We start from the raw sequence: 50,240 nt of genomic DNA on the forward strand, positions 1-50,240 counted from the left end.
TAAAAAAATCGATATCGCCCAAAATTAATGATAAGGGTGCTTGCTCTCGCACCAGCCGCCGCCACTCACTATCCAGGTACTGGTCAAAGCAACGGCGATTCGCTATCTGAGTCAAACCATCTAAAACGGCAAGGCGCTGTAACTCCTGATTTGCTTGCTGCAACTGTTGATAAAGTTGGGCTTGTTTAATAGCGATTCCCGCCTGTGTTGCCAATTCTTTGAGCAAATTAATCTCTAGCTGCTGCCACTGTCGCGGTTGCGAACAATGATGAACAATCAACAATCCCCACAAATCCTCGCCTTGGAGTATGGGAACCACCAAGTTTGCTCTTACCTGAAACTGAGCCAGTAAATCAATGTGACACTGACTTATCCCTGCCGTATAAATATCTTCAATCGCTTGAATACGACCGTTTTTGTACGGCTGGACATAAGTTTGTGCAAAGCAACGATCTGTAATCGTCGATCCCAAAATTGGCGTCCACCTAGAATCGACCGCCTCAACTGCGACAACGCCACTCCAGTCTGGTTGAAAGCGGAAAATTACTACCCGGTCAGCCTGAAGAAATTGTCGCACTTCCGTCACCGTCGTGTTGAGAATTTCCTCTAGCTTCAGAGATTGACGAATTTGGTGGGTAATTACCCGAATCAACGACTCCCGCTTTGCCTGCTGCAACAGTGCCTCTTCAGTGGCTTTGCGCTGAGTGATATCAGTCAGCATTCCCAGGACACCCGCATATTTCCCCGCTCGATCGAAGATGGGATTGGTAGAAACAATCGCCCATAAATCGGAGCCATCCTGACGGCAGAATTTAAAGTCATGTTGTTCTTTAATTCCTTGGCGGCGACGCTCCATTAAAGCTTCTGCGATCGCGCGACCTTCGTCATCCATAAAAGCAAACAAAGGCTTGCCTAACATTTGAGCCGCTGTTAGTCCTAGCATTTGTGCCATCTGGTTATTCACAAAAGCTGTATTCCCCTCAGGATCGAGAACCCAGATCCCTTCAACTGTGGTTTCGACAATTCGACGATATCTCGCTTCGTTTTCTCGTAGTGCTTGCTCTGCCTGCTTGCGCTCCGTTAGGGAAGCGATATAATTAGCCAAGCTTCCGATCCATCTCAGAAATGAATCATCGCATTCAACAATTTCCAGATGGGCTAGACTTAAAACTCCGATTGACCTTTGGTTGACGATCATCGGCATACAAATGAAAGTTTTAATCCCAGGCTGCCAGAGTATTTTATTAGAGTTACCATTCTTGTCTGACTGCGGGAAATCCGTCTTTACGACAGGCTGACCCGTGCGAACCACAGTCCCCGAAAGCGTCTGGTCTACCGGCACCTCAAGAACAGTTGTATCCGGAGGCAAGGGAACTCCTTTTACCCCTGCAAACACCATCATTTGCCGCGCTTCGTCATAAAGTTCGATGGTGATAATCGGAAAACCAGTATCAACACTAATTTGTTCAACAATCTCTTGAAATGCGGTGTAAAGAGATTGAGTACCCTGCGTGATTTCTGAAATTTTGTATAGCGTTAGCAGTTCCAGATTGCATAGGTTGAGCTTGTTTTCTGAGTGCTTGCACTCGGTAATATTCTGAGCTTGGGCAATCAATAAAGGTGGAGTATGCTGTGCCTCAACCAACTCTGTTTCGACCTTCAAAAGCTTCAGCGAGAAGTCAAAGATGGCGATAGTATCTCCCACACCCCGCAGCTCAACTTCGTAACCCACGAATTCTCCATCTGCTGCTTGAGCGATCGCGCATTTTAAACGTTCCTGGATCTCTAGCGAAACGCTCCACCACCGCGCTTCCCAAAAAGGACGACCCATAACATCAGTTGCAGTGATTCCACCGAAGTCTAGCGCCGTCTGATTGGCTTCTATGACAATACCGTCTGATTGCAGTAGCGCGATAAATTGGGATGTTTGATTAAAAATAGCGTGGAATCGTCTCTCACTTTCGCTTAACGCTGTTTCAAACCTTTGTCGTTCGACGATCTCCTTTTGCAGTTGTTCGCTCGTCTGGATCGGTTTATCTGTGAATGCTGCAACCAGCTCTTCAAAATGCTCTAACTGTCCACGAGGAGTGATGCGATGCGAATTGTCATCCCAGGGTAATAATTGATGGGGGTTCATTTCCTAAACTCCTAATACCATTGGCCCAAAAATACCCCTCTCCACAAGAACAGTAGCCAAGCGATCCCCTGAGCGAATGATGTCATACCATAGGTTTACACATCTGCCCTAATGATGATGAAGGAAAACATAAAATGTTATTAATCTTCCGCTGAGCGGCGGCTTCAGAAATTTGAAGTTGAGGCGATTTGATGGATGCGATCGCTTGGGTTAGCCGCTAGATGCAGATTTTTGTCTTGGGGCTGGCTTCCCCGATCGTGGACCTCTTTTAGAGCGAAATCCTATGTGATGATGATTCGACTGTTCGCTCAAACGGCGGATGCGTCAATGGTGGCACTTTTCCTAACACGAATGTAATAAAAAATGCGATGAGTGAATTTTCACGGGCTTGATAGTTATCCTAAGTTTAAAGTGACAAATCGGCATTAGAAACGCTATCCAATTTTCTGCTCATCTGAAAAGGAATAGTCAATAATTTGGGGTGTTGGGATGGCAACGAATTAAGTCGTTTATGTTGTCAGATTACGAGGCGTTTGAAACTACGGGGATGTTACCGTGAGTTAAAGATGCTGTTGATACTAAATCTTTGCTGGATATTCCCCTGGAGGGTCAATCTGAGGAGTATAGGCGCAAAGTTTTGGAGTTGGCTTTTAAAGGGAAAATTGAGCCAACTGACCCAAGATTTCTGATTTTATAGGCTACGGGGCGATTGGAAGTGCTGATTCGAGAAAGTCCCAAACCAGAGGATTTTGAGTTGGTGTGCGATCTTTGGCGCGGATTAACATTACGAACGGGTGGCGCTTGAGAAGCAAGAGGGGCAAATTGCTGAGGCTGTCAATTCTCTAGTGCGTCAGACCCAATTGACAAGGATGGTGACATCTGCGCGTTCTTTGGTGGTTGCGGTGGGTATCCTCTTAACGACGTTGGGTGTCGGTGCTTTGATGGGATGGATGGGTTTGCTTTGGTCGCAAGGGGGGTTTGCGCTGGGGCAGCCAGTTCATCTGACAAAACGAGCAGGCTCTGGCTTTGCGGTGGGCGACTAGCGCTGAGGGGAAGTTTGCTCGGAATTTGATCAAGTGGTATTCGGATAGTCTGACTAATTTAGAATCCAAAAAGGATGTCAAGCGTTTAGGGTGACTATGGAAGTTGCAGGAGGTGAATCTACATCGGGGTTCTCCACTATATGGGTTGAAGCTCTAGAAAAGCGTAAATTTAGGGATTAAATGTTTGCGGTTTCATACACTATAAAGTGGTTTAGGCCGCAAATGCAGCACAATTAATAGTTGGAGCGCTTGAGTTTTTTTGGTTAGGACAATTCTTTTGGAATCAGTTTCGTTGACAATTTAAGCAATATCTCAAGGAGCAAGTGTTATGGATACTAAAGTATTCAAGAGAAGAATTCTCTCAATTGATGGTGGTGGTATCCGGGGTATTATCCCTGCGATCGTTCTCAACTACATTGAAGAGCAAACAGGAAAACGAATAGCAACAATGTTTGATTTTATTGCAGGCACTTCAACAGGAGGAATTTTAGCACTGGGTTTAACTAAACTGAACTCAGATTCTAGGATCAATAAGGAGCCAGAGTACACATCTGCCGAACTTGTAAATTTCTATCGCAAATATGGAAAAAAGATTTTTAGTGAGAATATGCCACTGGGTCTAGATGATATGGGACAACCCAAGTTCAACCCACAAGGTAGGCAAGAAGTTTTCACGGAGCTTCTAGGTGAAGCGAAGGTTGAAGACGCATTAAAAGAAATTTTGATCACGAGCTACGATATCGAACTGAGAGCACCAGTTTTTTTTACAAGCAATCCGGAAGCAGAAGACATCGATAGTTATAATAGCCGCAAAATATGTAGGGGATTCAAAATGGTTGAGGCAGCAATGGCAACTTCTGCTGCACCGACATTCTTTCCGCCTTACAAACTCGACACAGCACATCGTACTCCAGAGGGATATTACGCTTTAGTTGACGGCGGGATTTTTGCAAATAATCCTTCCTCACTTGCAATGATGGAGGCGATGATTTCTTACAAGGAAGCACATAAGGGTGAAGAACTAGAACGTACTGATACCCTTGTTGTTTCTTTGGGGACTGGCTCACTAACTAGACAATATAAGTATAATAAGGTGAAAAATTGGGGACAAGTCAAATGGGTACTTCCCTTATTGAACATTGTTCTAGATGGTCAAAGCGAAGCTGTTGCTTTTCAGCTTGATAAGCTAATGGTAAATAAAGGAGAGAACAGAAACTACTACCGTTTTCAACTTCAATTGAGTGGCGATCATAATCACGATCAGATGGATAATGCAGATCCTGGTAATATCGATTACCTAGAGATGCGAGGTGAAACATTGACTGAGCATTGTCGGGATAGTTTGGATCAGTTGTGTAAGCTTTTGAAAGAGGACAATACGCTTGGGATAAGAACAATCTGACTTCCTTTCACAGGTCTGTATTTCCCAAGTTAACTGTAAAGTACGACACTGATGCTTACCTTCAACAAATCTAATGTAGAGAGCATCGATTTCTCAATCATAACTAATCTTCATAAATCTTTACCTCAAAAGTTTATGAAGATTAGTTAATTTAATAGGTTTCACTCTTTCTTCTCCCTATTCAGTATTAGAGATAGACACTGAAACCGAGTTTCTTTCCTCGGGAAGTTTGATATTTCGTTGCTGCAAGCCAAAGAAACCGGGTTCCTGGGATTACTCAATGGTTGTTCTAACAATCTATTTTAGAGCAACTCACTAACATTTATGAGGTTTTAGCAGTCATACTTACTTTTTCCTTTCGCCATTTTTCTACACTTTGTTTAACAGCTTCTATTTCCTCAAAATCTACCCGCATCACAGCCGTTTCAAATTCTACGCCCAAAACTGTGCTAACTTCGAGGATTTCTACAAAACTGGCACATTGATAATCTGTATCTTCATACTGCCTAACTCGCCGTTCTTCAATTCCTAGTATTTGAGCTAATTCTTGTTGACTGATTTTGGCTGCTATCCTAGCTTTAATTAAAGCATCTGACAGCTTATTTATGCTCTCAACTTTAATTTGAATCGGCTGGATTTTGTCACAATTAATAAGCCTTTCATATTCAGCAATTTCTGCTTGTAAAGCCATCAGGTGAGATTGCTTGACATCGCGAGAAAGTTGCCAACCATCGGGGTCGTTTTTCTTCAGTTCCTCATCTTGGTCTAACGCCATAATAGAATATTCAAATTTTCGCGCGCATTCTTGACTGTATTCATACTCTTTTTCATTTTTAATCATGGTTTCCACCTCAATAAATCTATAGCAATAATACCTTTAGGATTTAACTTTCTGTCACGCTGAAAGAATTCTAAGGAAGCTAAACCGTTATGACCCATATAAGTACATAGGAAGGGGGAAGGCGGACGCTTTTCCTGAGCATACCAGGGTGAGCGATGCTTGCAGAGATAGCGATCGCTCACATCCTTCTCTTACTCATTAATAGTCTCTGCTGCTTGACCTTTACCTTGAAGTCTAGCCAGACGTTGCTCTCGCAGACCAGTTTCTACCATCGCAATTAATTCATCAAGCTGGAGTGTGAGCAAATCGATTTGTTGGTTAACTTCACGCCACCTAGCAACACTTCGCGCTCTCGTCTGGGGGTCGGGTATTTGGAGTTGTTGATTCATGGCAGATTCCAATTTTGTTTGGTTTCAGAAATGCTTGCCTCAATAGCACCGATTAATGCCTCAGTCTGCTCAATAGTTTGAGCCAATAAGTTCAGCATAGCATCGGTCGCTATCGGCTGGTATTCGGCTATTCCTAGCGCCAGAGTATGCAAACGCGAGTAAGGCATTCTCAGTCTCTCAGCACCGCTTTGCATCTGATCTAATTCTGGTAGGGTTGCCTCATTCTCCCCAAACCGTTCAAATATGGCGAACTCAGTAGCTTTGGCTTCATCAATCAGTTCTACTAACCGTCGCTGCAAGTAAAAGATAGTAGCTAAAGTTTGGTCTGGTAATTTGGCCATTATGCCCCAGATTATAGACAAGACTACATCATACCCAAGAGAGCTGCAACTACCAGAAGAAACGTTAAAAAGCACGCAAGAAACGCGATCGCACTTCTACTTTATAAAACTTCAACAATCTTTCCAGCTAGAGCATTACCCAATTCCCTCGGCTCCAGCTTATGCAACCCACCCCCATACACGCGCCCCTCACCCATCAGAACTTCATCAGAAATGCAACCCTTGCGCCTGCCAAACCTCTTTAAGCAATTCTGGCTGATTTAAAAGCACTTTAGCAAGAGCAGGTTTAGGGTACAACATCAAATAAACATTGGTAGCCGTCGCCCTTGAGTGATTCAGGATAAATCGAAAAGGTCTACCTCTACCACTATCCTGACGACCCATATAGGTACAGAGGAAAGGGGAAGGAGGACGCTTTTCCTGAGCATACCAGGGAGAGCGATGCTTGCAGAGGTAGCGATCGCCTCTCTAACCTCATCACTACCCCACCGCCAACTCTGTAAACTTACGCATATAAGGCGACCTGTATCCCAACACGATATCAGACTTAGGCACTCCGGCTTCAATTAACTCGTTGGCTATCCCCACCTCAGTCCCATCTCGTTGAATCCAAATTTTTCCCTCCCTAATCTCAATGTGAATAACACATCCAAACACCCGTTTTTCTCCACGCCACCCGACATGAAACATCAGATAGCGATCGCGATCGACATCGAAAGCAATTTGAGTTTCCACTTCGCGATCGTCACTGTCGCCCTCAGAATGTTTTCCGACAATCGATTTAATTATTTTTCTATATTTCTCTATTTCCATAGTACAATCTCCTCCCTAATCGGATTGAATACAAGTAAGTTTAATTGCATCCGCATTACTGACATTTGAGCTAAACGCCGAGTGAAAAATTCTTCATAAATATCTTCGGGTACTGCTAGATAAAGAACTCTATCTGGCTGTTGTTCTGCTAAAACCACTTTATAGTTCCAAGCTTGACCGATCGCTTCGTGAAAATTATTAATCAATGAAAGACCTAAAAAACTTTTAATTTCTACTGCTATTTTCTGTCCGTACCTTTCTGCTCCCAATAAGTTATTTTCAGCACCTAAATCTACATACAGCTTATCTTCATCTACTTTAAGATAGATAGGATCGTCAGTAATTGTCCACCCTTCCTTTTCCAGTGCTGAACGTACAATGGGATGAAAGATATCTTTTGCGGACATAGCTTTATGTGAGGAAAGGGGAAGGAGGACGCTTTTCCTGAGCATACCAGCGAGAGCGATGCTTGCACAGGTAGCGATCGCCTTCCCTATTTAAGCCACAGTAAAAGATATATTTTCCAGCACTACATTAGGGATATTTCCTGCACCTAAAACTTCTGTAGCATCTAAAACTTCTATCCCTACTAATAATTCATTTTCACCAATATTTAAAGCAATTTCCTCAGTTAACTGCAAAGTGCGACACTGATGCTTGCCTTCTACAAGTCTAATGTAGAGAGCATCAACTTCTGAATCATAACTAATTTTCATAAACTTTTACCTCAAAAATAAAAAGTATAGACCGTGATAACGACTAATTCAGTATCAGTCTCGGCAACAATCGGTGCGACTTTTTTGAGAGAGTAGAACTTACCCTGCCAATCATTATTATATTGAAAAGTGGCTTGATATTTGTATCTACCATTTTTAGCAGGTTGTCGATTACCTGTAATAATAGCATCAACAATTTCTGCTTCATTTGTACCTCTTTCAATCGCTTGTTCTTGAGCATGATTAGTTAATCTAATGGTTTTATTTTGCTTGTCCAATAAATTAGATGCGGGTAAAACCTCAAGAATCCTCTCACATAGAGTATTACCCAATTCCCTCGGCTCCAGCTTATGCAATCCACCCAATACACGCGACTCTCACCCATCAGCACCTCATCAGAAATGCGATCGCGTAGCGTGCCGTAGGCAACCCTTGCGCCTGCCACACCTGTTTGTGAAATTTTGGGTTTATAAAGAAAAAAAGGGCAGAGGAATACAATTTTAGATTTTGATTTCAGAGTTTGGATGACACAAATCTTGTCAGTAGCCACTTCCAACAATTTATTTGTGGCGAGATTAAGATGAAATGGTATAAGAAGAAAGCCCTTTCTACCAAGCCTTCTTACCTCTATCCTTACCCCATAGCTCTACCAGAAAAAGAATTAAAAGGGGAAGAATTTTACATATAGGCGATCGCATCTTGCCGTCTCTACACCCGTTGCTGGTTCATACCCACTACTTTCATAAAGTTTGACCGCTTCTTTAAGGACGCTAGCCGTTTCCAGCCAGATTGCCTGAAAACCACGAGAAGCGATCGCGTTTTCGAGTTGTTGTAACAAATACTTACCCAAACCTTGCCCTCTCACCGCTGGCAATAGATACATTTTGCGTAATTCTACCGATTTGTCCCCGCGCTTCACCGGATAATACGCGCCAGTCCCCACCAGTTGCCCCTGTCTTTCAATTACCCAAAACTCACCCCCAGCATCTTGATAAAATTTTTCTACCTCCAGAACATCCCGATCCGCGCCCTCTGGCTCCCAAGACAAGCCATACTCGGTTAACACTGAATAGATAACATGAGCGGCAAAAGTGCGATCGCGCTCCTCCCAGCCACGAATCACAAAATCCCGATATGGAGCTTTCATTCGCTTCTTGCCTTTAGCTGTGAATTCTCGGTTCTGGGTGCAGCGTTTCCAGCAACTGACTCTCAACAACGGCTAATTCCTCCAGCCTTTGGTTGACAACAGCACGCTCAAAATAAGTATCGGCAAGCAGCCAATAAACGCCATAGTGACGTGCCTCAGATGCCATCAAGCTGCCATAAAATTGGGCTAACTCTGGATTGGGCAAGTGGGTGGCAAGTAATCCCAGCCGTTCGTGACTTCGAGCCTCAATCAACCCAGAAACTAGCAAAGAATCCAATAACCGCTCCGGCTCCTTGGCGCGGATTTGCGCCTTCATCCCGGCACCGTAAGGAGGCGCAGAGAGGGCAGCTAGAGGGATGCCACGACGTTCCAACCACTGGTTAACCAGCTCAAAGTGTTCCAGTTCTTCGCGGGCGATCCTGGTGAGCTGCCGCACCAGCTGAGTATAAGAAGGGTAGCGAAACATCAAATTCAAAGCAACCCCTGCTGCTTTCCGTTCGCAGTGGGAATGATCGAGCAGAATGGTATCCGCGTTAGCGATCGCCTGATTTACCCAAGCGATACTGCTGGCTTGTTTCAGGGCAATAATGACTGGCAGCGTAGTAGAAGACACAGGAGGCAAGGAACTTTAGTTGAAAAAATTCTGACATTTAACTATAGCGAGAGGATTTTTCGCTTGATTGTCTCGCTCTGTTTCACCCAACACTCACCTGCCCTTAGGGATATTCCCGATCCCCGAATGTCCTACTCAGGCTTGGCGAGATATGATTAATACTGTAGTCTACCATACTTACAATTTGCCACGTCCCGCCACTTAGAAGAGAATTTAGAACTTAAAAGTCAGCTTTGAAAATGCACTCTTGACTTCTAATTTATAGCTGATTTTTCCCAGTGCTTTTTTGGTGTTCCCTATTCAGGCTGTGCATCCGTTCCGTGAAACTCTTAATACACAGAAAGGACATTGCTTTTTTGACATCCATTTCCTACTTGATTGACTTACTAATCAACCCAGTTTTAGCGTGGTTATCAGTTTTAACAGGCTGTGAGTTTCATCTGGCTGTAACGGAGCAGACGCGACAAACATCTCACCGATGGTTTATCGGTGAGACATTGGAATTTTACCATATTGTGCCGCGTTTGAAAGTCACTTTCCCACCAGCGCGATAACCTGGGCAACATGACTAGGGATGTCCATGAGTGTATAAGTTTTGATCGACAGTTATTCGGTGCCTCACTCTGAGGCGCTATCTAAGGTTGTGAGTAATCGGATTGAGGATGAGCAAAATGACCCCCCGTCGCATTGTGATTGGTGATGTACATGGCCACTACGACGGCCTGATGACCTTGTTGGAAGCGATCGCTCCTTCCTCAAACGACTCGGTTTATTTTTTGGGGGATTTAATCGATCGAGGGCCTCAGAGCGCTCAGGTTGTTAAATTTGTCAAGCAAAATTCCTATCATTGTTTGTTGGGCAACCACGAGCAAATGTTATTAGACGTGTTGGGCGATGGACAAATTTACGGTCCAGCGCTGCAAGGATGGCTCTACAGTGGCGGTCATGCAACCGTGAACAGTTATGGGGAAGCGGGCATTCCGACAGAGGATATAGAATGGATGCGATCGCTACCCACGTATTTAGACTTAGGCGATATCTGGTTAGTTCATGCAGGCGTCCATCCGCAAATTCCCTTCGAGAAGCAAACCGCTGAGGAATTTTGCTGGATTCGCGAAGAATTTCACAGCATTCCCCAGCCGTACTTCCCCGATAAACTGATCGTTACGGGTCACACCATCACCTTTACCCTGCCTGGAGTAGCACCAGGGAAACTCGCCCAAGGCAACGGCTGGCTTGACATCGATACGGGTGCCTATCACCAAAAAAGTGGTTGGTTGACTGGCTTGGACATCACCAACAATTTGGTTTATCAAGTCAATGTGGCGCGGCGTCGCGTTCGCAAACTGCCCCTCAAAGAAGCAGTGACGCAAGTCGATCCATCCCAGGTGAGTCGGATGCGCCGCCAGATGCTCAGACCTTAAGTCAGGGGGCGAATTTTCGCTTTATAAGCCTGCTCATCCAACCCATCGCCGACATTGGCATCTTCCGGGTCAATAGCACGTTTCAAAGCCTTAATCCTATCCGAGGTTGCCGGATGGGTACTTAAGAAAGTAGGCACAGAATTGGCCCTGAGCAGCTTTTCCATGAAAGCCACCATTCCAGAGGGAGCATAGCCTGCTCTCGTCATGGTTTGCAGCCCCTTTTGATCCGCCTCGAATTCATCTTGGCGACTGTTCGGACGCCGCAGAGCCAAATCCACGCCAATTTGAACGGCTAGGTTGCGATCCAACCCCGCTGCTGCCGCCACGCCGCGAGCTAGCGCATTTTTCCGCAGCTGCTCAATCGCATGACGACCGGCAATATGACCGATTTCGTGGCTCATAACACTCGCCAGCTGAGCTTCATTATCTGCTGCTGTGAGCAAGCCAGTGTTGACGTAGACAAAGCCTCCCATTGTCGCAAAGGCATTGAGACCCTTATCGTTAACCACTTGAAACGTATAGGGAATATCAGGGCGATCGCTCTTCGCCACCAACCGCTGACCAATCTCTTCAACGTAGCGAACGATTTGCGGATTGCGATACAGCCGAATCTCCTGAGTGACCAGCTGGTTATTAATCGACCGACCAATCTGAATTTCCTGTTTATCAGAAATATTCGATAGCTGAATCACCTGAACGCCGCGCAAAATCAAGTCAAACAACGAGATTGCTTGCCCAGACTGAGGCAAACCTACACAAATAAACAGCGCCACCACAGATGAGAGGAACGGATAGAACCAGCGGCGAGAGGAACGACGAGAAAAAAATGACAAGGGGTTCAACTTCATAGCGAAAACGAGTGATAATCAAACCGACAGTTGTGATAAGCGACCAGTCTTTGCAACTTCAACACTCCCTACCATCTCGGAGGCGAGATGCCTGCTCCACACGAGGCAACACCACATTTTATAACTCACAATTTCTGGTTCTGGTTCTTCTTCCCAGGCATCAGCCCAGAGAAAGAGAATCTATAGAATGCGATCGCATCTCCACGTAAATGTGACAACAACTTTCATCAGCCTGAATTAGCAGACGTTATTTGAGAATTCTAAGTTGCAGCTTCAACCGCAATCGAGATATTTAGCGATCGCTCAAGCCTCGGCAGATCATCGAACTGAGATCGATCCCCCGTACAATACTGATTCGGTACTGCTGAAAATTTAGCCATTCTTCATCACCAGATTCGGTGGTTGTCCTGATGAACTGGAGAGCAAGTTCACAGAAAATTTAAATAGAATCCTGTGCCCCGATAAGAAGATGCAAGCTCAAAGCCTCTCCCTAACGATCGCTCAATTAGTCGAGCAATTATTCACCACGCGCAGAATCACTCGCAATGACCAACAACGGCTGATGACAGCGCTGTTATCGAAGACGGCTCTCAGCTCCGAAGAGCAGATCCAAGTCAACCGAGTATTTGACAGCCTAAAGCAAGGCTATATCCGTGTCGTAGACTAAGTTAGGCAGTCTTTTCAGGAAGGCTTTACAACCAGCCATCTGCCAGCACTCTGTAGGCGACACTCGTGGTACTCTGACAAAAGACTGCCGGATTAAGTATCATCTACCTTGTGATTTGTAGAGTTAGAGGTTACTGAATTTCCCCAGTTTTTTAGCTAGAGCCAGGACAATTCTGCATGAAGATTTTGGATTCTCAAGGTCGCTTATTCGGCAAGGTGAGCATCTTAGATGTGGGTGCTGCCTTAGTGATTCTCTCAGTTATTGTGGGAATCTTCTTTTTTCCCGGCACCTCCGGTTCGGTTGCCCAAGTCGGCGTTACCACAAAACCCGTAGAAATGGATTTGATTGTCCGGGGTCTAAATGTGCGAGATCCCCAGGCTTTAATTGACCAGTTCCAGAAGGACAAAAAAACGAATATTATCATCCGCAATCAACCCGCCGGACAGATGGAGATTAAATCCATAAAAATCCTGCCGCGAAGCGTGACCGTCCCGCAACCGGATGGTTCTGTTAAAGCGCTCCCCGATCCTAGACCTGATTCTTTTAGCACCGATATGCTGATGACTTTCGGTACTAAAGCCCAAATCACCAAGGATGGCCCGGTTGTGGGCGGTACCAAACTCAAAATTGGCATCCCAGTAGAACTGGACGGCTCAGGTTATAACTTCAATTCCACGGTCATTGATATCCGGTTCCAAGACTAATCTGGCGGTAGAGAAACCCACTATTTTTTAAAATAATGGGTTTCTCTGGCATTTCTAGACAAGTAAGTTCTACGCAAGTAAGTCTAAAAATCGCCGGATCAAGCCGATTGTCACCGCAGGCAGTTCCAGTTGGGGCGTCAAGCCCACATCATCGAGGGGCTGAAAAACTCGGACAGCTTGCGGATTTAAAGCTGCCAGCCGCCTGCCAATTTCCGGGCCAGTAAACTCGGATTTTTCCCCCCACATTATGGCAGTAGGCACGTTTAGCTGAGTCATGTACAGGGATAGATCGAAGCATAAATCTCCCCGAACAAAAGAAAGCGCTGCATATTCTGCATTTGGTTGCTGGGCAGATTGCAGATAAGCGTCTACGATTTCCTGGTAGACGCGGCGTTGCCTTGCAAATTGACGCTGTTCTAGGAAACTACGGATGCCACCCTCAGTAGCAACGCCAGTACTATAGATCAAGCGATCTAGAATTGGCGTGCTAACCAGTTGGGCAAAGAAGCTACTGCTGTAATTTTCCCCAAAGTCAGACAAACCCGCCGGTGTGGTGAGAATCAGGGACTTAAAGAGATCGGGGCGAGCGATCGCGGCTCTAATTGTAAAAGCAGCCGTGAGAGAAGATGCCACGACTGGCACCGGCTCGTTACAAGTCTGCTCGATGAACTCAATAATTGTGTTGATGTAGTCATCTATCTGGTAATTGCGTGCGGGATGGTCAGACCTACCCCAACCAATTAGGTCGGGTGCAATAACTCGATACTCGGTTGCAAAAGCTGGATAGACTTTCGACCATTCATAGGCGGACGACCCACCACCAAAGCCATGCAGGAAAACCAACGTGGGCAGCTCCTCTGACATGGCTGCATCCGTCGAGCGCCAAGGTGCCCCCTTGGGGGTGTAGTACACCATTCTTCCCAAGGAAGTGACAATCGATTGCATCTCAAAGCCGGGTGGCTGAATCATGAATAAACCTCATTGTTATCGCCACAAGCGCTCATTGTCGCCAATTGTTGAGTGTGAGAACGTCTGACTAGTGGTTGATTCCTAGCACCTAGTTTCAATCGCCGATGCCCAGTTGAGCTGGTGACTGATACTATTTTAGATTTTTGCTTGAGATTTTGGATGATGAAACGCTTACATATACAGGACTCGCCGCACATCACCACATCTACCACCGCAATCCCCCTGGGGGATTGAACCCGAAAAAACTCTATATGTATAAGCTTTGCGTAAGTCCTGATATAGCTAGTTTCAGAAATTTTCACCGGGCAATGTCAAACCAAATGATATGGCACCGAATGCGCCCAGCCTCACTGGAGCAACGATTCCGCAATTTAAAGGAACGATAAAACAACCGTCTTGAAATTAAAGATTTTGTAAATAGTTATCCCTAAAGGCAGATGTAAATTAATGTAAAAGTATATCAGCCGGTTGATTTTATTTCCCGCTATGCTAATCCAGCCGCTGGTTTTTTTCCGCCAAATTAGAAAAAATCAGGGATAATCCAAACGGTAGGGGGTGAAACCCCTCACCGGCTTTTTGCGTACTTAAGTAAGAGGGTGTGTGCGATCGCGCTGGCAATCGGTCATCAGCCAATGTTGATGGCTGGAACATTTCTTCCAAAACTTCCCGCTCAAAAAATTTAAAAATGCGGAATTTTTTGCCTGAGGGAAGAAGCATTACTCGGAATCAGATCGTAAAAGACGCCCCATAAGTCAAGGAGGCTGAATGAACAGAGGGGGGGTTAGTAGCTTCAGATCGTCGCTCCCAAGTGATAGCTCCGTCAAGTCTGGAGATGTCCGTGTCGGAGCAATAAACGGCGATCCAGTTCTTGAAAAAGTACGTCAAGAGAATGTTATGGCAATGCAATGCAGTCTTCCGTGGGATGAAATCAGCGACTTTGACGCATCCGCAACAACAATTGAGTTCAGCGATGCGTCCACCGTTGTCGCTTCTCCTAGCATAGAGCCGCCTAGCGCTGACTCCGGCTTACCCGTAAATAAGCCAACCTGCGTTCGCCTCAACATGGAAGACTTGAAATGCTTTGACGTGGTGGAGCGTCAGTTTCAGCAATGGGGTCTCACTTTTAGAAACGCGATCGCCCTGCATCCTTCCAACCCCGCTTTCCCCCCGCGATCTGGCACCACCGTCCTCATGGGTGCCCCTAAAAACGGCTTGATAGAAATTTCGTTTCAGTATCCGGTTCGCTTTGTCAGTGGCTTTGTCACCAGTTCCCAGCGAACAATTTTATCTGCCTACGACCAGCAAAACCAGCTCCTCGCTCGCGCTGAGCTGACAGAGCCGAATCTAGCCGGGACGGATTCCAAAATTCCTCCTAACACTCAGCTGAGCGTCGCAGTACCAAATATCTATCGGATCACCTTCTACGCCTTTGATGGCTGTCTGACCATTGATGACTTGAGCTTTGGTTTATGAACGGTCATTGGTCATTGGTTCAGTAGTCATTGGTCAACTAGCTAAAACTAAGGACTAATGACTACGGACTAATGACTAAAAGTTATTAAGATAGTTAACTCGTTAGGTATAATCTATCTGACTTAAGCAGGAAACTTTCGTGGCACAGGCGTCGTCTTGGCGACAGCAACTCGTTAACCAGATCCAATTAGCTCTGTCGCAGAAACAATTAAAAATGGCAGCCCTCAAGCTGTTTCCCCGGCACCCGGTTCAGGGATCGGGCAGGTGGCTGGTAGCGGTAGCGAAGCGGTGGGCGCTAGCCATCGCCGTTGTGGTGGTGATGCTGTTCTGGAACTGGAAGCTTCTACTCGCTACCGGCACTGGTGTGTTGGTAATGTTGCTGGTTTACCTGATGCAGGAGTGGGACTGGCAAGTACACTGGTCGAGTCTGCAACGGTTTTTTAGTGGATCCAACCGGCAATTAACTCTTGCCGTTGGCAGTGGCGGCATTGCCAGCTTCAGCACTTATATGGCGGTTTCTATCTGGGTAGACTCCGACAGTCCTTGGATTGCCGCTGGTGCAATTCTTCAAGGTCTGGGCACTCTGGCAACCCTGATTCTCTTGGTCTGGCAAATTATTAGCCGTCAACTGAATCGAGATGAAGCCAACCTGAACCATTGGTTAACGGAACTAACGCAGGTAGACCCCCTGAAGCGTCTGATTGCGGTTCGGCAACTTTGTGCCTTAGTCACAGACGCTAGGTTAGAGCGGGAGCATCGGCGTAGCGTTGCTGAATACTTTCGGCTGATGCTGAATCAAGAACCGGAAGCGGCAATCCGAGATGCGGTTCTTGATGGTCTGCAAGCATTGGAGAGTAACCAGCAGTTAATTAAGGGCAGCCAACCGTTAAAGACGCCAGTTGTTTTGAAACGGTCTGCGGCTAAAGTCCGCAGGAAGAATTAAGCAGAGGGGTAGAGGAGCAGAGGAGCGATCGCCCAATCTTAATTTTTGCTTTTTAATTCTTAAACTGGGGTTCCGCTTTCTCCACAGAGGCATCGTTGACTCCCAGCGTTAGCTCTAAAGGCGTTTGGGAAGGATATGCCTTGACAACCTCTCGATAGACATCGTAATTCGTCGGCAAGGTAACACTCTGCCCGTTGTTGCGATAAGTAATCTGGTAATTCACATCTCGCAAAATCTCTGGCTGGCTTGCCTTTTCGGCAGGTTGCAGCCGCTGTTCAATTTCATCAAGCGTGGGGCGCGGCGGCAGTGCAGACCACCAGAGTTCCCGTTCGTCTGGGCCAATTACCGCGCCTTCTGGCTTCTCCCCATTGCGGTTGAGTAAGGAAGTAGAGGCAAAAGTTTCGATTCGCTCTTGATTGCGGCTGGGATTGGTCGAGTAGCCGACCTTCCAAGTTAAAGTTGTCCGGGCGGTTGCTTCATACTGGTTAGTGGTTACGGTGCTGCACCCAGAGAGAGCAAATAAGAGAGAAGCTCCCGCCAGTATGGCAAAAAATGGGCTTTGTTGTTTAAATTGACCTTTGAGACTCACCGTCTGCTGACACCAATTAGAAAAACGACATCAAAGAGCAAATGCATCTGGCTCCGCTATTTCCTATTGTGTACCGAATTCTTCAGCCTGCCTTTCCCCGTTGTCTGTGGTCGGGTACTGGAAATTCACGAGCGATCGCTCTCACGTTTGATGATGGCCCCCATCCCCACTACACTCCCGAACTATTGAAAGTGCTAGACCAATACGGCATAACCGCCAGTTTTTTTTGGCTGGGTGTTTGCGTTAACCGCTCACCAGCAACTGCCAAAGAAGTCTACCAGCGGGGTCACTGGATTGGACTGCATGGGTACGATCATCGCGCTTTTCCCAAGCTGAGTCCATCTGACCTCAAGCAAAGTATAAAACAGACGCAGCAGGCGATCCAACAAGCCTGTCAACTCGATCCACAATACATTCGTGACGTTCGACCCCCCAATGGTTTGTTTACACCCCAGACCTTAGATTTATTGCAGCAGTGGAACTATCGACCTGTCATGTGGAGCGTGGTGCCGGAAGACTGGGTGCAGCCTGGGGTTAGCGTCGTCGTACAGCGAGTTTTGCGGCAAGTCCAAAATGGTTCGGTCATTGTTTTGCATGATGGCTATTATGGAGGTCAAGATGTGGCTGAAACGACCGCCCAGCTAGTGCCTCAACTATTGCAACAAGGATATCAATTTGTTACCATCGATGCGCTGTGGCAGCAAACTCAGTTGACCTCCTTAACCTAAATGCGAAATATATTGATGTTTTCTCTGTCACATTTTGGCTCTTGTTGATTAGAATGACGGAATAGAATTCAGCCATTTGTCGCAACCCATCGCCCATAAAGCGTCAGTAGGATAGAGTTGCATTTAAGCAAAATGCGAGACAAAGCAACATTTTCTCTAGTTTTGCCTAAACGTTCATTACTGCTTAGTGCTACTCTCCCGAAACCTTTGACGCTTAACTATAGGCTATTTATAGAAAGATAGCGATCAACTGGCTGGAGGCATCACCAAATCAACCAGGGAATGTTGCTGGTAAATCCTGTACAAGCTAGTTGAAGGAGATGGGATCGGAATGGGTGTATCAATTCCACTCGGATTATCCATTTGGAAAAGCCGCCTTGACATTAACTTCATATTTGAAGGTTTAAATAAACCAAAAGCGTGCAAGTTTTGTGAGAAAGGCTACAATCGGAAAGGTTTTGAACACTACCAGCATTAACACCTATTTCAACGCGGTTATCGAACGCTGGCCTGCAAGGCGAGCGCCTTCTCCCTTTCTCTCATTTAGCCAGTCAGCAAGCGTTGAAAGCTGGTAAGGTAAACGACTGGCTAACTTGTTTTGTAGATTAACTAACACCATCTTCTGGTCTTTAACTGAAGGAGCATGAGGAATTCGGCATGACCCAGGCCAACGACGTACTCGAAATCATCACTCCGCCTGAGAGCGAGTTGGATCTCTTAATTGATGAAGACGCGGATCAAGACGACTTTGTAGACGTAACACCCGAAGAAGACGACAGTAAGCCTGGTAAGGTCAGTAGATCCCGTCGTCGGGTGCAAACGAAAAAGAAACACTACACTGAGGATTCGATTCGTCTCTATTTACAAGAAATTGGTAGGATTCGTCTCTTACGAGCCGACGAAGAAATTGAACTCGCACGCAAAATAGCGGACTTACTAGAATTAGAGCGTTTGCGCGAGCAACTGATCGAAAATCTGGAGCGGGAACCGCAGGATATAGAGTGGGCTGAGGGAGTGCTAAAATCTGAGCGAGTTTGGGAACAACTCGCTACTCAGCTGGGGCGAGAACCGCAACAAGAAGAGTGGTCTAAAGAGGTGAACAAGCGCCTGCCAGCGTTCCGACATCGCCTCTATGTAGGTCGTCGCGCTAAGGACAAAATGGTGCAGTCAAACCTGCGTTTGGTGGTTTCGATTGCCAAAAAATATATGAACCGTGGCTTATCCTTCCAAGACTTGATTCAGGAAGGCAGTCTAGGCTTGATTCGAGCCGCTGAAAAATTTGACCACGAAAAAGGTTACAAGTTCTCCACCTATGCGACGTGGTGGATTCGGCAGGCAATAACGAGAGCGATCGCGGATCAATCTCGCACCATTCGACTGCCCGTTCACCTCTACGAAACCATCTCTCGGATCAAGAAAACTACCAAGCTTCTCTCCCAAGAAATGGGTCGCAAACCCACTGAAGAAGAAATCGCTACTCGCATGGAAATGACCATCGAGAAACTGCGATTCATCGCCAAATCAGCTCAGTTACCCATTTCTCTAGAAACTCCCATCGGTAAAGAAGAAGACTCCCGCCTGGGAGACTTCATCGAAGCTGACGGTGAAACCCCCGAAGACCAAGTTTCCAAAAATCTCCTCCGCGAAGACCTAGAAAGCGTCCTCGACACCCTCAGCCCCCGCGAACGCGACGTACTGCGTCTGCGCTACGGCTTAGATGATGGACGCATGAAAACTCTTGAAGAAATCGGTCAAATCTTCAACGTCACCCGCGAACGGATTCGTCAAATTGAAGCAAAAGCTCTCCGCAAGTTGCGCCATCCCAATCGCAACAGCATCCTCAAAGAGTACATTCGCTAACGCGATCGCTTTCATCTCTATAGGGGCAGGGTTTCCCCGCCCCTACTTGCTATTAAAGCGAGATCGGGCTTCTTTTTTGACTGGTGATATCGGTAAGACTAAGTGCCCACCAAGGTAAATGTGTGAACTGGGCGCACTCGAACCAGGTGAGGGTAAATATCAGATAGGCTAATGCTACTGCCTCAATACCACGGTAAGGCGACTGGATGACACGACATAGACAAAATCCCAACAGCGTCAAGTAAGACAGCATCCCCAGAAAGCCTACGGATAAAGTTGTGTCCAGAATCAGATTGTGCGCCTTACTGGTGGATAGCGATCGCGTTTGCAACTGCCCGTCCCTGCTAAAGTAGTCGAAACTGAAGTTTCCCAAGCGCACAACTTTCGGTGTCCAATTCGGGTTCATGACATAAGGGTAGGCTGTCCCGAAACCATGCATACCCCATCCTAGTAGAGGACGTTCCCTGATTCCACGGCTTGCTAACTCCCACAGCCAAACTCGGTCTGAAGTAATTTGTTTGATTAGAGGTAAATTATTGAGTCGTCGAGTGCTAGTGGCGATACCAACCACAAGCAGACACACCAGCGCCGCAACGACTAACAGCTTGTAGTATTTTCGTCCTAACAGGTAAGCAGTTCCTACAAGCATCGCCACAATTCCCATTCTGGTTTGAGTCAGCAGCAGCGCCGCCACAATTGGAATCACAACAGCTTGCATCACTTGAAGAGATAGCCAATTCCACCGCCAACCCACAAGCGAAAGAACTCCCGTAGCTGCTAACACAAAAGCCGCATGACCGCGATGGGAGTACAAGCCAATCGGCTGTTGCTGAACGAAAATGGTACTAACCAAGACATTTTCTTGGAGCAGTTGACCCATTGTAGCGGTGTAGTCAATGCGCCAGTCAATGGCTTGAGGGAAGATACTTATAGCGACAATTACACCACCAATCAGCAAACCATTAAGTTGCGATCGCAGTAGTTCTGGGTACAGTCTTAAAAGCAGAGTATTACTCAGGGTGAAGACTGCAATTATCAGCCAATACAGCCAACCATCGCCTATCTGCTCTTGACCGAATAAAGACCGAAGCGGGAACGGACTTTGTATAGTTGAAAGTAGCCCAATTCCGAGAAACAGTTCCCACAGCAATCTGCTAATAAACCAGCTACGCGGTATTGTCACAAACCGATCTTTCCACAAGAAAAAGAGGTTTAATAGAGTGATTAGCAGGACAACGAAAACTTTTGGCTGCGTCCAGATTTCGCCTCGGCTTAATCCCCAAGGATTAATCAGAATGATGCTGAGGGAAAACAGCAGGGTATAAAGGTACTTCACAGGACGTGTCCCCTACTTGCGCTTGTTTAGTGAACTTACACTCCAAGCACTCCAAGCACCAAGAGCTAGAAAACCAATAAAAGAACTGGATTCAGGAACCGACTGAGGATTGGGGGTTTCAGACAACGGGCGCATTTTGAAACTTCCGACTCGGTTGTTGAATGCTAGTTGAATCGGAAAAGCCGTTTCCTCTGTGTCGCCAAATAATGAATCGATACCAGTAATTTTAAAGTTTGACACTCCTGAACCAAATAAAGAAACAAAGTCTACGCTTTGTCCGGGACCAAACTCACCCAGAATGGTGTCTCCTATTAAGACGGTAAAGAGATTATCGTCACCAACGGGAAAATCAAGAATCTCAGTGAATAGCGTGTCTTCCAGTGACTGGAACTCAAAACCATAACTCGTTGGCGGATCGTACCAGCGGCAGCTTGGAACATTCCGGAAGACTTGCCAGCCTTGTTCAACTGCCTTGGGAAGTATTGGATTTTGCTGTGTCCGACCCTCGTTACCAAAACCACCTCCACCGCTACCTCCAACGCTAACTGGCGGTTGGGGAGGAGAAGGATTGTCGGACACATCGACATAAAGCTCATAGTTGCCCCTGTCTTCCCCACGACCTCCTACAGCACCGACACTCAGGTTGAGGGTGCCATCACTGGCTATTATAGTACCCGTCAGTGCCGAAGCGAAGCCATCTCCTAAGAAACTACTGTCGTTGTCAGATGAGTAGAAAGAACCATCATCGCTATAGGCGCTTAAGTAGGTGTTTGGGTTGCAGCTATTTGAGGGAAGGTCGTTATTAATCCAGGCAAGAAAGTTTGCCCCTGGAGTCAGTTTATCCAGGTGGAAATTGTCTTGTTCACCAGCACCTAGGCTGTCAGAAAAACTTTTATAGAATTTTTTACTACAAGTTACGTTTCTCCAACCCCATTTGATCCCGTTGTAAATCTTGACTGTCCTTTTCTGGCTTCCCGGAACTGTGGTTTCTTCAACCAGGTAGAGGAAAGCATTCCAGGTATGATTGTTCTTGGGATCATTTCTGTACGATCTGTCTACGAAAAATCTGTATGGGATGGGTGGTATGCCGATGGATAATCTGTTTCCCGCTGTAGTATAGTATGGGGTGCTTTGCCTAGAATCAATGTCGAGGACATCTTCAATGCGACCATGTTCGTCGGGGTCGAGGCTATGGTTACTCTTCACGCGCTGAATCCATTGGACTTTATCGGTTAGGCGTGTGGGGTCGGGTATGGGGTCGGCGGTACCTAGAACTGGATAGTACCGTAAGTCAAGAAAAGCTCCAACTCCATCTATATAGGGGTCGTTTATCTCCTTCCCACACTCAATTCCAGGACCGCAGGCGTAATAAGATTGGAGATCAAAACGACCCTTTAAGTCATCCTCCGCACGCTCAAATTCCCAGCGACCCCCCCTTCTCCTAGAAAAATCATCTAGCAATCGCATAAGCTCATCCGTCCCACCTCTTTCGATACTTTCTGGACCCACCAGATACGCATCGCCCTCATAACCTTCTTCGTCGTAGTGAACAAAGGGATTGTATGAATCTGGGGGAGGGAAATTAATAGTAAACGCGACGCTAGACTGACTTGTGAGCGCTACTAGCAAGGTTGTCGCCCAGAAAGCTAAGGGATATTGTCGTGATGCCATTTTTCGTAGCTCCTTTACGCATTAGGTGACAAATAGATAACAGTCTTTGCGTGAAATCGGATATAAGTGGTAATCGTGATGACACCTCCAGTTCAGGGCTGAACCAAACGGAACTCCACAAAAGGCGTAGACACCACACCTATCCAGAGTCCTTCTATACTTCCTCCACCATAGATTTGTCTCACTGCGTCTTGGTTTCGATATGCGAACCGAACCCGATATATACCTGGATTAAGCGCGTCAAAATGCCAAACGCCACCATTTCTGGCATATCCTCCGAGTCGAAGCTTGTGATTCCACCAGGAAAGCTGGGCATCAAGAAAGAAGGTCAAATTCTCTCCAGGCATAGCTAACATAAAATCAGATTCTTGAGGTATTTTGATTCCATTTACGCCATAGCACCGATGTATTGCTTGCCCATCCGGCGCCAAGAGTTCTGGGAGCAAGTAAAAGAATATGAAGCGATAGGGATTTGGCGAAAAGTTGGTAACGCGAATCCCAAACTGTACGCGAGTTTTGACACCATTCCTATTCGGGATGGTCAACACCTGTTCCGATACCAGAGTTTTAAAGCGTATGCCATTCGCTTCAACGCCATCGTCCAAAGATTCTCCAGATGTCATGTTGTCTATCCTCTCAATTTTTATATCTTCCGTCGCAGTTAAGAAGCTCACCTCCATGAAAACATAAGGGCGCGATGTCACGAGCCAAATTTGCTATAAAACTTGCTTAAGAAATAGAACTTTATACCAGTCATTGACTTTGGTAAACCCTGGAATCTACTAAATTTATAAGCGGTAATTTGTGAACTAGGTGTAAACTTGAGGCGTATTTTTTCACAGTACAGAGTCACGAAATACTCAAGTTGTTTCACTCCCAGCATCTCATTTTATTACTGTTCTCATTCTATGTATATGCTTAGGTAGCCAGTTCCCAGAAGGAGTTGATTTACAGAGAAAATTTTTAGCTTTATGTTAGAGAATAAATGTGATTTAATGAATTGTTTTAATGAGCAAATGTCTATTTTATATATTTATGTTAAAAGCTTATGGCAAAGTTTTGAATCTGTTTGTTTTGAATTTGGTTAAGGCGCGATCGCCATTAATTTACGGTTTTATTACTAACAACAAATCTGCTAACATTAAAAAGCATAGTTTGCTATTAAAAAAGCTGAATTATGTTAAATAAACAACCAGCAATCTATCAAGATCAACTAATTTTTCAAAGCGTTGCTTCTGCGGCTTACATAGTCTTTACTGTGTCAAATAAATTTTAATTACTGTCAAATTAATAAATATTTCTAATATTTAACAACCTTGCAATCTTTTCTGCCTTTAAGCAGATTAAATTTGGCTTTGGTGCGACAATATAAGGCACCAAAGCTGGATTCCCCATACTGCCGGAGAATGATATGTTGCTAAACGCCTCACAACAGCTAAGCCGCCTAGACGATTACTACCACCAGATCAAGGCTGTCATTCTCAACCGTCAGAATCCGATTACGGGTCTGTTGCCCGCCAGTACCGCAATTAACGCCCACGGCGACTACACCGATGCCTGGGTACGCGACAACGTTTATAGCATTCTCGCCGTTTGGGGACTGGCACTGGCTTACCGCAAAGTCGATGAAGACAAGGGGCGCACCTACGAGCTAGAACAAAGCGTCGTCAAGCTAATGCGGGGGCTGTTGTTCTGTATGATGCGGCAAAGCCACAAAGTCGAGCGATTCAAGCAAAGCCAATCCCTCCTAGACTGCTTGCACGCCAAGTACAACACCAGCAGCGGTGATGTCGTAGTCGGCGATGACGCTTGGGGACACTTGCAATTAGATGCCACCTCGCTGTTTCTGCTGATGCTGGCTCAGATGACGGCATCGGGGTTGCACATCATCTACGCCATTGACGAAGTGAACTTTGTCCAAAATCTGGTGTATTACATTGGCAGAACTTACCGAACCCCCGATTATGGGATTTGGGAGCGGGGAAATAAGATAAATCGGGGGAATCCAGAGCTAAATGCCAGTTCGGTCGGGATGGCAAAAGCCGCTTTGGAAGCAATTAGCGGACTAGATTTATTCGGAGTGCGCGGTTCTCAGGCTTCTGTAATTCATGTGCTGCCGGATGAAATTGCTCGCGCCCGCATGACCCTGAAATCCCTGCTGCCAAGGGAATCCAGCTCCAAAGAAGTGGATGCGGCTAGCTTGAGCGTGATTAGTTTCCCAGCCTTTGCGGTGGAAAATATGGAGCTGATGGAACGCACCCGACAGAAAATCGTTGACAAGCTAGAGGGACGCTACGGCTGCAAACGCTTTTTGCGAGATGGACACCAAACTGTTTTGGAAGATACCAGCCGCTTGCACTACGAACCTTGGGAATTGCAACAATTTGAGCATATTGAGTGCGAATGGCCTTTATTTTTCACCTACCTGGTGCTGGATGGTTTGTTTCGGGGAGACACCGAACAAGTTAAGGACTACCAAGAGTGTCTGGAGTTTCTGCTGATTGAGCAGGACGGTTTGCGGCTGCTACCGGAGCTTTATTATGTCCCGGCGGAAACGATTGAGGCGGAGAGGCTGAACCCCCATACCCAGCAGCGCCTACCTAATGAAAACATCCCCCTGGTGTGGGCGCAAAGCTTGTACCTGCTAGGACAAATGCTGAGTGAAAAGTTAATCGCGGTGGGGGATATTGACCCCCTGGGACGGCACCTCAGTGTAGGTCGGGAAGGAAACCCGATGGTACAAATTGCGCTGCTGGCAGAAGATGAAAAGTTGCAAGCTGAATTAGCAGTCCACGGCATTGCAACGCAGACGCCGCAACAACTGGAGCCGATTCAGGTGCGTCAAGCAACAGAACTGTCAGCAATTTATACCCAAATTGGACGGAACGATAAGCTGGGACTCACTGGCAGACCCGTGCGCCGGTTGCGGACTTTAACGACATCAAGGATTTTTCGCATCCGGAGCGAGACGATTGTCTTCTTACCGTCATTTTTGGATCAACAGCAGTTTTACCTGACGCTTGACTACCATTTCTTAGTCGCTGAAATTCAGAGCGAACTTGCTTATATTCAGCGCAATTGGTTTGAGCTAGGGCGTCCTACCATGACGTTGTTGCTGACCCAGGCGATGCTGGAAACCGGCTCAGAGGCGCTTCTGGAACTGATGCAGGAGCTAAAAGATGGTTTATGCAATGGGGTCCGGGTGAAATTGGGGCGGCTAAATCAGCTGATGCTGACATCTGGGACCGAACGAATTGATTTTCTACACGACTTTGAGTTTACCCAGTCGCCGGTTCAAGATGCCGCGACACGACGGTACTATCTGACCAGCCATCCCGATAAAAATAGGCCGCTGGGTAATACTCAAGAATTTATGCTGGAGTGCGAAACCAACTTGGGATTATTACTCTCCAGTCTGCGGGAGTCGGAAAACATTTACGAGCAAATTGAGTTGTTGCATACCTTGGTGCGGTTGCAGGGATTGGATTTTGATACCGGCTTTGGAGGACCAGGTCAACGGGTGACGGTAGCCCAATTGCTGGATGAAGTTTACACCAAGGCAGGCACCAGCGGAGCTTCCCCCCATTGGACTGTAGTGCGTCATGCCGCTGGGTTACTGAATAAGGTTGATATTGGCTTATCGGATGCAGTGACGGATATCCTAGTGCGGGGCAAGCAGATTACGGTGGGCAAGGCGTATACTGAGGCGTCGCTGATGACGCGCCCGATGTCTTATACAGAAATTATGGACAAGATCCGCGAGTTCTGCGGGGAGGATATACGCGATCGCGTCTTAGCTCAAGAAATCCTAATTTATCTCGGTCTGCTGATCAAGGGGGAACCTCAGCTATTTGACGGTTTGCTGACGCTGCGGGTAGGATATTTGATCCTGCTGTTGACTAGCGAATTGGCGCACGAATTGCGACTGACTCAGGATGAAGCTTATGAACACTTGATGCAGTTAAGCCCGTTTGAAGTGAGAATGCGGCTGCGCCAAGTATTAGCTGGGTATGAGGGGATGAATCAAGTGTTGCGCCAGCAAGAATCCTTACACGTTAAACAGCAGGAACAGGAGATTGAGTGGGTGGTTCCGGTGGAACCAGATGAGACAGAGGCACCCACTGCTGGGGGTTGGTTGCGACAGCGACAACTGGATGGGGCACTCAATCGAGTACCGAAAGACTTTTATCCCAGCGTCTGGAGACTGCTGAAACACTGCAAAGGTTTGGTAATTGGGGATAAGCTAGAGCGGCGCAATCGTTTGGATAGCCATTTAATTTTGTCAGAAATGACGCCAGGGGAAAAGAATTTTGCCCTGCGAATCGAGCATTTGCTCAATAAGATCCAGGCACCGGAATACCGAAAGGTAAATATCGAGGCGTTGATGGAATTGGCAGCGATCGCTCAAGCGAATCCAGAGTTACAAGTAGAAGAATATATTGTCCTAGATGTGCTAATTGGTCATGCCGTGCGGTTGGCTTGGCTGGAAAAATTTCCAGAACGAGCAGACCGCTATGACGAGTATAAAGCCGCCGCATGGCGTGCCTTTTACGGCACTTCCCCCAGAGATTGTGCAAGTTCCATTATCAAGGCATTCCGCTTCTTGACTCAATTTGGGCAACCCAGTGCTGCTTAAAGATTATAGAGAAGATTTTTAAGGCAAAGGTACGCCAAGGGAACCGCAGAGGTACGCAAAGAAATTAACACAACTTTGCGTACCGAGAGCGTTTAACTCTGCGTTAAAAAATTAGAGATTATAATTGAGTTGATTTATGTTTCAAGCCACTCGTCGGCGTCTGGCTATTTGGTACACGGCTGTCACAGCGGTACTGCTGCTGATATTTGCCACTGGGGTTTATTTGTATGTCCGCAACACGCTGATTGAGCGCGTAGATGATACGCTTAATCATGTAGTGGAAGTGGTGCAGCGATCGCTCGTTATTGAAACCGCCCCGAATGGCAATTCATCCGTCAACGTCGAAGCAAGTTTTCGCAATAATGCCGAAGCCGCTGAAGACGACCACATCGACCTGGAGTGGTTTAGCGCCACAGGTGAATTACTCTGGTCTACCCTCTTTGAACCCCTAGATATTCCCATTCATCTCAACCGCACTGGTGAAACCGTGCCAGTGGTTCGGGCTTCGTGGCAAGGGATATTAGACTCGGAATTTTGGTCTCCTACAAGGGAGGCAACGAAGGACTCCAAGCTGCTTTTGCGACAGGTGACACAACGAGTGCAAATAGGGCGTCAAGTACTGGGATATCTGCGCGTCAGCCATCCCTGGTTTGAGGTTGCCAAACCGACTCGCTTGTTAATGGTCGATTTGATTTTTGGCACCGGGTTAATGTTAATTTCTGTGGCGGCTAGCGGCTGGTGGCTTTCTGGGTTGGCGATGGAACCTGTGCGAGAGTCTTACCAACGTCTTAAACAATTCACCGCTGACGCCTCCCACGAACTCCGGAACCCGATTGCCATGATTCAAACGAATGTGCAGGTGGCGCTGGACGATCCCGACCTGGTAGAGGCAGCAGGGGAGGCACCCATCCATTACCGACAACAGCTGAAGGTTGTAGAACGGTTAACTAGGCGTTTAGGGCGTTTGGTGGACGATCTGCTATTTCTGGCGCGGCAGGATAGTGGCATGAAACAACGCACTTGGGTTCAAGTTCACCTCGATGCCTTGTTGATGGAGGTGATTGAAGAACAACAGCTAGTAGCTACTGAGAAAGGCATCAAGCTATCTCTCGATTTTGGATTGCCGATTTTAGATTTGGGATTGATTGAGGAAGAAATCCCATCCCAAATCCCAAATCCCAAATTTGAAGAGGATGCCTTTGCTGTTGAGGGAGACTGGGATCATCTGGCGCGTCTATTCACAAATCTGGTCAGTAATGCCCTGCAATACACCCCAGCGGGGGGTAAAGTTGATGTGGAATTGCAATGGGTCGATGCAATGAATCGCCCCACGAAACGCCACGGGATGCCCCAGCTGCAAGTCAGAGTCAGCGATACTGGCATCGGCATTCCAGAGTCGGCACTGCCCCACATTTTCGACCGATTCTATCGGGTCGATCCCGCCAGAACTCATATCGCGGGAAATGCTACGGCAACGGGATCGGGATTAGGGTTAGCGATCGCGCGGGCAATTGTTGAGACTCACCAAGGTCACATCCAGATTGAAAGCATTCTCCATCAAGGTACAACGGTTACGGTCACTTTACCGGCAGCCACAAAAGAATATTAGGAAGGATGAATCCATTCATCTTTCATCCCTCTTCCATCATCCTTCCAAAGACTCTACTTTAGAAATGCTTCCCCTGGCAGATGCAGGGATCAAGCTTGACCTACTAATTTCTTGAATAGCGGCTAAGGCGATTTAGCCAAATTTCCACCCAAAAATGGTTTTTGAAACTCAAAGAGAGTTTCAATCGCTCTAATCATTTATCCGAGCGCAATCTGGCGGAAAGTTTAAGGGAAAAGCCGCGTTTACTAAATCCGACATTCAAAATATAAGGAGATTCTGATGACAATACCCTTAAGAGAAGATGTTGCCTACATCTTACTCAAAAAAATCCACGAAGGTGACAGCGAGCCGGGTAAGCATGAAGTAGCCTTCACGGCGGCAGACTTCGCTGGTAGACAAGTCACAGAAACCGACCTGCTGGGGCACCTAGATTATTTAAATCAAAAGCAGTATATCGATGCTGAATTTACTGGCAATGCTTACGGCAATCAGGAAGATACCTCGGATGTCGTTAATCCGAAAGAGTTCGACTTCCGCATTGCCAATTCCTACGATCCCTCTGATGGTTTAGCACCTCATCTGATCAAATTTAAAAGTGCAAGACTGACGGAAAAAGGGCAACGCCTGTTGGAAAAAATGGAGGAAAACCTGCCAGCAGCCCTTCAAGAAGGTCCCGTGGTTCCCATTGCCACAAAGGATATGCCCTTCCTAGAGAAAGTGATGTTCAGGGGCGAACTGGAAGATATCTTTGATGCTAGAGATATCAGTGAGGTGGTGTTCCGTACCATGCGGGACATGATGACGAATGAAGCCGCCGATCGGGTTACTTCTGAACTGCATGAACCAGTGGAACCTACAAAAGATAAGGCGCTGCAAAACGAAATTGCCGACTTGTGGAAGGATACCAATCCAATTGTCCAATTCCTCAGCCGAATTCGTCCTCCCCTAGTGATTAAGTCCGATACTTTTCTATTCCGGATTCGGCAAGAAGCTGGTTTGCCGCAAGGGGTAGAACCAGAAATGGCAATTAAGGCTGTGTTCGCGGCGACAAAAGATGAATTGTCCGAGGAACGGGTTCAGGAAATTGCTGGCTTCTTACCCGACAAAATTAGAGAATTCTGGGAGAAAGCCTAGCTTTTTGAGAAAGGCAAAAATAAAAAGAGCAAATTCTTTACTTTTGCCTTTTGCCGACTAAAACTTAATCTTTTTTTGCTGCCCGACGAGTACCAAACTGCTAAAGTCGGGCAGTTGAAACACTTTTTAAATAAACTGAATTAAAGGAGAAATCAATCATGATTCAAAAACATCAGTCAATCAAAAAAACACTGGCGTTAGCAGGAGCGATTTGTGGAAGTCTGCTCTTTGGCTTACCAGCACTGGCTCAGATGAACTCGGCTCCAGGCGAGATCGAGCAACCATCCGATACTCGCGATCGCCTGATGCAACCACCCGCAAGTGGCGATCGCCTGATGCAGAATAACTCCAATCCCAGCAATGTCAACCAATTGCCGAATAACGCTCAGCGCGTTTCGCCACTAAACCCCTGTCCTAGCATTTTCTACGAATCTAGATATATTCAAGCGGGCATTCGTCCCCCTGCGGGTTGTCCAGCTGCCTCGCCAATGCAGTCAGAGACTGAGATGACACCCCCAGCGCCGCCAAGACCGGGCGCTGATATGGCACCGCCGACACAACCCTGTGCTGTGATTAAACCACCAGCACCGGAACAGCTACAATCTCCCGCTTCCAGGGTGATGCCCATGAACGGGATGGTGAATGTCAAACTGATCAACCAAACCGGCGATCCCATCACTTATCAGGTGCTGGGCGATACCAATCAGCGGAGGCTACCTGGTCGAGATAATATTACGCTACAAGGCTTGAAAACCCCTGTAAATCTGACCTTCCAACGTCCGAATGGCGCACTGCTGAGAGTCGTTCCTCAAACATCAGGCGAACAGGGAATGTTAGAGGTGGTTTTGGAGGAAACAACGGATCTCGGTGTTGACAAAAATGCCATGACCATTCAGGAAAACGGTAATGTCTTGCTGAACTAACCTTTGAGTTGTAAATTTTTTTAGGAACCGTGAAGACGCAAAGAGCGCGAAGGAAGAGTAAGAAGAGAGATCCAAGATTTTATGAATGAATGAGGATTGCTATTTCCTGACCAGGATCGTAGGGAGGTAGAGCTTTGCCTCCCTACGCTGGTATAACGCTTTATCTAATCCGAATTTGAGCCAAATTGTTGAGCAAAAGGGCTTCTTCCTGCTCATCCCCAAGGGTACGCGCCAAAGCGATCGCTCGTTGGTAAAAAGTCCGCGCCGATACTGGGTTGCCGCTCACCTGATAAAGTTGAGCGAATAACCTGAGCGATTCCAGTTCTTGCCGCAAGTTTTGCGATTCTTGAGCCAAGGTTAAGCGGCGATCGAGCAGTTCAAAAGCCTCCTGATACTGCCTAAGCCTGCTGTAGATGACCAGCAGACCATCAATCGCTCGGTATTGAGTTGAGCGATCGCGCGTTTGCCGTCCCAATCTCAGTGCCGCACGGTATGAAGTCTGGGCATCCCGATATTGATTGATTGCCCGATAAGCATCTCCCAAATTATTCACTGTATTCGCCTCGCCCAGAGGATCTTTCCCTCGCCGCCGAAAAATCAAGGCTTCTTCGTAACGTTTAATCGCTTGGAAATAATCGCCGCTATTCGCCGCCGCCAATCCCAGATTACTCAGCGACAGTCCTTCCCCAGCTTGGCTGTTGATGCTTTGGGCAATTTTCAGTGCCTCAGAAAAGCTGGCTGAAGCCGCCTGCACGGCACCTCGTTGCAGCAGAATGGTGCCGACGTTATTTAAGCCATAAATCTGCCCCTGGAAGTCTGGTTCGTCGCGGGCAACCGCCAACCGGCGTCGCAGGGCATCTTCCGCCTCAAAGTAGCGTCCCAACCGGGCGTAAGTAAGACCTAGATAATCGTAGGTAATACCGATTGCCTGCCTATCGCCCAGTTGTTGATAAATATCCAGTGCTTGTATCCAGTAGGGAATTGCTTTCGCCAGGTTTCCTTTCTGTTCCTCCTGTGCGCCCAATCGCAGCAGTCGGTCGGCATCTTCCCTCGCATATCCTTGGGTGCCATTGTTCAAGGGGATACTGAGTTGTTGGTCAATACTAACGGCTTTGGCACCACTCGGCAAGTAAAAACTAAACAGTAAAAAGATCAAAGAAACAGAAAAAAGTCTCAATTTATTAGCACTGTTCTTTTGTGCCCGATTTTTGCCTAATTTGGCGAATGCTGCGAAAAACAAGACTCGCTCCTCATAACTCATAGCTAATCGCTCCACTTGCCTCTTGCTTCTCGCCTTTGCTCTGTTGCTTAGCTCCTACCAGATAAATTGTGCGAATATCCTCTGGTAAAGAAGCTTCTAACAGTTGATACCCTTCCTGGAGCTTGACTTGAACCTGTGTCGGAGAAATTGTTTCTCCCTCTGCCTGGAGATAAGCCGCAATCCGCGTATGACTCCAGTTGAAGGTCTGCGCCATCAGCACCATCAATCGCAACATCGGCGGGAATCGCTCCAGCGCTTGTTCAACATAACACCACAGGGGCGGGGAAGCCGCTTGTAGGTTGTAATGAATTGACTCCACGGGTGGCAATTCTGCCTGGTTGATACATACAGCCGTAATGTTGATCAGCCAGTTCTGGAAAGTTAGCATCCCAGTCCCGCTAACATCGCGCAAATCCAGTCCGCCTAGCTCGAAGTAGATGTGCCGCCAGGTGAGGGCGAAGAGGTAGTCTGCTTGTACAGGCGATCGCGCCAAATGCTGAATCAGGGTATAAACTATCGGACTATAGCGACTGAAAAGCGCTACGAAGAAGCGCCCCTGCTCCGGATGGCGCTGAAACAAAGTCAGTAATTCCTGATCGCTGTAATGAAACAGCGATTTGACAATCGGATGATTGCTTTCAGGGAAATGAGGAATTTGCACGATTTTGAATCACTTACTGGAGTCATTCTATCCAGGAACGATCCCTAATATATCTAGTGTTTTCACGAATGGAAATGATGCTTGTATTTTTAGTCGGTGACAAGAGTGCCAATCGCACTTTATTTCTTCAGCTGCTTTGAGCGCTTCGCGGCGATAGATTGAGTAGCGATCGCATCCTTCTGATTATCTTTCTCATGTCGTGAAGGCGAGACTCCCGACAACTCTTACGAAGTCAGGAGTCTGAACCACTGGCTCACCACTCAAATAGAATTGCTATAACCACCATCGCTTGTCTCAGTATCGAGCGAGATAACTTGCAGCGCCAGTTTTATTTAACTTCGGCAGACTTGCGGAGTATTTTAGAGACTCGTTTAAGCTTGATAGAATTAAATAGCACTCTTGACTGGGTTACAGTCAAAGTGTTATGTGCAACCGTAAGTTTAGTTTTCAATAGAGTTCTTCAAGCCTTGTAGGTTCATGGTTCTAGCAGCAATTGATACAATTTCTTTTCTGCCTCAGCTCGTTCATTTAGGTGCTTTTTTCCCGGAATTACCTCTAGATGGTCTCTTGTCCACTCAAGGCATCATGGTGATGCTGTTGGCAGCCTACGCCGGTGCCATGTGGATGTTCCTCACCAGCGCCCCAAAAGTCCATACCGTCATGGTGTCCGATTTAGACACGGCGCGACAGTTCTATGAAGGCTTGCTAGATTTGCCAGTTGCAGAAGTGCCTCTGCACTACTACTACAACTATGAGCAAACATTGGGAGCTACCGCCATCGATCCGCTTTATCTCTCACCCACGTTGGGAGGAAGCACCGCTACCCAAAAGTTGAATGGTTCGGAAGGTTTATGGTATCAGCTCAAGAAGAACACCCAACTGCACGTCATTTCTGGAGCCAGTTTGGGGAATAAAAACCAGCAACGTCACGTTTGTTTTGACCACGATTGTTTAGAGATGGTGCTGATGCGGGTGCAAATGCGAGGCGTCAAGCACAAAATTCGCCGCGACAAACCATTGAATTTTTTGGTAAAAGATTTGGAAGGTCGCGTGATTGAAATGGCGGAAGTGTCGAATTAGCTATATTGACCTCTCCCTAACCCTCCCCTAAGAGAAGAGGGTTAGGGAGAGGTGGAAAGGGGCAGGGTTAGGTTTATTCTGGGGTGGCGTCGGATTTGTCGGGTTTGAGGAGGGGGAACGCGATCGCATCCCGAATGCTGGCACAATCAGTTAGCAGCATCACTAAGCGGTCAATCCCAATCCCTAAACCACCCGTCGGCGGCATTCCATACTCCAGCGCCGTCAGGAAATCTTCATCAACGCCTTGCGCTTCTAAATCTCCAGCCGCCTTCCGCGCCGCTTGCGCTTCCAGTCTTTGCCGCTGCTCGATAGGATCGGTTAATTCTGAGAAACTATTCGCCGTCTCCCGTCCGACAATAAATAGCTCAAATCGCTCTACCAATCCCGGTTTCGAGCGGTGCGGCTTAGCCAGGGGCGAAATTTCCACCGGATAATCCAGCACAAACGTCGGCTGAATCAGATTCGGTTCGCATTTTTGCTCAAAGGCTTCGTTAAGAATTTTGCCAATCGATTCGCATTCTTGAGCGCCTCCGATACCTGCCTGACTCGCTGCTGCTTTCGCCGCTTCCAGCGTTGGGACGGTAAAATCTAAGCCAGTTTGCTCCTTGACTAAGTCGTGCATGGTAACGCGACGCCAAGGCGGTGTTAAGTCAATCGTCTCGCCTTGATAAGTAATTTCCAGCGTCCCCAGCACCTCTTGCGCCACAGTGGTAATAATTCCCTCCGTCAGCGCCATCATATCCTGATAGTCGGCGTAGGCTTGATAAACCTCAATCGTGGTGAATTCCGGATTGTGGCGAGTGGAAATCCCCTCATTCCGGAAAATTCGCCCCAATTCAAACACCTTCTCAAATCCACCCACAATCAGCCGCTTCAGATGGAGTTCTGTGGCAATCCGCAGATACAACTCCATATCCAGCGTGTTGTGATAGGTGATGAAGGGACGAGCATCGGCACCGCCAGCTTCTCCTTGTAACACTGGCGTTTCAATTTCAATAAAGCCCAGTTTATCCAAATAGCGGCGAATTCCGGCGGTAATGAGAGCGCGGCGGCGGAAGGTTTCCCGCACTTCCGGATTGACAATCAAATCCACATAACGCTGACGGTAGCGCTTGGCGACATCCGTCAATCCATGCCATTTATCCGGTAAAGGTAGCAGCGACTTGGTGAGAATTGCGTACTGCTTGACGTAAACCGATAGCTCACCCTTTTCCGTGCGTTTAATTGTCCCCTTGGCTCCCAGGATATCCCCAGCATCCGTTAGATCCTTTAGGTGTTTAAAGGCATCCGGGACATCCGCCATCCCTTCATCGATTCTTTTCTTCTCTAGATACAGCTGAATCGAGCCAGTTTCGTCCTGCAAGGTAAAGAAGGCGAGTTTGCCGAAGACGCGACGCGCCATAATGCGTCCAGCAATGGCGACTTCTACCTCAACTTCTTCACCGCTCGGCAAATCTGCGTATTTTTCCTGCAATTGAGCCGCATGGTGGCTGGATTCCCACTGGTAAGCGTAGGGATTCATTCCCAGTTGCTTTAGCTGTTCGACTTTCTCTAACCGCGTGGCGCGGATATCATCTGAGGACATGGTAAGGAACTTTTAGGGGCAATCTTTGATTTTAGATGCTCTATTGCAAGTATGTTAACTATTGTGTCTTGTTTTTGTGGTGGCGAGGAGGCAGAAGAGTGGAGGAGGCGATCGCGCCTCTCAACTAGACGAGTTTTTTTTAGGAGTAAAGAAGAGATAGGGTAGTGGGGGCGATCGCTATTACACTTGTGTAAGCCCTGCCACCATCGATTCAGTTAATAGAGATTTATAAAAATTTTGCTAATATATCTAAGAATTTAGGCTGTAAATGTTTAACAGCTATGCCTTCAGTATATTAGCCAATTCTAGCTAATCGTTATAATCTATGTAACTGAAGGGGAGATTAATTATGAAAATTAAAACGATAGAATATTATAACAAAGCCTTGGACTGGCGCTTAAATACAGTTGATTTTACTAATAGCTTTTCTAACCTCACCTTACTTGTTGGTGTATCAGGAGTTGGCAAAACTCAAATTATTAAGTCAATATTAAACTTAAAAGATATAGCCAATGGTGAATCTTTGAATGGGGTGCAATGGGATATTACATTTGAAACTCTTGAGCGGGTTGAATTTCGATGGAAAGGGGAATTTGAAAGCAAAGGATTGGCTGGAGGGATTCTTGATGGGAATGATGAAGAACCTAAAATTAGAATTATAAATGAGTATTTATATAAGCAGGGCAATGAACTTGCTAAAAGAAACAACGATAAAATAGAATTTAAAAATCAAATGACTCCGAAGTTGTCACCGTTTAAAAGTTTAGTCGATATACTAAGTGAAGAAGAAGACATTGCTCCCATAAAGGAGGGTTTTGATAAAATAGTTCAGTTAGATCCGGAGAAAAGAATATACACAGCTACCACTGCATTTTTAAACCAATTTGAAAACTCTTCTTTGGAAACTATACAAAAAATTAATCAACCAGACTTAATCAAATTGGCATTAGTTTATAAATATTTTCCAGGTGTATTCCAAAAAATCAAAAAGCGCTTTATAAATGATATATTTACACAGGTTGAAGATATCAAAGTAGAACCAGAAAAGCGGGAAGATTTACCAATTAGCTTTAAAAATTTATTGAATGAGTTTCTTTCCCTTAAGATTAAAGAAAAAGGTGTTGATAAATGGATTAGTCAACCTAATATTTCTTCAGGAATGTTTAAAACTTTAATGCAGATTAGCGAATTATACTTAGCCCCTGAAGGAAGCGTAATTCTTATTGATGAATTTGAGAATAGTTTAGGTGTTAACTGTATTGATGTTTTGACTGAAGATTTGTTGGGGCAAAATAGAAATCTGCAATTTATCATAACCAGCCATCACCCTTACATTATTAATAATATTGGGATGGAACACTGGAAAATAGTTACTCGTAGAGGCGGTGTAGTAACGGTAAAAGATGCTAAGGATTTTAACCTGGGCAAATCTAGACATCAAGCTTTTATTCAACTACTAAATCTTGAAGCTTACAGCGAAGGAATAGCAGTTGAATGAATCTGTATTTTCTTGTAGAAGGAAGAAGAACTGAGAAAAAAGTTTATCCAGCTTGGTTAGGGCATCTTTTACCAGAACTACAGCGAGTTGATGCCTACGCGCTGGTGAATGTGAAAAACTATTACCTGATAAGTGGCGAAGGGTATCCTTCCCTTATTTATGATTTCATTCCCAGAGCAATTGAAGAAATCAATTTAAGTGGAAAGTATAACTATTTTGTGGTATGTCTTGATGCAGAAGAAAATACTGTTGCAGATATCAGAAATGAAATTGATGAATTTATAAGAAAAGAAAGCTTTGAATTGGGAAAGACAAAGTTTTTTATCATCGTTCAAAACCGATGCTTAGAAACCTGGTTACTGGGTAATCGAAAGATTTACTCAAAAAATCCTCAAAACCAACCGTTGTTGGATTATATCCGTTATTATGATGTTTCAGTCGATGATCCTGAATTTATGGGCAAATATAATGAATTTAATACCCATGCTCAGTTTCATGGGGCTTATTTGAAAGCGCTATTTGAGGGAAAAAATATCACATATAACAAAAGAAACCCAGGCGAGGTCTTGAAACCATACTACTTGAATGAATTAAAAGCAAGAATTAAAGCTCAACCACCGCAATTGAATACATTCAAAAGTTTTATAAATTTTTGTGACATGATTAAAGCAGAATTGCCAAAATAAACAACGCGATCGCATCCTTCCCCGCATCACAAGAATTGCACGTAAGCGTTGCGGCTGCGCCAGCAGCATCGCTATTTGACATAGAAGCAAGTAGATTTGCTATCTGAGTGCTTGGTAGAATTGTTGATAGATTGGCAATCTGTCGCTTTAAGGCTGGAGCTGTATAGAATTTAAAAAGTAGCTTCAGCCTCTTGATTGGCACCTTGAAAGCTTATAGCAAGAGTGGTAGACTTTTCCCAATCTCTAATTTGCTCAAAACTGTTAATATCAGCAGCAAAGTGAGTCAATCTTAAAAGTTGCAGTAATCACCTATCGATCAGCCGCTGGTAGTTGCAAGGAACTCTCGCATATATTGAGTGACTAGTTGCGGTTTCTCTTGCTGCACCCAATGGCTAGAGTCGGGGATGTATTTAATCGTAAAGTCTTTGACATACGCTTGGGTTCCGTAAGTCAGTTCTTTACCAAGTGCAGTATCTTTCTCCCCCCAAATCATTAGAGTAGGAACCTGGAGAATACTCCAATCTTGATTGAGCATTCTCTGCTGAAAAAGATTGCGATAATAGTTCAGGCTGGCTGTCAGGACACCGGGTTTTGCCGCAGCTTGTTTATAGGCATCCAGATCGGCTTTTGTGAAGGCATTCTTATCAACAGCCATACCCGTGAAAGCCGTTTCGATGGATTGGTAATCGAAGGATTGTAAGAGAAATTCTGGTAGCCACGGTAGCTGAAAAAAGAAAATATAGGAACTGCGTAAGAGTTGTTGGGGATTACGCATATTTTCGGCAAATTTGGCAGGGTGAGGCAGATTTAGCACAATCAACTTGTCCACCATTGTGGGGTATGCGTAGGCAAAATTCCAAGCGATCGCGCCCCCCCAGTCATGACCCACCAGAACGCAGCTAGAGTATCCGAGTCCCTTAATTACCCCTTCAACATCTTTAATAAATTCATCCATCACATAAGCCGATTGGTCTGCTGGCTTATCGCTGTCGTTATAACCGCGCAAGTCGAGGGCGACGACTTTATAATCTTTGGCAAATTCGGGTATTAGATGCCGCCAGGAGTACCAAAATTCAGGGAACCCATGCAGCATCAGCATCAAAGGGCCTTCTCCCTGCGTGACGTAGTGCAGCTTAATTCCGTTGCTGGTGATATACTCGTGCTTCCAAGAACCCTCTAGCACAGACATAGATACTCCTTTGCCGTTTTAGTCATGGGATCGGCGATTCATTGCCACTGCGGACACTCTTCAGGTTAACGAATCAACAGCAGAAGACGGCAGCTTCGGAAGATATAGTTCATCAGCACTCGGTTGATCTTGCCGACGCCGATTGATTAACTGCCTTAGCACTTGCACTAAGATTCTCGGCTGAAAAAACGCGGTGGGTGGTTTCAGCAGGTGCATCACTTCTATGAAAACTTTGAACGCTACGGGACTGTCAATCGTGATTAATCTCACACGATCCAGATACAAATGCATAAATCGGGTCTTGAGATCGGGTTGACCGCCCTCGGTCGTAGACCAGCGGAAATCCTCGCCGGTTGCCATCAGCCAAGGTATATGATTCACTTTAGCCAGTTGCTTTTGAAAACGCCGCGTTAAACCCGTTAAATCGTCCTGAGACTGACGCTGAAATTGCTCTTTCAAGCACTCCTCCAGAGTTAACGCAGCGATCGCCGCCGCAGTCATGCCTTGACCGTAGATAGGATTGAAGGAACAGACGGCATCACCTAAGACGACAAAGTTTTCTGGCAATCTGGATTGTTCGTAGTGACGCAGGCGGTTTTCTGTCCCGCGATGACAGTAGATGGGTGAAATCGGTTGGGCGTGTTTGACCACTTCGTAGAGAATGGGCGATCGCAAGCTGCGGGCAAATTCCAAAAAGCCAGCTTCGTCGCTGGGTGGATAATCTCGACCTACGCCAGCCAGGGTGAGAACAAAAGCATCGCCCTCACAGGGATAAAGCAGCCCACCGCGAGAGTTTTCCCCTGGTTTAGACCACAGCACGATTGATTTCCAATCGCTTTGGAGATCGGCTGGGCGCTGATACCAACGGCTGGCGTAGCCTAAAAACGAGTTAATGACTGTCTCCTGAGGCGGCGTGTAACCTAATGCCTTTAACCACTCAGGGGTTTTGGAATTCCGTCCAGTTGCATCCACGACCAGATCGGCTGGTAGAGAGGCGAAATTCCGCGTCTCTACATCTGCGGCGCTAGTGTTTTGCGGGTGGTTGTGAAATTGCACCTGCACGCCCGTCACTTTCGTTTTGCTGGCGTCAGACAACAACTCGGTTACTTGGGATTCTTCCAGAATGCGTATGTTGCTGTAAGCAGCCAGTCGGCGGCGAATCGTCCATTCCAGCAGGTTCCGACTACAGGCATGAGTCACAAGTCCGGAGGGAAAGCGGGGTGCCCAACCGCCAAAATCTAGCATGGGACAGTCTAACGTCCAGTCCAAAGTAGTTGCGCCAGCAGCCACTAATTCAGCACCCAATCCAGGAAACATTTGCTCTAAAATCTGCTGACCCCGCACTAGCAGAACGTGGGCTTGGTAGGCTTGGGGGACGCCTCGGCGCGTCTCCAGTTTGTCTGGGATGCGATCGCGTTCAATAATCGTCACTTGGTCAAAGCGGTCGGCAAGCACACGCGCTGCTAGTAGCCCAGCCATACTGCCACCGATGACAATGGCTTGTCTATTGCTGCCAACAGCCAGTTGGGGAGTTACGGACATAGACGACATTTTGTAGGAGTTTTTTGGGCAATTTAGATATATCAGGACTTACGCACTCAAAGCTTGAAACCTAGATCCCCCCTAACCCCCCGATAAATTGGGGGGAACCGGAAAAGTCCCCCAATTTATCGGGGGATGCCAGGGGTATCTCTACCACTGAGGCTTTGCCGCCATTAATGTCTCCACGGCTGCAACATCCAGGGGGCGGGAGAAAAAGTAACCTTGTCCATACTCGCATTGCAGCGTTCTGAGTTGGGCAAGTTGCTCATGGGTTTCTACTCCTTCTGCAACCACATCCAAACCCAAGTTGTGAGCAAGTGTGACAATGGTACGAACAATCTCCGAATTCTCGCTATCACTGCTCATTCTACCGACGAAGGAACGGTCAATTTTCAACGTATCAATTGGAAATCGGTGCAGATAACTTAAAGATGAATAACCCGTGCCGAAGTCATCAATATATAACTGGACGCCTAGTTTTTTCAATTGTAAGAGGGTAGCGATCGCAGATTCAGCATTTTCCATCACGGCGCTTTCGGTGATTTCCAACCGCAAACAGCCACCATCTAAACCTGTTTCCTCTAGAATTTGATGGATTGCTTGAGCTAGATGAGGTTGCGTAAACTGTTTGCTAGAAAGATTCACGCTCATCGTCAATTGTCCTTGGTCATTTGCCCTTGGTTCTTCTAATGACGAATCTTGCCATGCCCGCATCTGACGGCAAGCTTCCCTTAAGACCCACCAACCTAGGGAAAAGATCAGTCCAGTTTCTTCTGCCATTGGAATAAACTCAGCTGGGGAAATCAAACCCCGCGCTGGATGCTGCCAGCGCACCAGCGCCTCAAATCCGGTAATTCGACCTGTAGAAAGCGACACAATTGGCTGATAGTGAAGTAAAAACTCCTGGCGATTGACAGCCTGCCGCAAGTCAGTTTCTAACTGCAAAAGTGCCACAGCGCGAGTGTGCATCGTCATGTCGAATACCTCATGACGCGCTCTACCCAATGCCTTAGCGCGATACATGGCAATATCAGCATCGCGCAGCAGGTCTTCCGGCTGGTGATAACCTGTTGTACTCAAAGCAATGCCAATACTGGTGGTGGTAAATACCTTTTGTCCGTTGAGATTGAACGGTAAAGTTAGTTCATTTTGAATTTGGTTGGCAAGGCGGGTGGCGTCACTGACATCTTTAATATTTTCTACAAGAATGGTGAACTCGTCTCCCCCAAGACGGGCAACCGTATCTCCAGGACGCAGACACGTCTGGAGCTTGCGAGCGATTTCGACAAGTAGTTGATCGCCGATTGTATGCCCAAGGCTATCGTTGACGACCTTAAAGCGATCGAGATCCAGAAATAGTACGGCAAACAAGTAATCCTGACGCCGTTGTGTCAGCTCAACCAAATGTCCGAGTCGATCCATGAACAAGGCGCGGTTTGATAAGCCTGTCAGCTTATCGTGAAAGGCATCGTGGATTAATTGCTCCTCTGCGCGTTTGCGCTCGCTAATATCTGTGGCAACTCCTAAAACTTGCCGGCTTTTTCCATCTGGCGATACCAGAGACTTCTTAGTTGTTTGAAACCATCGCACCTTGCCTGTAGAGTCAGTGAGGGTTTCCTCAGAAATGATTTTTTCCGTTGCTACTGTCATCACTTCTCTGTCATCACAGAGAAACTGTTCTACTTCCCCAGGATTCGGATTGAAATCTGCATCGGTCTTGCCAAGCAAATTTTCCACGGTTGTTCCATAAATATTTGCTAATGCTTTGTTAACCAGAGTAAATTTCCCATCCCAGTCTTTGACAAAAATTAAATTTGGGGTGGCGTCAATCACATTGCGAAGAAACTCTTGTTGTACCCTAAGTGCTTCTTCAGCTTGCTTGCGATGGGTAATATCTCGGCTCACGGCGAGAAGACACGGCTGATTGTCAAAGTCAATAATTTCTGCTGAGAGCAATCCCACACGCGCCTCACCTGACTTGATCAGGAAGGTAAATTCTATGTTGCGAACAGTTCCCTGCTCCTGCAATATCTGCCTCATGCGATCGCGCTGCTCTACATTTGCCCAAATCTTCAGCTCAACTGTGGTGCGACCGATGATTTCTTCGCGGGTATAACCAGTAATGCTTAGCAAAGTATCGTTGATTTCAACAAGGCGTCCCTCTGCAAGCGTACTGATAGTAATTGCGTCAGGGCTGGAACGGAAGGCTTTAAAGAATCTCTCTTCTGATGCCCGCCGCGCCGCTTCTGCTCGCTGGCGCTCCTCGATTTCAGCTTGCAATGTCTGATTCGCTTTTTCTAGCTCTTGCGTTCGTTCCCAAACCCGCATTTCTAGCTCTTCGTGCGCTTTCTGAAGTGCGGTTTCTGTCCGCAGGCGCTCGATGGCAATTCCTGCCAAGTTTGTTGCTATTTCAATCAGTTGTAAATCATAAGAATTAGGCGTGCAAGGTTGGGAGCCGTACATTGCAAAAGTACCCAACACCTTGCCATCCGAATTCAGAATCGGTGTAGACCAACAAGCTTGGAGTTTGTTGCTCAACGCTAACTCGCGGTAATCTTCCCACAACGGATCGATAGCAATATCTGAGACAATTACAGGTTCCTTCCAATAAGCAGCTGTCCCGCAAGAGGCAACACGCGGTCCAATCTCTACCCCATCAAGAGCGCGATTATAGTTTTCTGGAAGGCTAGGCGCTGCGCCATAGTGCAGATTAATTCTGTTTTCATCCAGAAGTAGAATCGAACAGAGCATTTTACTGGAATGTTTTTCAATATTGCGGCATAAAACGTTGAGGACGCTGTTGAGGGAGTCGCCTCTGGCAATCATTTCCAGTACACGCTTCTGACTGCTTAATAGAGTTTCTGCTTGCAAGCGTTCAGCGATCGCTTGTCGCATATTTGCTAAATTATGCCTGAGTTCGAGTTGCGCCACCACCTGACGACTCAGTGTTAAGAGTGCTTCTTGCTGCTCAGGCTTGAGTTGGCGCGGCACATAGTCAATTACGCACAGCGTTCCCAGCGCATAACCGGCGGGTGTGATTAAAGGCGCACCTGCATAAAAGCGGATATTAGGATCGGAAGCTACCAAAGGGTTCGTTGCAAACCGTTCGTCGGCTGTTAAATCGGGGACAACAAACAAATCGGTTTGCAGAATGGTATGAGCGCAAAAGGCGATATCTCGCGGTGTTTCTGATACCTCCACACCGACTTTCGACTTGAACCACTGCCGATGCGTATCGACAAAGCTGACCAGCGCAATAGGTGTTCCGCAAATATGTGCAGCCACCTGAGTTAGATCGTCGAAAGCCTGTTCGGGAGCAGTATCAAGAATCTCATACTGCCAGAGGGCTTTTAGCCTTGCTGCTTCATTGCTTGTTATAGGCACTTTCACCCGTAATACTTCTCCAGATTCGATACTTGCGACATTTTCTCTGACACTAGCTTTGGTTATTCTTTTGGATATAGCTTCAAATATACCTATCCGGCTCAGGTTTACCATATTCTGTTTTCCTCAGCTAGGTTGGTTGTAATTATGTTCGCAATCTTTACTTCTACTTTAAGATAGGTAGCCTTCTCCGGATCTAAATCACAAAAAATTCCTTTTTCTGTCACAAATTACCTTAATAAGTTTTTAACCTGATTACTTTCTAGACGTAGAAAGCAAATCTGTATACGAAATTACAAATATTATTTATTAAACTAATCTATTTACAACTTTAATCGATAGAAAAAATGCCTACCCTTTAAATTTTATTCGTTTTATATGGAACAAATGCAAAATTTAGCAACCGGGAAACTACGGATATTCTCTTGTTTCCAGCAGAGATTTTCCTGCTTTTTCTAAATTTTATCAAGATTTCTACGGAGCCAAAAATAGGGCAGATTACTTCACTAACGCAGGCTGGCGACTGGTCTGGTGAATGGGAATCTCAATCGCAAACTCTGCCCCAAGTCCTGCTGTGGAAATGCATTTTAATTGACCGCCGTGTTTTTCCACAATCTGATAACTAATAGATAACCCCAGTCCTGTGCCTTTGCCGATGCTTTTTGTGGTAAAAAACGGATCGAACACTCGTTGCTGCACCTCTTGGCTCATGCCAGAACCGTTATCTACAATGTGGATCGCTACCTGATTGGTGTTTAGCATTTGAGTGTGAATCCGAATCGTAGGTAATTGTTTATCGGTACTTTCTTCTCCATGATTCATAACCCATGACCCATTCCCGATTGCCTCTTCGAGGGCATCAATCGCATTACCGAGAATATTCATAAACACTTGGTTGAGCTGACCTGGGTAGCACTCGACTAGCGGCAACTTGCCATATTCTTTGAACAGCTGAATGCCTGAAGTGCCTCCGACTTGTTTCAAGCGATGCTGCAAAATCAGCAAAGTATTTTCAATTCCCTCATGAATATCAACGACTTTCATTTCCGCTTCATCCAGTCGAGAGAAGTTACGCAGCGACAAGACAATTTGGCGGATGCGTTCTGCCCCCACCTTGATCGACGCCAGCAGCTTCGGGAGGTCTTTCTTGATAAAACGGAAGTCGCCCATCTCCACATGAGCTTGAATTTCAGGGACGGGATTGGGATAGTGTTTCTCGTAGAGGGACAGCAGGTTGAGCAGTTCCTGAGTATAGTCGCTGGTGTGGGTGAGATTGCCGTAGATGAAGTTGACTGGGTTATTAATTTCGTGAGCAACTCCGGCGACTAATTGCCCCAGACTGGACATTTTTTCACTCTGAACGAGTTTAGCTTGGGTTTGTTGAAGTTCTCGAAAAGCTTGTTCTAGCTGGTTTGTTTGTTGTCTCAATTGCGCTTCCGATTGCCGTAAAGCTTCCTCGGCAGCTTTACGTTCGGTAATGTCGGTAATCATTCCTAAGACACCGATGTATTGCCCTGCTTGATCGAAGATGGGATTGGTCGCCACAATCGCCCACAAGTCACAGCCATCTTTACGGCTGAATTTAAAGTCGTGCTGTTCTTTAATTCCTTGGCGGCGACGTTCTATTTGCGCGATCGCGATCGCCTGACCTTCCTCATCCATGAATGCAAATAAAGTCTGACCTAACATCTCAGGGATGGTATAGCCTAGCATTTCGGCCATCTGATTGTTCGCAAAAGATGTATTGCCTGCGGCGTCGAGAACCCAGATTCCCTCAGTTGTGGTTTCGACAATGCGACGATATTGCGCTTCGCTTTCCCGTAATGCCGCTTCTGTCTGCTGGCGTTCGGCAATTTCCTGTTGTAACAAGATGTTGGCAGATTGTAGCGCCGCAGTCCTTTCTTCGACTCGTCTTTCTAACTCTAATGTGAGTTTTCGCAGTTCTTCCTCAGCGGCTTGGCGCTCGGCAATTTCATTTTCTAGTGTATTGTTGGCAGTTTCCAGTAGCGCTGGACTAGGAATTGCAAGTGCTTGAGGAATCAAGGGCATTAGCACCAACGCCGTATACACAGAAATCGCAGCAGTAAAAGCTTTCAACAATCCTGATAGCCAATAATACGGATGCCACAGCGTTGCCACCTCTGCGATATGAGTCGTACCGCACGCAACGATGAATGTTCCAAACAATAGGAATATCCCGTAAAAAGGCATATCTCGCCTTTTGTAGACGAAATATACCAACATGATTGGAATTGAGTAATAAGCCAGTGCGATCAGAACATCGGATGTGATGTGCAGCCACACTAATCCTGGCTTCCACAAGTAACAATGCCCGTGGGGAATAAAGTCTTTTGACAAAAAATTTTGCACAAATTTTAACATCAAGATTTATTGCCGTAATAGTTTTTACTTTTAATATTCAATTTGTATCTTATTTTGGAATATTTCATACAGCACTTTTGAAGCTAGTGAGGTACGAGGATCGCCTAAAACCTTTGATTTTGGAAGCTTGACTGTACCTCATCCAGAAAGAAAACGCTGTATATTTGTTGATTTTCATGAAATAGGTAACATTTTCATTATAATTTGTGCAAACGCTCGACTTTGACTATTCAGTTGTTTCTCAGCAAATTCCGAGAAATTACGGATAACTGGTTGGTCATTTAGACAGCAAATATTAGTTTGTTTTTAGGCAGAAGACTTTTTGACTAGAAGTATTTGTCGTTCCCTCTTCTGAGATAACACTGGCTGGAGATACTGTCTACTGTATAATTTCGGATCTTTTACCACTTTGCCAGCGATCGCCTCAGTAGATAAGAAGCAATCGATGAAAATCAATGTAAAATAGCGGCTGGTCTAGAATCGGGTTTTCTGCAAAAAAAGAGGTTGAAAAGCCGCTAAAATCATCACTGTGCCGCTGGGTTACGAGGGAAAGCGCGTGGAATATCAATTACAAGTAGAACGGGTAGTAGAGACGCTTAAAAAGGATTTACCGACGCTTTTTGAGAAAGATATTTCCTACGACATTTATACGCAGGATATCTACTTTGAAGATCCAGTTAATAAATTTAAATGGAAAATCAACTATCGCATTATCTTTTGGACGCTGCGATTTCACGCTCAGCTATTTTTTACAGAAATCTTTTTCGATCTTCATGATGTGTATCAGACAGATGAAGACACGATTAGGGCGAATTGGACTGTGCGCGGTGTCTTGCGCCTTCCCTGGAAAGCTCGCCTATTTTTCAATGGCTACTCTACGTATAAACTCAATAAAGACGGTTTAATTTACAATCACATCGATACATGGGATCGCAAACCAAGCGAGATTTTGAAGCAGTTTATAAAAAAGGGAGGAAATATCTAAACTCAAATTCAGTTGAATGTCTTGTCTTGATTATAGTAAACGTTTTTAGCAAAACAATTTCCTGAATTTATGAAGCTTGAACGAGAGAAGCAATTGTCTTTTCTGCCTCTACTTTAGACAGAGAATTACTTGAATAAATCGTAATCTCAAACGTGGTTCCTACTCCAACTTCACTGTCCACTGCTATTTTGCCACCGTGCAAATCCACACAATTTTTGACGATAGAAAGTCCTAATCCAGTACCCGGAATCGTCCCTACATTATCAGCTCGATGAAAAGATTCAAATAATCGCGCTCTGGCTTCGGGAGGAATGCCGATTCCTCGATCTCGGATGCGGAAAAGTGCCGTTCCTTGTTCGCAAACTAAGTCAAACTGAATATTGCCGCCTTTCGGGGAATACTTGATGGCATTTGAAAGTAAATTAGTGAAAATTTGCCGAAGCAACTTTTCATCCATACAAAAATGGGTATTCTGACCTTGACAAGCGAAAGCGATCGCGTGTTGCTTGCTAGTTGTTACTTGTATATCTTCCACCAATTCGCAGCAGAATCTTTCTAAATCTAAAGGTGCTGGATTAAACTGGAGCTTCTTGGCTTCTGCTTTACCAATAAACAACACATCATCTAAGAGATGAGTCATGTTTTTGGCAGCTGCTTGAATGCGAGCAAAATATTCGCATTTTTTCTCTTCTGTTGCTTGATGTGGGAAACGTTCTAGCAATCTGGCAGACAAAATGATGATGCTCAACGGGGTGCGGAATTCGTGGGATACGGTGGTAACAAAGCGAGAACGGAGTTCGCAGAGTTCCCGTTCTTTTTCTATGGCATTGCGAATTTCGGCATCGGCTCGTTTCCGCTCGGTGATATCCTCAACCATGCCTAATTCATAGAGGATTTCTCCAATTTCATTTCGGATTACTGTTGCCGTTAACTTCACCCAGCAAATTTCTTGGTTTTTCTTGATATAACGTTTCTCAAGTTGATAGCTGTCTATGTCTCCCTGAATTACTTGCTTGAGATAAGGCGTTTCCATTTCCAAATCTTCGGGATGGTTAATATCTAAAAGGTTGAGGGTTATCAGTTCTGACTGCGTGTAACCCAAAATTTCACAAAAGGCTCGATTTACCATGAAAAACCGACAGTCAGGTTTTCTCACTAAGGTGATACCGATGGGAGCATCATCAAAAATTCGGCGGAATCTTTCTTCGCTCTCGCGCCGTGCTGCTTCTGCACGTCGCAAGAGCGCAGCGTGTCGCAGGCTTTCGCTAATTTCATCCCGGAGTTGCTCGTTTACCTGCTGTAATTCTGCTGTACGCTCTTCTACTCTCTGTTCTAGTTCTTCGTTGGCTTCTTTTAGGGCGGCGGCTGCCCACTTTCGACTGGTAATATCTCTGACAGTGCTGAGGATTGCATCCACACTGGCGTCTGGATTATGGATGGGGGTGATAATGTACTCGTAGTGCCTGAAACCCTCGACGGTGGGAAGGTAAGCTTCGCCATTCATGGGTTGTCCGGTGGAAAATACTGCCTGATGGTGAGCCTCAATTGACTCCATATTTTCCGGTTGCAAGCCTAGTTCTCGCCATGTCTTCCCCACCATGTCGCTACGCTGGAACCCTAGTGCCTTTGCACCTGCAAGGCTAGCATAGGCATATTTTCCAGCTCTATCGATTAGATAAATATGGTCTGGAGAAGCTGAGAGAATTTGGTCGAGGCTTTTTGCTTGTTGCTCAACTTGGGCGGTGAGTTGTTGTAGTTCTAACTCTGCGGCTTTATGCTCGGTGATGTCTTTGGCAACTGCATAGTAGCATCCATTTTGATGCGGTAACGTTCTCCAAGACAGCCATCGATAGCTGCCATCCTTGCAGAGATAGCGATTTTCAAAATGGGCGATCGCATTGTCAGTAGATTGTTCGTATGCTGTTATTGCATCCACATCATCTGGATGGACAAACTCAATCCAAGGGCGCAACATCAATTCTTCCAGCGTCCAGCCCAAAACTCTCTCCCAGGCGGGGTTGAGTTTCTGGAAGTACCTGTCTTGTCCGCAAATGCATAAAAGATCGAGGGACAGGTTAAAAAATGCGTTGAGTTCGGACTCTGCTTTAGCCAGCTGCTCAGTTAATTCGCTTGGATGCTTGGAATTGTCCACAGTAGTCCTCTTGGATATTTACTCCCCGGTTAGCTGTTATTAGTATTCCCATCGCTTCCTACTAATGATGCAGAGTATTCGTCCCAATTCTTACAAAATTTTGTATTTTATTTTTAAAACACCAATTTATGTATTTACTCGGAAGCGATCGCAGATTCTCTGCCACTTCCTAGGTTTGAGGAGCTGGAGCGTTGCGGCATACGCTGAGTAGGTAAGTGTAAATCTCCAATAAACCGGGTTTTTTTAGGAACTGAGGTGATATCTATCCGCGATTTTACGTTGATTTCTACGGGATGCTTCGCTGCTGGGTTGTTGCATCGGAAGAAGTGCGATCGCTATTACTCCAACGTGCCCGTTTGGTAGCAGTCGTGGCGGCTATTTTTGTTTCCATGACCTACGTCGCCGGATAGATGCGGGCTGTGGGAACTGTGTTCAGCCGCTTCCTACAAGTGGATGTAAGCACTGGCGCGATCGTTGGTATGGTGATTGTCGGTTTTTTCTCCGTTTTGAGGGGAATGAAAGGGATTACCTGGATTCAGGTGGCACAGTACGGCGTGTTGATTATTGCCTACGTGTCACCACCCTGCTGCACGAAATGGGGCACCTAGCAGGCTTTATCGACGGCTACTCTACTTTCGACAGCCACATCCAAACCATCAACGGTTCTCAACTGTTTGTCAGCGACAACTTCACCGCTACCCTCACCCCCGACAATAGTCACCTCGACTCCAAACTCTATCCCTACGACCTAATGGGACTTAAACTAAAATCAAAAGTCAATGGAAGTATAATACTGTAATAACAGACATTTCACGTTGAGGTTTGAGGGATGAAAGAGACAACTCCCGCCGCTATGCCCCCTTGCTTTGACAGATGGTG

General features: G+C 46.2%; 46 protein-coding genes and 2 pseudogenes (1 of these 48 only partly in view). 22 read left to right on the forward strand and 26 right to left on the reverse strand.

The genetic code is table 11. The features are described from left to right. On the reverse strand, nt 1-2,137 hold the 5' portion of the coding sequence (locus ACFW2W_RS21830; protein ID WP_378183194.1) for a diguanylate cyclase domain-containing protein. The gene continues 374 nt to the left of window position 1, outside the view; 2,137 of the gene's 2,511 nt are visible here — the first part of the coding sequence; it begins with the start codon at nt 2,135-2,137; its stop codon lies beyond the left edge, outside the window. 586 nt (nt 2,138-2,723) lie between these two features. Here ACFW2W_RS21830 and ACFW2W_RS21835 point away from each other — a divergent pair. The 4 genes from ACFW2W_RS21835 to ACFW2W_RS21850 all read left to right on the forward strand — a co-directional run bounded on the left by ACFW2W_RS21835 (nt 2,724) and on the right by ACFW2W_RS21850 (nt 4,582). Further along, nucleotides 2,724-2,834, forward strand: a complete 111-nt coding sequence (locus ACFW2W_RS21835) for a DUF6753 family protein (RefSeq protein WP_378183197.1) — start codon at nt 2,724-2,726, stop codon at nt 2,832-2,834. Between the two features lie 97 nt (nt 2,835-2,931). After that, on the forward strand, nt 2,932-3,180 hold the full coding sequence (locus ACFW2W_RS21840) for a DUF6753 family protein (RefSeq protein WP_378183200.1): 249 nt from the start codon (nt 2,932-2,934) through the stop codon (nt 3,178-3,180). 25 nt (nt 3,181-3,205) lie between these two features. Further along, nucleotides 3,206-3,274 (forward strand): hypothetical protein, encoded by a 69-nt coding sequence (locus tag ACFW2W_RS21845; RefSeq protein WP_378183331.1) that lies wholly within the window; start codon nt 3,206-3,208, stop codon nt 3,272-3,274. Nucleotides 3,275-3,508: 234 nt separating this feature from the next. Further along, nucleotides 3,509-4,582, forward strand: a complete 1,074-nt coding sequence (locus tag ACFW2W_RS21850; RefSeq protein ID WP_378183203.1) for a patatin-like phospholipase family protein — start codon at nt 3,509-3,511, stop codon at nt 4,580-4,582. Between the two features lie 322 nt (nt 4,583-4,904). On the opposite strand, the gene ACFW2W_RS21855 is transcribed toward ACFW2W_RS21850, so the two are convergent. The 10 genes and pseudogenes from ACFW2W_RS21855 to ACFW2W_RS21900 all read right to left on the reverse strand — a co-directional run bounded on the left by ACFW2W_RS21855 (nt 4,905) and on the right by ACFW2W_RS21900 (nt 9,442). Further along, nucleotides 4,905-5,423: a DNA-binding protein gene (locus ACFW2W_RS21855; RefSeq protein WP_378183206.1), complete on the reverse strand. Its 519-nt coding sequence runs from the start codon at nt 5,421-5,423 to the stop codon at nt 4,905-4,907. A gap of 191 nt (nt 5,424-5,614) precedes the next feature. Beyond that, a complete protein-coding gene (locus ACFW2W_RS21860) occupies nt 5,615-5,812 on the reverse strand; it encodes a hypothetical protein (protein WP_378183209.1) in 198 nt (65 codons plus the stop codon). Beyond that, nucleotides 5,809-6,153, reverse strand: a complete 345-nt coding sequence (locus tag ACFW2W_RS21865; protein WP_378183212.1) for a hypothetical protein — start codon at nt 6,151-6,153, stop codon at nt 5,809-5,811. Before ACFW2W_RS21865 ends, ACFW2W_RS21860 begins: the two co-directional genes overlap by 4 nt. Before the next feature lie 101 nt (nt 6,154-6,254). Then, a pseudogene (locus tag ACFW2W_RS21870) lies at nt 6,255-6,615 on the reverse strand (SAM-dependent DNA methyltransferase); the annotation flags it as partial. Between the two features lie 18 nt (nt 6,616-6,633). Then, entirely contained in the window at nt 6,634-6,966 is a 333-nt protein-coding gene (locus ACFW2W_RS21875; protein ID WP_378183215.1) for a XisI protein, read from the reverse strand. Beyond that, nucleotides 6,957-7,373: a XisH family protein gene (locus tag ACFW2W_RS21880; protein WP_378183220.1), complete on the reverse strand. Its 417-nt coding sequence runs from the start codon at nt 7,371-7,373 to the stop codon at nt 6,957-6,959. Before ACFW2W_RS21880 ends, ACFW2W_RS21875 begins: the two co-directional genes overlap by 10 nt. 90 nt (nt 7,374-7,463) lie before the next feature. Continuing rightward, on the reverse strand, nt 7,464-7,682 hold the full coding sequence (locus ACFW2W_RS21885) for a DUF2283 domain-containing protein (protein ID WP_378183223.1): 219 nt from the start codon (nt 7,680-7,682) through the stop codon (nt 7,464-7,466). Between the two features lie 11 nt (nt 7,683-7,693). Beyond that, nucleotides 7,694-8,014 (reverse strand): DUF4258 domain-containing protein, encoded by a 321-nt coding sequence (locus ACFW2W_RS21890; protein ID WP_378183225.1) that lies wholly within the window; start codon nt 8,012-8,014, stop codon nt 7,694-7,696. Nucleotides 8,015-8,343: 329 nt separating this feature from the next. Next, complete coding sequence (locus tag ACFW2W_RS21895) at nt 8,344-8,829, reverse strand: GNAT family N-acetyltransferase (RefSeq protein ID WP_378183228.1); 486 nt, start codon at nt 8,827-8,829, stop codon at nt 8,344-8,346. Nucleotides 8,830-8,842: 13 nt separating this feature from the next. Then, nucleotides 8,843-9,442: a tRNA-(ms[2]io[6]A)-hydroxylase gene (locus ACFW2W_RS21900; RefSeq protein WP_378183231.1), complete on the reverse strand. Its 600-nt coding sequence runs from the start codon at nt 9,440-9,442 to the stop codon at nt 8,843-8,845. A 356-nt stretch (nt 9,443-9,798) separates the two neighbouring features. Here ACFW2W_RS21900 and ACFW2W_RS21905 point away from each other — a divergent pair, with 356 nt between their 5' ends. Together ACFW2W_RS21905 and ACFW2W_RS21910 are read left to right on the forward strand one after the other, a co-directional pair. Then, nucleotides 9,799-9,996, forward strand: coding sequence for a hypothetical protein (locus ACFW2W_RS21905; RefSeq protein WP_378183234.1), 198 nt, complete (start codon nt 9,799-9,801; stop codon nt 9,994-9,996). A 108-nt stretch (nt 9,997-10,104) separates the two neighbouring features. Next, the gene (locus ACFW2W_RS21910) at nt 10,105-10,866 is read left to right on the forward strand and encodes a metallophosphoesterase family protein (RefSeq protein ID WP_378183236.1); all 762 of its coding nucleotides are present in this window, start codon (nt 10,105-10,107) and stop codon (nt 10,864-10,866) included. Here the strand turns inward: ACFW2W_RS21910 and ACFW2W_RS21915 are convergent. Further along, on the reverse strand, nt 10,863-11,714 hold the full coding sequence (locus ACFW2W_RS21915) for a M48 family metallopeptidase (RefSeq protein WP_378183239.1): 852 nt from the start codon (nt 11,712-11,714) through the stop codon (nt 10,863-10,865). The two genes, ACFW2W_RS21910 and ACFW2W_RS21915, sit on opposite strands and share 4 nt — an antisense overlap. A gap of 469 nt (nt 11,715-12,183) precedes the next feature. On the opposite strand from ACFW2W_RS21915, the gene ACFW2W_RS21920 reads away from it, so the two are divergent. Together ACFW2W_RS21920 and ACFW2W_RS21925 are read left to right on the forward strand one after the other, a co-directional pair. Continuing rightward, on the forward strand, nt 12,184-12,381 hold the full coding sequence (locus tag ACFW2W_RS21920; protein ID WP_378183242.1) for a hypothetical protein: 198 nt from the start codon (nt 12,184-12,186) through the stop codon (nt 12,379-12,381). A gap of 176 nt (nt 12,382-12,557) precedes the next feature. After that, nucleotides 12,558-13,085 (forward strand): DUF4330 domain-containing protein, encoded by a 528-nt coding sequence (locus ACFW2W_RS21925; RefSeq protein WP_378183245.1) that lies wholly within the window; start codon nt 12,558-12,560, stop codon nt 13,083-13,085. A 69-nt stretch (nt 13,086-13,154) separates the two neighbouring features. Here ACFW2W_RS21925 and ACFW2W_RS21930 read toward each other — a convergent pair whose 3' ends face one another. Both ACFW2W_RS21930 and ACFW2W_RS21935 read right to left on the reverse strand, forming a co-directional pair. Beyond that, nucleotides 13,155-14,054 (reverse strand): alpha/beta fold hydrolase, encoded by a 900-nt coding sequence (locus tag ACFW2W_RS21930; RefSeq protein WP_378183248.1) that lies wholly within the window; start codon nt 14,052-14,054, stop codon nt 13,155-13,157. Between the two features lie 489 nt (nt 14,055-14,543). Beyond that, nucleotides 14,544-14,771 (reverse strand): hypothetical protein, encoded by a 228-nt coding sequence (locus ACFW2W_RS21935; RefSeq protein WP_378183251.1) that lies wholly within the window; start codon nt 14,769-14,771, stop codon nt 14,544-14,546. A gap of 177 nt (nt 14,772-14,948) precedes the next feature. Here ACFW2W_RS21935 and ACFW2W_RS21940 point away from each other — a divergent pair, with 177 nt between their 5' ends. Together ACFW2W_RS21940 and ACFW2W_RS21945 are read left to right on the forward strand one after the other, a co-directional pair. Next, a complete protein-coding gene (locus tag ACFW2W_RS21940) occupies nt 14,949-15,527 on the forward strand; it encodes a hypothetical protein (protein ID WP_378183254.1) in 579 nt (192 codons plus the stop codon). 139 nt (nt 15,528-15,666) lie between these two features. After that, on the forward strand, nt 15,667-16,470 hold the full coding sequence (locus ACFW2W_RS21945) for a hypothetical protein (RefSeq protein ID WP_378183257.1): 804 nt from the start codon (nt 15,667-15,669) through the stop codon (nt 16,468-16,470). 52 nt (nt 16,471-16,522) lie between these two features. Here the strand turns inward: ACFW2W_RS21945 and ACFW2W_RS21950 are convergent, their stop codons facing one another. Continuing rightward, entirely contained in the window at nt 16,523-17,059 is a 537-nt protein-coding gene (locus tag ACFW2W_RS21950; RefSeq protein ID WP_378183260.1) for a hypothetical protein, read from the reverse strand. 41 nt (nt 17,060-17,100) lie between these two features. Here ACFW2W_RS21950 and ACFW2W_RS21955 point away from each other — a divergent pair, with 41 nt between their 5' ends. Both ACFW2W_RS21955 and rpoD read left to right on the forward strand, forming a co-directional pair. After that, the gene (locus ACFW2W_RS21955) at nt 17,101-17,787 is read left to right on the forward strand and encodes a polysaccharide deacetylase family protein (protein ID WP_378183263.1); all 687 of its coding nucleotides are present in this window, start codon (nt 17,101-17,103) and stop codon (nt 17,785-17,787) included. Nucleotides 17,788-18,444: 657 nt separating this feature from the next. Beyond that, entirely contained in the window at nt 18,445-19,647 is a 1,203-nt protein-coding gene (gene rpoD, locus ACFW2W_RS21960; protein WP_378183266.1) for an RNA polymerase sigma factor RpoD, read from the forward strand. 52 nt (nt 19,648-19,699) lie between these two features. Here the strand turns inward: rpoD and ACFW2W_RS21965 are convergent, their stop codons facing one another. The 3 genes from ACFW2W_RS21965 to ACFW2W_RS21975 all read right to left on the reverse strand — a co-directional run bounded on the left by ACFW2W_RS21965 (nt 19,700) and on the right by ACFW2W_RS21975 (nt 23,358). Then, nucleotides 19,700-20,983 carry an O-antigen ligase family protein gene (locus tag ACFW2W_RS21965; RefSeq protein WP_378183269.1) on the reverse strand — a complete coding sequence of 428 codons (1,284 nt, stop codon included), beginning with the start codon at nt 20,981-20,983 and terminating at the stop codon, nt 19,700-19,702. A gap of 12 nt (nt 20,984-20,995) precedes the next feature. Continuing rightward, a complete protein-coding gene (locus ACFW2W_RS21970; protein WP_378183272.1) occupies nt 20,996-22,654 on the reverse strand; it encodes a hypothetical protein in 1,659 nt (552 codons plus the stop codon). A gap of 92 nt (nt 22,655-22,746) precedes the next feature. After that, the gene (locus ACFW2W_RS21975; RefSeq protein ID WP_378183274.1) at nt 22,747-23,358 is read right to left on the reverse strand and encodes a hypothetical protein; all 612 of its coding nucleotides are present in this window, start codon (nt 23,356-23,358) and stop codon (nt 22,747-22,749) included. A gap of 707 nt (nt 23,359-24,065) precedes the next feature. Here ACFW2W_RS21975 and ACFW2W_RS21980 point away from each other — a divergent pair. From ACFW2W_RS21980 to ACFW2W_RS21995, 4 genes are all read left to right on the forward strand, one after another. Beyond that, the gene (locus tag ACFW2W_RS21980; protein ID WP_378183277.1) at nt 24,066-27,290 is read left to right on the forward strand and encodes a glycoside hydrolase family 15 protein; all 3,225 of its coding nucleotides are present in this window, start codon (nt 24,066-24,068) and stop codon (nt 27,288-27,290) included. Between the two features lie 136 nt (nt 27,291-27,426). Continuing rightward, complete coding sequence (locus ACFW2W_RS21985; protein ID WP_378183280.1) at nt 27,427-28,899, forward strand: sensor histidine kinase; 1,473 nt, start codon at nt 27,427-27,429, stop codon at nt 28,897-28,899. 279 nt (nt 28,900-29,178) lie between these two features. Continuing rightward, nucleotides 29,179-30,033 (forward strand): DUF2267 domain-containing protein, encoded by an 855-nt coding sequence (locus ACFW2W_RS21990; RefSeq protein ID WP_378183283.1) that lies wholly within the window; start codon nt 29,179-29,181, stop codon nt 30,031-30,033. Between the two features lie 158 nt (nt 30,034-30,191). Next, the gene (locus ACFW2W_RS21995) at nt 30,192-30,956 is read left to right on the forward strand and encodes a hypothetical protein (protein WP_378183286.1); all 765 of its coding nucleotides are present in this window, start codon (nt 30,192-30,194) and stop codon (nt 30,954-30,956) included. 160 nt (nt 30,957-31,116) lie between these two features. Here ACFW2W_RS21995 and ACFW2W_RS22000 read toward each other — a convergent pair whose 3' ends face one another. Both ACFW2W_RS22000 and ACFW2W_RS22005 read right to left on the reverse strand, forming a co-directional pair. Next, complete coding sequence (locus tag ACFW2W_RS22000) at nt 31,117-32,217, reverse strand: tetratricopeptide repeat protein (protein WP_378183289.1); 1,101 nt, start codon at nt 32,215-32,217, stop codon at nt 31,117-31,119. Then, on the reverse strand, nt 32,207-32,878 hold the full coding sequence (locus ACFW2W_RS22005; RefSeq protein WP_378183292.1) for an RNA polymerase sigma factor: 672 nt from the start codon (nt 32,876-32,878) through the stop codon (nt 32,207-32,209). The genes ACFW2W_RS22000 and ACFW2W_RS22005 overlap by 11 nt, the downstream gene beginning before the upstream one ends. 477 nt (nt 32,879-33,355) lie before the next feature. Between ACFW2W_RS22005 and ACFW2W_RS22010 the strand changes: the two genes are divergently transcribed. Continuing rightward, nucleotides 33,356-33,958 (forward strand): glyoxalase-like domain protein, encoded by a 603-nt coding sequence (locus ACFW2W_RS22010; RefSeq protein WP_378183295.1) that lies wholly within the window; start codon nt 33,356-33,358, stop codon nt 33,956-33,958. A gap of 73 nt (nt 33,959-34,031) precedes the next feature. Here the strand turns inward: ACFW2W_RS22010 and lysS are convergent, their stop codons facing one another. Beyond that, nucleotides 34,032-35,543 (reverse strand): lysine--tRNA ligase, encoded by a 1,512-nt coding sequence (gene lysS, locus ACFW2W_RS22015; protein ID WP_378183298.1) that lies wholly within the window; start codon nt 35,541-35,543, stop codon nt 34,032-34,034. Nucleotides 35,544-35,892: 349 nt separating this feature from the next. On the opposite strand from lysS, the gene ACFW2W_RS22020 reads away from it, so the two are divergent. Next, nucleotides 35,893-37,041 (forward strand): AAA family ATPase, encoded by a 1,149-nt coding sequence (locus tag ACFW2W_RS22020; protein ID WP_378183301.1) that lies wholly within the window; start codon nt 35,893-35,895, stop codon nt 37,039-37,041. Further along, the gene (locus ACFW2W_RS22025) at nt 37,038-37,727 is read left to right on the forward strand and encodes a hypothetical protein (RefSeq protein WP_378183305.1); all 690 of its coding nucleotides are present in this window, start codon (nt 37,038-37,040) and stop codon (nt 37,725-37,727) included. Before ACFW2W_RS22020 ends, ACFW2W_RS22025 begins: the two co-directional genes overlap by 4 nt. A gap of 316 nt (nt 37,728-38,043) precedes the next feature. Here the strand turns inward: ACFW2W_RS22025 and ACFW2W_RS22030 are convergent, their stop codons facing one another. The 4 genes from ACFW2W_RS22030 to ACFW2W_RS22045 all read right to left on the reverse strand — a co-directional run bounded on the left by ACFW2W_RS22030 (nt 38,044) and on the right by ACFW2W_RS22045 (nt 46,200). After that, nucleotides 38,044-38,916 carry an alpha/beta fold hydrolase gene (locus ACFW2W_RS22030; RefSeq protein WP_378183308.1) on the reverse strand — a complete coding sequence of 291 codons (873 nt, stop codon included), beginning with the start codon at nt 38,914-38,916 and terminating at the stop codon, nt 38,044-38,046. A gap of 60 nt (nt 38,917-38,976) precedes the next feature. After that, nucleotides 38,977-40,458 carry an FAD-dependent oxidoreductase gene (locus ACFW2W_RS22035; protein ID WP_378183311.1) on the reverse strand — a complete coding sequence of 494 codons (1,482 nt, stop codon included), beginning with the start codon at nt 40,456-40,458 and terminating at the stop codon, nt 38,977-38,979. Nucleotides 40,459-40,608: 150 nt separating this feature from the next. Further along, complete coding sequence (locus ACFW2W_RS22040) at nt 40,609-43,956, reverse strand: EAL domain-containing protein (RefSeq protein ID WP_378183314.1); 3,348 nt, start codon at nt 43,954-43,956, stop codon at nt 40,609-40,611. 384 nt (nt 43,957-44,340) lie between these two features. Further along, nucleotides 44,341-46,200: a PAS domain S-box protein gene (locus ACFW2W_RS22045; RefSeq protein ID WP_378183317.1), complete on the reverse strand. Its 1,860-nt coding sequence runs from the start codon at nt 46,198-46,200 to the stop codon at nt 44,341-44,343. 580 nt (nt 46,201-46,780) lie between these two features. Here ACFW2W_RS22045 and ACFW2W_RS22050 point away from each other — a divergent pair. Continuing rightward, nucleotides 46,781-47,209: a DUF2358 domain-containing protein gene (locus tag ACFW2W_RS22050; RefSeq protein ID WP_378183320.1), complete on the forward strand. Its 429-nt coding sequence runs from the start codon at nt 46,781-46,783 to the stop codon at nt 47,207-47,209. 67 nt (nt 47,210-47,276) lie between these two features. Here the strand turns inward: ACFW2W_RS22050 and ACFW2W_RS22055 are convergent, their stop codons facing one another. Further along, a complete protein-coding gene (locus ACFW2W_RS22055; protein ID WP_378183323.1) occupies nt 47,277-49,361 on the reverse strand; it encodes a PAS domain S-box protein in 2,085 nt (694 codons plus the stop codon). 330 nt (nt 49,362-49,691) lie between these two features. Between ACFW2W_RS22055 and ACFW2W_RS22060 the strand changes: the two are divergent. Together ACFW2W_RS22060 and ACFW2W_RS22065 are read left to right on the forward strand one after the other, a co-directional pair. Continuing rightward, a pseudogene (locus ACFW2W_RS22060) lies at nt 49,692-49,942 on the forward strand (cation acetate symporter); the annotation flags it as partial. Nucleotides 49,943-49,956: 14 nt separating this feature from the next. Further along, complete coding sequence (locus tag ACFW2W_RS22065; protein WP_378183326.1) at nt 49,957-50,160, forward strand: hypothetical protein; 204 nt, start codon at nt 49,957-49,959, stop codon at nt 50,158-50,160. The last annotated feature ends 80 nt before the right edge of the window (nt 50,161-50,240 follow it).

Source organism: Coleofasciculus sp. H7-2, assembly GCF_042747725.1.
In the GTDB taxonomy this organism is placed as follows: Bacteria; Cyanobacteriota; Cyanobacteriia; order Cyanobacteriales; family FACHB-T130; genus FACHB-T130.

Excerpts from the sequence above, each read along its gene's own strand:
- ACFW2W_RS21955 (WP_378183263.1), top strand. The coding sequence starts at position 17,101 with ATGCATCTGGCTCCGCTATTTCCTATTGTGTACCGAATTCTTCAGCCT.
- ACFW2W_RS21885 (WP_378183223.1), bottom strand. The coding sequence starts at position 7,682 with ATGAAAATTAGTTATGATTCAGAAGTTGATGCTCTCTACATTAGACTT.
- ACFW2W_RS21980 (WP_378183277.1), top strand. The coding sequence starts at position 24,066 with ATGTTGCTAAACGCCTCACAACAGCTAAGCCGCCTAGACGATTACTAC.
- ACFW2W_RS22000 (WP_378183289.1), bottom strand. The coding sequence starts at position 32,217 with ATGAGTTATGAGGAGCGAGTCTTGTTTTTCGCAGCATTCGCCAAATTA.
- ACFW2W_RS22030 (WP_378183308.1), bottom strand. The coding sequence starts at position 38,916 with ATGTCTGTGCTAGAGGGTTCTTGGAAGCACGAGTATATCACCAGCAAC.
- ACFW2W_RS21880 (WP_378183220.1), bottom strand. The coding sequence starts at position 7,373 with ATGTCCGCAAAAGATATCTTTCATCCCATTGTACGTTCAGCACTGGAA.
- rpoD (WP_378183266.1), top strand. The coding sequence starts at position 18,445 with ATGACCCAGGCCAACGACGTACTCGAAATCATCACTCCGCCTGAGAGC.
- ACFW2W_RS21915 (WP_378183239.1), bottom strand. The coding sequence starts at position 11,714 with ATGAAGTTGAACCCCTTGTCATTTTTTTCTCGTCGTTCCTCTCGCCGC.
- ACFW2W_RS21990 (WP_378183283.1), top strand. The coding sequence starts at position 29,179 with ATGACAATACCCTTAAGAGAAGATGTTGCCTACATCTTACTCAAAAAA.
- ACFW2W_RS21850 (WP_378183203.1), top strand. The coding sequence starts at position 3,509 with ATGGATACTAAAGTATTCAAGAGAAGAATTCTCTCAATTGATGGTGGT.
- ACFW2W_RS22025 (WP_378183305.1), top strand. The coding sequence starts at position 37,038 with ATGAATCTGTATTTTCTTGTAGAAGGAAGAAGAACTGAGAAAAAAGTT.
- ACFW2W_RS21930 (WP_378183248.1), bottom strand. The coding sequence starts at position 14,054 with ATGATTCAGCCACCCGGCTTTGAGATGCAATCGATTGTCACTTCCTTG.
- ACFW2W_RS21970 (WP_378183272.1), bottom strand. The coding sequence starts at position 22,654 with ATGGCATCACGACAATATCCCTTAGCTTTCTGGGCGACAACCTTGCTA.
- ACFW2W_RS21895 (WP_378183228.1), bottom strand. The coding sequence starts at position 8,829 with ATGAAAGCTCCATATCGGGATTTTGTGATTCGTGGCTGGGAGGAGCGC.
- ACFW2W_RS21985 (WP_378183280.1), top strand. The coding sequence starts at position 27,427 with ATGTTTCAAGCCACTCGTCGGCGTCTGGCTATTTGGTACACGGCTGTC.
- ACFW2W_RS21940 (WP_378183254.1), top strand. The coding sequence starts at position 14,949 with ATGGCAATGCAATGCAGTCTTCCGTGGGATGAAATCAGCGACTTTGAC.
- ACFW2W_RS22065 (WP_378183326.1), top strand. The coding sequence starts at position 49,957 with ATGGGGCACCTAGCAGGCTTTATCGACGGCTACTCTACTTTCGACAGC.
- ACFW2W_RS21875 (WP_378183215.1), bottom strand. The coding sequence starts at position 6,966 with ATGGAAATAGAGAAATATAGAAAAATAATTAAATCGATTGTCGGAAAA.
- ACFW2W_RS21865 (WP_378183212.1), bottom strand. The coding sequence starts at position 6,153 with ATGGCCAAATTACCAGACCAAACTTTAGCTACTATCTTTTACTTGCAG.
- ACFW2W_RS21855 (WP_378183206.1), bottom strand. The coding sequence starts at position 5,423 with ATGATTAAAAATGAAAAAGAGTATGAATACAGTCAAGAATGCGCGCGA.
- ACFW2W_RS22020 (WP_378183301.1), top strand. The coding sequence starts at position 35,893 with ATGAAAATTAAAACGATAGAATATTATAACAAAGCCTTGGACTGGCGC.
- ACFW2W_RS21860 (WP_378183209.1), bottom strand. The coding sequence starts at position 5,812 with ATGAATCAACAACTCCAAATACCCGACCCCCAGACGAGAGCGCGAAGT.
- ACFW2W_RS22040 (WP_378183314.1), bottom strand. The coding sequence starts at position 43,956 with ATGGTAAACCTGAGCCGGATAGGTATATTTGAAGCTATATCCAAAAGA.
- ACFW2W_RS21995 (WP_378183286.1), top strand. The coding sequence starts at position 30,192 with ATGATTCAAAAACATCAGTCAATCAAAAAAACACTGGCGTTAGCAGGA.
- ACFW2W_RS21920 (WP_378183242.1), top strand. The coding sequence starts at position 12,184 with ATGCAAGCTCAAAGCCTCTCCCTAACGATCGCTCAATTAGTCGAGCAA.
- ACFW2W_RS21935 (WP_378183251.1), bottom strand. The coding sequence starts at position 14,771 with ATGCTTCTTCCCTCAGGCAAAAAATTCCGCATTTTTAAATTTTTTGAG.
- ACFW2W_RS22035 (WP_378183311.1), bottom strand. The coding sequence starts at position 40,458 with ATGTCCGTAACTCCCCAACTGGCTGTTGGCAGCAATAGACAAGCCATT.
- ACFW2W_RS21910 (WP_378183236.1), top strand. The coding sequence starts at position 10,105 with ATGAGCAAAATGACCCCCCGTCGCATTGTGATTGGTGATGTACATGGC.
- lysS (WP_378183298.1), bottom strand. The coding sequence starts at position 35,543 with ATGTCCTCAGATGATATCCGCGCCACGCGGTTAGAGAAAGTCGAACAG.
- ACFW2W_RS21925 (WP_378183245.1), top strand. The coding sequence starts at position 12,558 with ATGAAGATTTTGGATTCTCAAGGTCGCTTATTCGGCAAGGTGAGCATC.
- ACFW2W_RS22010 (WP_378183295.1), top strand. The coding sequence starts at position 33,356 with ATGGTTCTAGCAGCAATTGATACAATTTCTTTTCTGCCTCAGCTCGTT.